General features: G+C 40.8%; 60 protein-coding genes and 1 pseudogene (1 of these 61 running past the window's edge). 33 read left to right on the forward strand and 28 right to left on the reverse strand.

Annotated features, from left to right (window positions below):
- Positions 1–389 precede the first annotated feature (389 nt).
- Positions 390–947, forward strand: a complete 558-nt coding sequence (locus N824_RS33895) for a hypothetical protein (protein ID WP_200869928.1) — start codon at positions 390–392, stop codon at positions 945–947.
- 133 nt (positions 948–1,080) lie between these two features.
- Here the strand turns inward: N824_RS33895 and N824_RS23490 are convergent, their stop codons facing one another.
- On the reverse strand, positions 1,081–1,362 hold the full coding sequence (locus N824_RS23490) for a hypothetical protein (protein ID WP_152542446.1): 282 nt from the start codon (positions 1,360–1,362) through the stop codon (positions 1,081–1,083).
- A gap of 341 nt (positions 1,363–1,703) precedes the next feature.
- Here N824_RS23490 and N824_RS23495 point away from each other — a divergent pair, with 341 nt between their 5' ends.
- The 17 genes and pseudogenes from N824_RS23495 to N824_RS23575 all read left to right on the forward strand — a co-directional run bounded on the left by N824_RS23495 (position 1,704) and on the right by N824_RS23575 (position 15,057).
- Entirely contained in the window at positions 1,704–2,000 is a 297-nt protein-coding gene (locus tag N824_RS23495) for a hypothetical protein (protein WP_048907543.1), read from the forward strand.
- A 230-nt stretch (positions 2,001–2,230) separates the two neighbouring features.
- The gene (locus N824_RS23500; RefSeq protein WP_048907544.1) at positions 2,231–3,217 is read left to right on the forward strand and encodes an RteC domain-containing protein; all 987 of its coding nucleotides are present in this window, start codon (positions 2,231–2,233) and stop codon (positions 3,215–3,217) included.
- Between the two features lie 154 nt (positions 3,218–3,371).
- Positions 3,372–3,869, forward strand: a complete 498-nt coding sequence (locus N824_RS23505; protein WP_048907545.1) for a hypothetical protein — start codon at positions 3,372–3,374, stop codon at positions 3,867–3,869.
- A gap of 163 nt (positions 3,870–4,032) precedes the next feature.
- A complete protein-coding gene (locus tag N824_RS23510) occupies positions 4,033–4,317 on the forward strand; it encodes a DUF4134 domain-containing protein (protein WP_048907710.1) in 285 nt (94 codons plus the stop codon).
- Positions 4,310–4,720, forward strand: coding sequence for a DUF4133 domain-containing protein (locus tag N824_RS23515; protein WP_306413927.1), 411 nt, complete (start codon positions 4,310–4,312; stop codon positions 4,718–4,720). Before N824_RS23510 ends, N824_RS23515 begins: the two co-directional genes overlap by 8 nt.
- On the forward strand, positions 4,717–7,179 hold the full coding sequence (locus N824_RS23520) for a TraG family conjugative transposon ATPase (RefSeq protein WP_048907546.1): 2,463 nt from the start codon (positions 4,717–4,719) through the stop codon (positions 7,177–7,179). The genes N824_RS23515 and N824_RS23520 overlap by 4 nt, the downstream gene beginning before the upstream one ends.
- A gap of 17 nt (positions 7,180–7,196) precedes the next feature.
- Entirely contained in the window at positions 7,197–7,628 is a 432-nt protein-coding gene (locus N824_RS23525; RefSeq protein ID WP_048907547.1) for a hypothetical protein, read from the forward strand.
- A 22-nt stretch (positions 7,629–7,650) separates the two neighbouring features.
- A complete protein-coding gene (locus N824_RS23530) occupies positions 7,651–8,352 on the forward strand; it encodes a hypothetical protein (RefSeq protein ID WP_048907548.1) in 702 nt (233 codons plus the stop codon).
- Entirely contained in the window at positions 8,339–9,022 is a 684-nt protein-coding gene (locus N824_RS23535) for a hypothetical protein (RefSeq protein WP_048907549.1), read from the forward strand. Before N824_RS23530 ends, N824_RS23535 begins: the two co-directional genes overlap by 14 nt.
- Positions 9,009–9,638: a hypothetical protein gene (locus N824_RS23540; RefSeq protein ID WP_048907550.1), complete on the forward strand. Its 630-nt coding sequence runs from the start codon at positions 9,009–9,011 to the stop codon at positions 9,636–9,638. The genes N824_RS23535 and N824_RS23540 overlap by 14 nt, the downstream gene beginning before the upstream one ends.
- Before the next feature lie 5 nt (positions 9,639–9,643).
- A pseudogene (gene traJ / locus N824_RS23545) lies at positions 9,644–10,843 on the forward strand (conjugative transposon protein TraJ).
- A gap of 110 nt (positions 10,844–10,953) precedes the next feature.
- Positions 10,954–11,580: a conjugative transposon protein TraK gene (gene traK, locus N824_RS23550; protein WP_048907552.1), complete on the forward strand. Its 627-nt coding sequence runs from the start codon at positions 10,954–10,956 to the stop codon at positions 11,578–11,580.
- A gap of 249 nt (positions 11,581–11,829) precedes the next feature.
- The gene (locus N824_RS35230) at positions 11,830–12,186 is read left to right on the forward strand and encodes a hypothetical protein (RefSeq protein WP_235207257.1); all 357 of its coding nucleotides are present in this window, start codon (positions 11,830–11,832) and stop codon (positions 12,184–12,186) included.
- An 86-nt stretch (positions 12,187–12,272) separates the two neighbouring features.
- Positions 12,273–12,878, forward strand: coding sequence for a conjugative transposon protein TraM (gene traM, locus N824_RS35235; RefSeq protein WP_235207258.1), 606 nt, complete (start codon positions 12,273–12,275; stop codon positions 12,876–12,878).
- A gap of 52 nt (positions 12,879–12,930) precedes the next feature.
- A complete protein-coding gene (locus tag N824_RS23565) occupies positions 12,931–13,938 on the forward strand; it encodes a hypothetical protein (RefSeq protein ID WP_048907555.1) in 1,008 nt (335 codons plus the stop codon).
- Between the two features lie 53 nt (positions 13,939–13,991).
- Positions 13,992–14,174, forward strand: a complete 183-nt coding sequence (locus N824_RS23570; protein WP_048907556.1) for a hypothetical protein — start codon at positions 13,992–13,994, stop codon at positions 14,172–14,174.
- Between the two features lie 160 nt (positions 14,175–14,334).
- The gene (locus N824_RS23575; RefSeq protein ID WP_152542447.1) at positions 14,335–15,057 is read left to right on the forward strand and encodes a hypothetical protein; all 723 of its coding nucleotides are present in this window, start codon (positions 14,335–14,337) and stop codon (positions 15,055–15,057) included.
- 182 nt (positions 15,058–15,239) lie between these two features.
- Here N824_RS23575 and N824_RS23580 read toward each other — a convergent pair whose 3' ends face one another.
- The gene (locus N824_RS23580) at positions 15,240–15,716 is read right to left on the reverse strand and encodes a hypothetical protein (RefSeq protein ID WP_048907558.1); all 477 of its coding nucleotides are present in this window, start codon (positions 15,714–15,716) and stop codon (positions 15,240–15,242) included.
- A gap of 115 nt (positions 15,717–15,831) precedes the next feature.
- Between N824_RS23580 and N824_RS23585 the strand changes: the two genes are divergently transcribed.
- Positions 15,832–16,161 (forward strand): MGMT family protein, encoded by a 330-nt coding sequence (locus N824_RS23585; protein ID WP_048907712.1) that lies wholly within the window; start codon positions 15,832–15,834, stop codon positions 16,159–16,161.
- Positions 16,162–16,175: 14 nt separating this feature from the next.
- On the opposite strand, the gene N824_RS23590 is transcribed toward N824_RS23585, so the two are convergent.
- The 3 genes from N824_RS23590 to N824_RS23600 are packed head-to-tail and all read right to left on the reverse strand — an operon-like array spanning position 16,176 to position 17,598.
- Entirely contained in the window at positions 16,176–17,123 is a 948-nt protein-coding gene (locus N824_RS23590; RefSeq protein ID WP_048907559.1) for a DUF72 domain-containing protein, read from the reverse strand.
- A gap of 2 nt (positions 17,124–17,125) precedes the next feature.
- Positions 17,126–17,356 carry a hypothetical protein gene (locus tag N824_RS23595; RefSeq protein WP_152542448.1) on the reverse strand — a complete coding sequence of 77 codons (231 nt, stop codon included), beginning with the start codon at positions 17,354–17,356 and terminating at the stop codon, positions 17,126–17,128.
- A 32-nt stretch (positions 17,357–17,388) separates the two neighbouring features.
- Complete coding sequence (locus N824_RS23600) at positions 17,389–17,598, reverse strand: hypothetical protein (protein WP_048907561.1); 210 nt, start codon at positions 17,596–17,598, stop codon at positions 17,389–17,391.
- Between the two features lie 120 nt (positions 17,599–17,718).
- Here N824_RS23600 and N824_RS23605 point away from each other — a divergent pair, with 120 nt between their 5' ends.
- Positions 17,719–17,964, forward strand: coding sequence for a hypothetical protein (locus N824_RS23605; RefSeq protein ID WP_048907562.1), 246 nt, complete (start codon positions 17,719–17,721; stop codon positions 17,962–17,964).
- Here N824_RS23605 and N824_RS23610 read toward each other — a convergent pair.
- From N824_RS23610 to N824_RS23645, 8 genes are read right to left on the reverse strand one after another with little or no spacing between them, the layout of a single operon-like run.
- On the reverse strand, positions 17,961–18,749 hold the full coding sequence (locus tag N824_RS23610; RefSeq protein WP_048907563.1) for an SOS response-associated peptidase: 789 nt from the start codon (positions 18,747–18,749) through the stop codon (positions 17,961–17,963). The two genes, N824_RS23605 and N824_RS23610, sit on opposite strands and share 4 nt — an antisense overlap.
- Positions 18,750–18,800: 51 nt before the next feature.
- Positions 18,801–19,073, reverse strand: a complete 273-nt coding sequence (locus tag N824_RS23615) for a hypothetical protein (protein ID WP_048907564.1) — start codon at positions 19,071–19,073, stop codon at positions 18,801–18,803.
- 14 nt (positions 19,074–19,087) lie between these two features.
- Complete coding sequence (locus N824_RS23620; protein WP_048907565.1) at positions 19,088–19,867, reverse strand: DNA-formamidopyrimidine glycosylase family protein; 780 nt, start codon at positions 19,865–19,867, stop codon at positions 19,088–19,090.
- Between the two features lie 3 nt (positions 19,868–19,870).
- Positions 19,871–20,602 (reverse strand): DUF3606 domain-containing protein, encoded by a 732-nt coding sequence (locus N824_RS23625; RefSeq protein ID WP_048907566.1) that lies wholly within the window; start codon positions 20,600–20,602, stop codon positions 19,871–19,873.
- On the reverse strand, positions 20,592–20,918 hold the full coding sequence (locus tag N824_RS23630) for a hypothetical protein (RefSeq protein ID WP_048907567.1): 327 nt from the start codon (positions 20,916–20,918) through the stop codon (positions 20,592–20,594). The genes N824_RS23625 and N824_RS23630 overlap by 11 nt, the downstream gene beginning before the upstream one ends.
- Positions 20,915–21,289 (reverse strand): hypothetical protein, encoded by a 375-nt coding sequence (locus tag N824_RS23635; protein WP_048907568.1) that lies wholly within the window; start codon positions 21,287–21,289, stop codon positions 20,915–20,917. The genes N824_RS23630 and N824_RS23635 overlap by 4 nt, the downstream gene beginning before the upstream one ends.
- A gap of 1 nt (position 21,290) precedes the next feature.
- Complete coding sequence (locus N824_RS23640) at positions 21,291–22,565, reverse strand: Y-family DNA polymerase (RefSeq protein WP_084498430.1); 1,275 nt, start codon at positions 22,563–22,565, stop codon at positions 21,291–21,293.
- A complete protein-coding gene (locus N824_RS23645) occupies positions 22,528–22,998 on the reverse strand; it encodes a LexA family transcriptional regulator (protein ID WP_048907570.1) in 471 nt (156 codons plus the stop codon). The genes N824_RS23640 and N824_RS23645 overlap by 38 nt, the downstream gene beginning before the upstream one ends.
- Before the next feature lie 189 nt (positions 22,999–23,187).
- On the opposite strand from N824_RS23645, the gene N824_RS23650 reads away from it, so the two are divergent.
- From N824_RS23650 to N824_RS23675, 6 genes are all read left to right on the forward strand, one after another.
- A complete protein-coding gene (locus tag N824_RS23650; protein WP_048907571.1) occupies positions 23,188–24,573 on the forward strand; it encodes a serine hydrolase in 1,386 nt (461 codons plus the stop codon).
- 272 nt (positions 24,574–24,845) lie between these two features.
- Positions 24,846–25,631 carry a hypothetical protein gene (locus tag N824_RS23655; RefSeq protein WP_084498444.1) on the forward strand — a complete coding sequence of 262 codons (786 nt, stop codon included), beginning with the start codon at positions 24,846–24,848 and terminating at the stop codon, positions 25,629–25,631.
- 95 nt (positions 25,632–25,726) lie between these two features.
- Entirely contained in the window at positions 25,727–26,326 is a 600-nt protein-coding gene (locus N824_RS23660; protein WP_048907573.1) for a hypothetical protein, read from the forward strand.
- A gap of 61 nt (positions 26,327–26,387) precedes the next feature.
- A complete protein-coding gene (locus N824_RS23665; RefSeq protein WP_048907574.1) occupies positions 26,388–26,993 on the forward strand; it encodes a hypothetical protein in 606 nt (201 codons plus the stop codon).
- A 37-nt stretch (positions 26,994–27,030) separates the two neighbouring features.
- Positions 27,031–27,987 carry an SH3 domain-containing protein gene (locus N824_RS23670; protein WP_048907575.1) on the forward strand — a complete coding sequence of 319 codons (957 nt, stop codon included), beginning with the start codon at positions 27,031–27,033 and terminating at the stop codon, positions 27,985–27,987.
- Between the two features lie 41 nt (positions 27,988–28,028).
- Positions 28,029–28,658, forward strand: a complete 630-nt coding sequence (locus N824_RS23675; protein WP_152542449.1) for a hypothetical protein — start codon at positions 28,029–28,031, stop codon at positions 28,656–28,658.
- A gap of 11 nt (positions 28,659–28,669) precedes the next feature.
- On the opposite strand, the gene N824_RS23680 is transcribed toward N824_RS23675, so the two are convergent.
- On the reverse strand, positions 28,670–29,077 hold the full coding sequence (locus N824_RS23680; protein WP_048907577.1) for a hypothetical protein: 408 nt from the start codon (positions 29,075–29,077) through the stop codon (positions 28,670–28,672).
- A gap of 334 nt (positions 29,078–29,411) precedes the next feature.
- Between N824_RS23680 and N824_RS28760 the strand changes: the two genes are divergently transcribed.
- From N824_RS28760 to N824_RS23705, 5 genes are all read left to right on the forward strand, one after another.
- Complete coding sequence (locus N824_RS28760; RefSeq protein ID WP_052334255.1) at positions 29,412–29,900, forward strand: UPF0758 domain-containing protein; 489 nt, start codon at positions 29,412–29,414, stop codon at positions 29,898–29,900.
- Between the two features lie 304 nt (positions 29,901–30,204).
- Positions 30,205–30,771 carry a hypothetical protein gene (locus N824_RS23690; protein ID WP_048907578.1) on the forward strand — a complete coding sequence of 189 codons (567 nt, stop codon included), beginning with the start codon at positions 30,205–30,207 and terminating at the stop codon, positions 30,769–30,771.
- A gap of 57 nt (positions 30,772–30,828) precedes the next feature.
- Positions 30,829–31,128, forward strand: a complete 300-nt coding sequence (locus tag N824_RS23695) for a hypothetical protein (protein WP_048907579.1) — start codon at positions 30,829–30,831, stop codon at positions 31,126–31,128.
- Between the two features lie 4 nt (positions 31,129–31,132).
- The gene (locus N824_RS23700) at positions 31,133–32,164 is read left to right on the forward strand and encodes a DUF932 domain-containing protein (RefSeq protein WP_048907580.1); all 1,032 of its coding nucleotides are present in this window, start codon (positions 31,133–31,135) and stop codon (positions 32,162–32,164) included.
- A 309-nt stretch (positions 32,165–32,473) separates the two neighbouring features.
- Positions 32,474–32,743, forward strand: a complete 270-nt coding sequence (locus N824_RS23705) for a hypothetical protein (protein WP_048907581.1) — start codon at positions 32,474–32,476, stop codon at positions 32,741–32,743.
- 9 nt (positions 32,744–32,752) lie between these two features.
- Here N824_RS23705 and N824_RS23710 read toward each other — a convergent pair whose 3' ends face one another.
- Both N824_RS23710 and N824_RS23715 read right to left on the reverse strand, forming a co-directional pair.
- The gene (locus N824_RS23710) at positions 32,753–33,796 is read right to left on the reverse strand and encodes a hypothetical protein (protein ID WP_048907582.1); all 1,044 of its coding nucleotides are present in this window, start codon (positions 33,794–33,796) and stop codon (positions 32,753–32,755) included.
- 59 nt (positions 33,797–33,855) lie between these two features.
- Positions 33,856–35,295, reverse strand: coding sequence for a helix-turn-helix domain-containing protein (locus tag N824_RS23715; protein WP_048907583.1), 1,440 nt, complete (start codon positions 35,293–35,295; stop codon positions 33,856–33,858).
- Between the two features lie 173 nt (positions 35,296–35,468).
- On the opposite strand from N824_RS23715, the gene N824_RS23720 reads away from it, so the two are divergent.
- Positions 35,469–37,373, forward strand: a complete 1,905-nt coding sequence (locus N824_RS23720) for a P-loop NTPase fold protein (RefSeq protein WP_161662354.1) — start codon at positions 35,469–35,471, stop codon at positions 37,371–37,373.
- Positions 37,374–37,502: 129 nt separating this feature from the next.
- On the opposite strand, the gene N824_RS23725 is transcribed toward N824_RS23720, so the two are convergent.
- The gene (locus N824_RS23725; protein WP_048907585.1) at positions 37,503–38,507 is read right to left on the reverse strand and encodes a hypothetical protein; all 1,005 of its coding nucleotides are present in this window, start codon (positions 38,505–38,507) and stop codon (positions 37,503–37,505) included.
- 344 nt (positions 38,508–38,851) lie between these two features.
- Here N824_RS23725 and N824_RS23730 point away from each other — a divergent pair, with 344 nt between their 5' ends.
- A complete protein-coding gene (locus N824_RS23730; RefSeq protein WP_161662355.1) occupies positions 38,852–39,943 on the forward strand; it encodes a S9 family peptidase in 1,092 nt (363 codons plus the stop codon).
- Between the two features lie 222 nt (positions 39,944–40,165).
- Here the strand turns inward: N824_RS23730 and N824_RS23735 are convergent, their stop codons facing one another.
- From N824_RS23735 to lepB, 11 genes are all read right to left on the reverse strand, one after another.
- The gene (locus N824_RS23735) at positions 40,166–42,088 is read right to left on the reverse strand and encodes an SIR2 family protein (RefSeq protein ID WP_048907587.1); all 1,923 of its coding nucleotides are present in this window, start codon (positions 42,086–42,088) and stop codon (positions 40,166–40,168) included.
- 186 nt (positions 42,089–42,274) lie between these two features.
- Complete coding sequence (locus tag N824_RS23740; RefSeq protein ID WP_048907588.1) at positions 42,275–42,541, reverse strand: hypothetical protein; 267 nt, start codon at positions 42,539–42,541, stop codon at positions 42,275–42,277.
- A 298-nt stretch (positions 42,542–42,839) separates the two neighbouring features.
- On the reverse strand, positions 42,840–45,176 hold the full coding sequence (locus tag N824_RS23745) for a glycoside hydrolase N-terminal domain-containing protein (protein ID WP_048907589.1): 2,337 nt from the start codon (positions 45,174–45,176) through the stop codon (positions 42,840–42,842).
- Between the two features lie 45 nt (positions 45,177–45,221).
- Positions 45,222–47,588, reverse strand: coding sequence for a discoidin domain-containing protein (locus N824_RS23750; protein WP_048907590.1), 2,367 nt, complete (start codon positions 47,586–47,588; stop codon positions 45,222–45,224).
- 16 nt (positions 47,589–47,604) lie between these two features.
- Positions 47,605–49,269: a RagB/SusD family nutrient uptake outer membrane protein gene (locus tag N824_RS23755; RefSeq protein WP_048907591.1), complete on the reverse strand. Its 1,665-nt coding sequence runs from the start codon at positions 49,267–49,269 to the stop codon at positions 47,605–47,607.
- Positions 49,270–49,289: 20 nt separating this feature from the next.
- Positions 49,290–52,679: a TonB-dependent receptor gene (locus N824_RS23760; RefSeq protein ID WP_161662356.1), complete on the reverse strand. Its 3,390-nt coding sequence runs from the start codon at positions 52,677–52,679 to the stop codon at positions 49,290–49,292.
- Positions 52,680–52,949: 270 nt separating this feature from the next.
- On the reverse strand, positions 52,950–54,134 hold the full coding sequence (locus tag N824_RS23765) for a FecR family protein (protein ID WP_052334256.1): 1,185 nt from the start codon (positions 54,132–54,134) through the stop codon (positions 52,950–52,952).
- Between the two features lie 136 nt (positions 54,135–54,270).
- Entirely contained in the window at positions 54,271–54,885 is a 615-nt protein-coding gene (locus N824_RS23770) for an RNA polymerase sigma factor (RefSeq protein ID WP_048907593.1), read from the reverse strand.
- A 1,050-nt stretch (positions 54,886–55,935) separates the two neighbouring features.
- Entirely contained in the window at positions 55,936–56,427 is a 492-nt protein-coding gene (locus N824_RS23780; RefSeq protein ID WP_048907595.1) for a GNAT family N-acetyltransferase, read from the reverse strand.
- Positions 56,428–56,434: 7 nt separating this feature from the next.
- The gene (locus N824_RS32890) at positions 56,435–56,671 is read right to left on the reverse strand and encodes a hypothetical protein (RefSeq protein ID WP_052334257.1); all 237 of its coding nucleotides are present in this window, start codon (positions 56,669–56,671) and stop codon (positions 56,435–56,437) included.
- Positions 56,672–56,978: 307 nt separating this feature from the next.
- Positions 56,979–57,671, reverse strand: partial view of a signal peptidase I gene (lepB, locus tag N824_RS23790; RefSeq protein ID WP_048907596.1) — the 3' portion only. It continues 498 nt past the right edge of the window; 693 of the gene's 1,191 nt are visible here — the last part of the coding sequence; its start codon lies beyond the right edge, outside the window; it ends in the stop codon at positions 56,979–56,981.

Below are 57,671 nucleotides of genomic sequence, written 5' to 3' on the forward strand. Positions count from 1 at the left end.
ACAGGAACAGGTCAAAGATTTTTTTTATTTAACAGAAGAAATTAAGCTTAAAATCGCTGATGAAAAGAAAGAGGAAAACGGCATTTTAAAATCCTCCCGGCAAAACACCACCTACCGGCTGCTCTCCAATCATTTTAAAGGACAGATTCCTACAAATATTCTAAGTTATCTAAACAACACCCTGWTYYCTWCWYKWMRCWMKKMMNAWSKTRGNCTATTGGAAAGGTGAAAAATCGCTCAGGAATTATAAAAAGAATATCCCCTTGCCTTTCGGTGCTGAAGTGATTTCAAAGCTAAACCATACGCCGGATGGACGAAATTTTTGCTTTAAGCTATTTCAGATTCCATTCAGAACTTATTTGGGTAAAGACAGATCAGATAAAAAGATTATGCTGAACAGAGTACTGAATGGTACCCTAAAACTTCGTGCCAGCAATATCCAACTGGATCAAGGCAAAATCTATCTGTTGGCAGCCATTCAGATCGAAAAGGAACAACATCATTTGGATACCTCTGTTATTGCAGAAGCGTCCTTATCTATTGAACACCCCGTTACCGTTAAAATCGGCAGCTATGAACATACCATTGGCAACAAGGAAGAATTCCTACACCGGAGATTGGCCATACAGGCGGCGATCTACCGGGTAAAGAAAGCCGTTACTTTTAACCGTGGTGGCCACGGCCGCAAGCGAAAAAAGAAATCTCTGGAAGACTACCAGCATCAGGAAAGAAAATATATTGACTATAAACTCCATGTGTATAGCCGCATGCTGATAGACCTGTGTGTCAAACATGAGGCGGCAACACTTATCCTGGTCAACCAGGAACTAAAGGAAGAAATAGCGAAAGAAGATCCTTTCTTATTACAGAACTGGAGTTATTACAGCCTGAAAGAAAAAATTGCCTATAAAGCGGACAGAGCAGGCATTCAGCTAGTAGTTGAGTAGAAGTATCAGGCCTGAGCCTGATGATGATAAGGTTAGTACATTGAAAGGAAGATATTTAATATGGAGGCTGTTTGCACAGCCATAGGGTGAGGTTGTTTTAACACTCACTGAATTGCTTAGCTAGAAATGTCTATTAGTAGGCATCACCTATTTTGAAAGCAATGCGTAATGCTCTATTGTAATTCCGTTTCAGAAATGCATGTCCTCCGGGCATTACAAAACGTAGATTCTTGTAATTGGTAAGCTTGGTTTGATAGATATGCCATTTGAGAAAGTTTGTCTTTTCGAATTCCACAGAATACCAGGCTGTATAGAAATAAGAGGCTGCTTGTACAGCCATAGGGTGAGACAAAATGTACTCACTAAGTTCCTGGCAGCATTTGGCAGTGCCATTTGCCTGCTCCATCGCGAACATACCATGCCGGGGTAGCTTATTAAAATCCCCTTAGATATATTGGATCAGGAAAAAATTAACATCAGAGGTTGCTTGTACAGCCATAGGGTGAGACAAAAATGTACTCACTAAGTCTTAAAGATAATACAACCACCATGGGCTCTATTGATTTGAGGTGCAATAGGACAGCAAGGAATCTGTCCAGTAATACCAATTAAATAAATTAATCAACAGGTTATGAATATTCTACTAAAAACATACGTTGCGAGCAAGATGAAATTCTTGCTGCATAGACATGAGAAAGAAAAGAACTGATCTGTCTAATTTTTGAGTAGTTAATATAGTTTTGTTAACTTCAATACATGGAGGCAAACGAGTCTAGTGACTATGTAAAAGCCCGGGTCAAGCTTTTATACGTTTATTTTAAAGCGAAGGAATGGGTAGTATCTGATGGTAAGGATAACAAGATATTAATTTACATTTCCTCGGATCAGTCTTTTTTGTATAGTACCGATGAACTTGCTGACATTATTGCTCAGTCAGATCTACACATAGAGCCAACTTTCCTCAAGATGAGCAGCGTTACATATCTATTATACCACCGGGGAACCTTTGTTGGCAAAGTAGTGGTCTTACCCGGTATTGAGTTTGATACCTAATCGTAGCAATAGGATTGCATATGAAATTATGTTATTGAAAAATAAAACCCTGTAGTTGTTTTATTTTCGAGAGTTTAAAATTTCTCAAATTGCCACTAAGGTTTTTTCCCTATTTTGCAAAATACGGAGAATTCCCTATTGACTTTTTTGTTTTTAAAATCCAGCTTCGGAGCAATTATTCCGCTGTCTGGTCTTCGCCTGGCAGTGATTGTTAATTTAAATCTATTGTTATGACTGAAGAATTTTTAAATGACTGTTATCAGGATTTGCTGGAACAGCTGGAGGAAAACAACGCTAAGGTTACCGCGCCATTAATTAGGGTAAGGGCTGCATTAACGCTAATCAAATCTTCAATTTCCAGAATCAAACAGGAGTTACTGAACCACACTTTTGCATCTGAAGCAGAGCAGATCAGATTGAACAAATATTGGATGGTGAAGTTTTATGCGTTGTTTGTGTATGAGACAGAACGTTTCCGGATTACGGATGCTTTACCTGCTGGGTCCGCAGAGGTGGTTCGCGGCTATTATGAAGGTCAGCTAGAGGTACTGGATTTGTATCTGCAGGCGCATGCGTTTTGGTTTGGCTATTATAAAAATGAGCAGGAACTTTTTGATGCTGTTTTGTTTTTGAATCATTCCGCTGATCAGTTGTTTTTACCTGAAAGCCCGGAATTTTTCGGTTTTGGGTTACCTGTCTGTACTTATATTTTTGCACGGTTTAGGGCCTATGAGCAATTGCGGGAACACCTGTTGGTAGTCTTAGGTACGCCTTCATCCTTTGACTCAGCTTCTGTGATCAAACGTAAGAACCGTCGTGAATTACGCTGGACGGGGGAATCAATTAATGCGGTGGAGTTGGGGTTTGGATTGCACGATACCGGACAGATCAATAATGGGAATGCTTCACTGACAGAGATCTTTGACTGGATGTCAGACACACTGAATATTGTAATCAAAAAGCCACACCGCAGGTTTGATGAGATTGAGGCCCGTAAAATTATCAGCAAAACAGATTTTACAGACCAGTTACGTAACTCCATCCTGAATCGTATCGACCGTAAAAACGAATATGATCCGGAGAAGGAAGAATTGCGCAGACAACGGGCGGAAAGGAAACGAAAGGCTTCAGAGAAGAGAGCCTTAGAAATAACTACTGAAAGGGCTACGCAGAAAGATGTTCCTGGTAGCAGTTCCCTATGTAATCCTGAAAAATAGGATTTCTTAGACCTTGTTCTTTAGCTCTTCAATTGCATTTTTCAAAATACTTTAAGGGTTACCCCAATGTTGTCCCCAAATAAGAAATCAGGTTTGCTGCAGTTTTGCCTTTGAATCCCGGGGCAATGGAGTTCCGGGATAAAAACAAAATTCTATGTTAAAAGCATTTTCATGGCAGGATTTTTTACTTGCCGCAACCATTATGAGCCTGCTCTGGTGGCTGGGCATCTGGCTCCTGTATTTCAGGAAACCAGTTGTTGGTGCTTCCCTTCCCCTATCCCACTCTTGGGCGAATGAGGTGGATGAGCTGGGGGCTGCTGACCTGATGGGTAAACCGGCACTGGATTCTGGGGTGAGTGTGGTGGAGGCGGATGACTTCTCTTTCGGCGCACCGCTTGCTGATGAAGGAGCGCCTGATCAAGAAGAACAATTGGGTGATCTTGCGGATGTGCAGGAAGAGATCAAGACGGTTTGCCGGATACTGGCTGCTGAAGATGGAACTAAGGAAGATTTCTTTTCCCTGTTTGAAATGATCAGGAACAAGTATCCCAGGATCACCTCCAGTCCTTCGCTTGCTGCCCTGAATGGGTTTATCCGTGAGCATGTGCCTTTTGCCTTGAGCAAGGAAGAGCTGGAGAACCTTTGGGTGTAGCCCATTCTGAATGAAAGATTGCGGGTTTTCCTTTCATAATTCATGGCGGTATAGCCGCTGATTAAGGAAAACAAAACAATCTATGATGAAGAAAAAAACAAGCCCTGGTTTCTTTTTAGAGCAGGCAGGAAAAAAAACGCTGGCTAAAGGCTGGTTATTAGGTATGACACTTTGCGTGTATTCGCTTTTGAGCAGCGTGGTGGCTAAAGCACAGAATGGGGAGGCGGGCATCCAGGTGGCTACAGACCAGGTATCGGGTTATTTCGATACGGGATGTGACCTGGTGTATGCGATTTGTGCCGTGGTGGGACTGATCGGGGCGGTGAAAGTCTTCAACAAGTGGAATGCGGGTGAACCGGATACCAATAAGGTGGCAGCGGCATGGTTCGGTTCCTGCATTTTCGCAGTGATCGTGGCTACGGTCTTGAAATCATTTTTCGGTGTATAACAAAACTCCTGTGCTGCCTTCGGGTGGTACAGGAGCATTAAAAGATTTTTTTATGAGTTCAGTATATCAAATCAACAAAGGGGTTGGAAAACCCATAGAATTCAAGGGACTGAAAGGTCAATACATCGCTTACCTTGCGATAGGACTGGTAGTTTTGCTGTTGTCCTTTACCGCTTTGTATTTGCTCGGCACCCCGCTCCTGGTATTGTTGCCTCTGATCCTCGCTTTGGGGGCTGCACTGTTTTTTAGTGTATTCAGTTTGTCCAAACGCTTCGGGGTACATGGATTAGGCAAGTTTCTGGCGAACCGGAACCTGCCAGATTATGTAAAATTCAATTCCAGAGGGGTATTTACGGGATTAAAGGTTGCGGAAAGTAACTTGGAAAGGCAGGTGCGACAATGATGGAAATCGAAAGGATCATGCCCGTCTGGAAAGTGGAGCACAATGCCATGGTATCCATGTCGGGAGATGTGACCATCGCCTACCAGGTCAGCCTACCGGAGATCGGCACCCAGTCGGCAAAGGATTTTGAGGGGTTGCACCAGGCATTTGTCAAAGCACTCCGGGTCTTGCAGCCGGGTACAGTGTTCCATAAGGCAGATTGGTTTCAGCGTGCTAAATTCAAGGCTGACCCTGCAAAAATGAAGGATACGTTAAGGGGTGCTGGTGAAAGGTGCTTTGATGGCAGGACTTATTTAGACCAGGAATGTTTTATTTTCCTCACCCGTAAACCTGCTGGCAGAAAGCTTTCCTCCTCGGCATATTCCAATATTCTGCGGAAATCCATTGCTCCGGTCGGGGCTATAGATGAAAAGCTGCTGACTGCATTCCTGGCTTCATGCGGACAGTTTGAAAGGATTTTGCTGGATAGTGGTATGATTGGATTGCAGCGACTAGATGATGATGCGCTTGCCGGAACTGCGGCGAAGGCGGGTATTATTGAGAAATATTGTTTTTTGCTTGGGCGGGATCAGCGTCCGGTCATTGCTGATGTGCATGTGAAGGAGGAGATTCGTGTGGGTAAATCCCGGTGTGAGTTGTTTACGCTGTCTGATGTGGTGCATTTACCTGCCCATTGCGGGCCGAGGTTGACTTACGAGCCCTATTCTACGGACCGTACGGCTTACAGCATTGGTTTTGCGACCCCGCTGGGGATGCTGCTGGACTGTAACCACATCTATTCGCAGTATGTGTTTATCGGTGACGGACAGCAAACGATCCGGGAATTGGAAGCGAAGAAACTGCGCTTGCAATCCTTATCCGGCTATTCCCGCGAGAATGCAGTTTCGCGTGACGCGGTCAATGACTTTTTAAATGAAGCGGTTTCTACGCAGAAGCTGCCGGTAAAGGCACATTTTAATGTGCTTTGCTGGTCAGATGATCCTTTGGAAGTATCGGAACTGAGAAATAAAGTGGGTTCAGCCATGGCCCGGATGAGTGCGGAATGTAAGCAGGAAACAGATGGAGCGGCACAGATCTGGTTTTCGGGGATGCCGGGTAACCAGGCAGATTTTCCAATGAATGACAGTTTTGATACGTTTGCGGAACAGGCGGCTTGTTTTTTTAATCTGGAATCAGCCGTACGCACGGATCGATCAGGTTTGAGATTGGGAGACCGGCTGAACGGAAGACCAGTTTATCTGGACCTGTTCAATGCCCCGATGAAGTCAGGGCTGATCACCAACAGGAACCTGTTTGTCTGCGGAAGTTCAGGTGCTGGGAAAAGCCTGGCCATGAACCACATGCTCCGCTCTTTGTATGAGGATGGAGCGCATTGTGTAACCGTAGATGTGGGTGGTAGTTATCAGGGGCTTTGTAAGCTGGTCGGCGGTTACTATTTCTCCTATACCGAGGACAAACCGATCAAGTTCAATCCGTTTTATATTGGCAAAGACGATGTACTGGACATTGAAAAAAAGGAAAGTCTGAAAACCTTGCTGTTGACCCTTTGGAAGAAAGAAGCCGATGACTACAACCGCAGCGAATATGTGGCGATCTCCAGCGCCATCACTTTGTACTACGAACATTTAGAGGTCTGTCCGGAGGTTTTCCCATGCTTTGATTCCTTTTATGATTTCCTGATGGAAAAATACCTGGTGGTATTAAAGAACGGGGATGTAAAGGAAAAGGACTTTGATGTTTCGAACTTTTTATACGTGTTAAATCCGTATTACAAGGGTGGAGAATTTGACTACCTGCTCAATGCCAAAGAGAACCTGGACCTGCTGAATGAGCGGTTTATTGTCTTTGAACTGGACAATTTGCGCAGTCATGAGATTTTGTTTCCGGTGGTGACGATCATCATTATGGAAATGTTCATTTCCAAGATGCGTAAGCTCAAAGGGCAGCGCAAGATATTGGCCATTGATGAAGCCTGGGTCGCGATTACCAAGAGCGGGATGAGTCATTTTATCCGCTATCTCTATAAAACGGTGAGGAAGTTCAATGGGATCGCGGCGCTCATTACCCAGGAAGTGGAAGACCTGATCTCTTCCCCGATCATCAAAGAAACCGTAATCAATCTCTCGGATACCAAGCTCCTTTTGGACATGCGCAAGTTCATGAACAAATTCGACAAGCTTCAGGAAGTTTTAGGCCTTTCGGACAAGGCCAAGACGCTATTGCTTTCGCTCAATAAAGCAAATGCGGAAGGAGAAAACTACCGGGAGATCCTGCTGGATCAGGGTGGTCAGCATTTGCAGGTCTACCGTAACCAGCTTGCCATAGAGGAATATCTCGCCTATACCACGGAAGAATCAGAGAAACTGGTGGTGGAGCAGGCTGCCCGCGAGCATGGCAGTACGGCGCTGGGCATTGCGGCACTGGCAGCACAACATCGCGCAGGCAAAAAGATTTTTTAACCATTTATCTAATACCTATGAACAATTTAAAAAGTATGAAGGATCAACAGCTCAATGCAGTACTGTTGTCATGGCTGGCAAAACTCCTGTTTGTCGGGGTTGTGCTGGCTTTAGCACTAATTATATTCCTGCAATCCTGTAGTAAGTCCAATTCATTTGCCGGCACCTATGTAAACACAGCCGGAAGCGAGTTCAGCATCGCGCATGACACCTTAGTGGTAGAACATGTGGCGGCTAAGGTGTACCTGATCCATCGAAGCACCGGCTTTCAATTGCTGGATGAGGCAGGCCAGCCGGGTAAGAAGCAGCTTGAAACAGAGGAATGGACGGCTGATTATGATGCGGATAGTGGGATCATGATGGAAAGGCGTCGTGGTAAGACGATCAGCTTTAATGCGGATGCGACAGAAATGACAGTAGTCCGGCGCAAATACCGCAGAATCAATTAAGAAATGATAAACAGACCTATTTATGAAGACATTTATGAAGCAATTGAAGACCTATATGGTTGTGCTGCCCTTAAGTGCTACGGTGTTGCTGACAGCCCTGCCCACCGGGGCAACTGCACAGCTGGCGATAGCCGAAGTGATCAAGGCAGGCGTAAAAAAAGTGATCAAAGCCGTTGACCTGAAGGTTCAGCGATTACAAAATGAAACGATCTGGCTGCAGAATGCGCAGAAAGTAGTGGAGAACCAGCTCAATAAATTAAAACTGGGTGAAATCTCCGATTGGACGGAACGTCAGCGAAAATTATATGCTGAATATTATGAGGGCTTAGTGAAGGTGAAATCGGTGGTCTCTGCCTATAAAAGGATCCGTGACCTGATCGGTACGCAGGCAGCCATTGTACAGGAATACCGCTGGGCAAGTGCACTCTTCCGGCAAGACAAGCATTTCAGTGCGGAGGAGCTGTTGCAAATGGAGCAGGTTTACGAAGGGATACTGAGCGCAAGTGTGAAAAACCTGGACCAGGTGTTTGTGGTGATCAATTCTTTCAAAACCCAAATGAGCGATGCAGCCCGTATGGAACTGATCGATGGGGCTGCGAAAGCGATTGAAGAAAATTTCGCTGACCTAAAACAGTACAATGAGGAAAACATGGTCTTGTCGATTGGCCGCGCCAGATCCATCTCGGAGGTAAATAAACTAAAGGATTGGTATGGACTCGATTGAGGTTTCGGAAATTCGTTTCAGGCGTTTGAGAAACGCACTGATCCTGTTATTTGGTGTGCTGATGTTGATTACGGCTACTGCTCCCGGATGTCGTGCCCAAACCTGGGCGGAGTGGTTTAAGCAAAAGAAAACCCAGCAGAAATATTTGGTTCAGCAGATCGCGGCCTTACAGGTTTATATCGGTTATGCAAAAAAGGGATATGAAATTGTTGGTTCTGGTTTGCAGACCGTTCGAGATATCAGTAATGGAGAATTTAACCTGCACCATGTTTTTATCAGTGGCCTGAAACAGGTCAGTCCTGCGATTCGGACCGATGTTCGGATTGCGGAGCTCGTGGCCTTGCAATTTGGGATTGTGAAAAACATAAATGGCTTAAAAAGCAGCGGAGGTCTTAGCACGGATCAGCTGATCTATGTGGTGGAAGTGGCAAACGAAGTGATTTCTGAATGTTACCATGACCTGGAAGAACTGCTGCTGATCATTACTTCCGGCAAGCTGGAAATGAAGGACGATGAACGGTTATCCAGGCTCAATGAAATCTATGAGCGGATGCTGGACAAGTCCGCATTTGTACAGGATTTCTGCGGGGAAGTCAACCTGGTGAGCCGTCAGCGGGCTTTGGAATTGGAAACGACCAATAAACTACGGAGGTATTATGAGATCGAGTAAGCTTTTACTGTGGATTATGCTGCTGATCGCTTTCGGTAAGGTACGGGGTCAGTCACAGGAAGCCCAGCAGTTGCTGCTGAATGTAGAGAAGTTATCCCAGCTGAAGAACATCCTATCAGATATGAAAAAGGGCTATGAGGTGGTGTCCAAAGGATATAATGTGGTAAAGAACATTGCGCAAGGTAACTTTTCACTGCATGAGGTATTCCTGGATGGTCTATGGTTGGTCAGCCCAGAAGTGCGTAAGTATTACAAGATCGCTGACATTATCCGCTACCAGTCTGCTATCCTGTTGGAATACCGCAGTGCTTTTAGGCGGTTCTCAGCCAGTGGTCATTTCAGTGTTGGGGAGCTGGATTATTTGTCCAAGGTTTACCAAAAATTATTTGATGCCAGTCTGGACAATTTGGATAAGCTGGTCATGGTGATCACTGCGAATAACATGCGCATGAGCGATGAGGAACGCCTGGCTACTATAGACCGGATTTTTACGGGCACCGAAGACATGCTGTTGTTTCTGCGTTCCTTTAACCAATCGACCAGCGTACTGGGCTTACAAAGGGCGCATGAACAAGCAGATCTCAAAGGTTTAGGCGATTACTTTAAAACCAATTAAGATTTATGAAGACAAAAAGTTTTGGGATTGCTTTTACTGCAATCTTGGCCGTAACATGTTCTCTTTTACCTGGTCTATGCATGGCGCAATCGTCCGGTGGTCTTGCAGGAAGCATCAGCGGCCTGCAACCTGTCCTGGAAAATGTCTACAGCGAGATGCTCCCGCTTTGTGGCAAGCTGATCGGTGTGGCACGTGGTCTGGCAGGGTTCGGGGCTTTGTGGTACATCTCCAGTAGGGTATGGCGGCACATTGCCAATGCCGAACCTGTGGACTTCTACCCACTGTTGCGTCCCTTCGCACTTGGCCTGGCCATTCTGTTTTTTCCAATGGTGATCGGGCTGATGAATGGAATACTTCAGCCAGTGGTTTCGGCCACTGCAGGCATGGTGCGTAACAGTGACCTGGCGATTGCGGCACTATTGAAACAGAAGGAGGCTGCTATCAAAAAGACCAGTCACTGGCAAATGTATGTTGGGGAGAATGGTAGTGGTARSCNTRARAWMTGGTATAAATATACTTTTCCAAAAGATCCCAATGGGGAGGATGAATCCCTTTTGGACGGTCTGGGGCATGACATCCAGTTCTATATGGACAAGCAGATGTATAATTTCCGCAATTCCATTAAAGCCTGGATGAGTGAGATTTTGCAGGTACTGTTCGCCGCCGCTGCTTTGTGCATCAATACCATCCGCACCTTTTATCTGATCGTGCTGGCCATACTGGGGCCATTGGTCTTTGGCTTTGCGGTGTTTGATGGTTTCCAGCATACACTTACGGTTTGGATCGCCCGCTATGTAAACATCTTTATGTGGCTACCCGTCGCCAATATCTTCGGAAGCATCCTGGGTAAAATACAGGAAAACATGTTGAAAATCGACATCTCCCAGATCGGACAGGCGGGAGATACCTTCTTCAGTACTTCAGACAGCGCATATTTGGTTTTTCTCGTCATTGGAATCGTAGGCTACTTTACCGTGCCGAATGTCGCCAATTACATTGTACATGCTGGTGGTGGCAACGCCATGCTGCAAAAGGTGAATTCATTGGTTATCGGTGGAACCATTACAATGATGGGAGGGGCCAAAAGTGGGGCCGGAATGCTCATGGACAGGTTTGATGATGCCCGCCGGAATATGATGGGCGGAATGGCCGAGGCCTCCGGCAATGACTATTTCAAAGACAAGATCTCCGGCAACAAATCATAAGGCAGCGAGCTATCGGTTTCAATTGGCACTAGTACATGATGTATTAGTGTCAGTTGATACCAACTGAAAAATAAAAGATAAGATAATGATTACGAGAAAAAATAGCAACGATGTTTACACAATTAAAAAATATAGACCGCGCGTTTCAGCACGTCAAAAGGTTTAGTATGGTATTCCTGCTGGCCTGCGCTGTGGTTACTTCCGCGGTAGTTTACTGCTGTTATTCCGCAATGAGAGAAAACGGGTCAAGGGTATTTATCCTGTATAATGGAAAATTGCTGGAAGCAATGGCTTCGGACAGGAAACAGAATTTACCCGTAGAGCTGCGTGACCACATTAAGACTTTTCACAGGCTCTTCTTTACACTTGATCCTGATGAAAAGGCCATCTCTGCGGGGATCGCAAAAGCTTTGTACCTGGCCGATGGTTCTGCGAAAAAAGCTTACGATAACCTCAAAGAAAGCAGTTATTACAATAACCTGATCTCTGCAAATATCTCCCAGCACATTGAAGTGGACAGCATTCAACTGGATTTGAATCGGGAGCCTTATGTCTTCAGGTGTTATGCTACCCAGAAGCTGATCCGGTCCAGCAGTACTGTTTTGCGGAAACTGGTCACCCAGGGAGAAGTGAGGGTATTGGAGACCCAAACGGACAATAACCCACATGGTTTTCTGATCCAGAAATGGGAGACTCTGGTCAATGCAGACCTGAATCCTAAAGCCATTCAGCCATGAGGTTATTCTCCAAGCGGGTAAATCATCTTTCGGCTGATCAGGAGAAGTTTGCCCAAAAGATTGCCAGGGGAATCATCTCAGCACAGCGAAAAGCAGCGGATTWYCYKAMWCGMMGCWCNKTSMGWKYTTMGCNCTAAAACCTGGCTGGTTTTACTGAGCTGCTTTTGCGCGCTGACAGGAACATACCTCCTTTACCTGCTGGCGCAGGTATTCAACTAACGAATTTATTAACCTAAAAAAAAAACATTTATGAGTAGAAATCGAATGGAAAAACGAAAGGTACTGATGTTTCTGCCACTGTTGATCTTATCTTTTCTGGCCTTTGGCTTTTATGCTTTAGGTGGAGGAAGTGGAATCAGTGAACAAGCGGTATCCTTGCCAAAAGGAATCAACACTACCCTACCCGATGCCCAGTTCAAAGGCAAGGAACCAGTAGGTAAAATGGAAATTTACAATCAGGCTGGTACAGATTCCGGCAAAATGGGTGGAATGGATGCCCTTGCCGGAAGTTCGGATTATCCCTGGAAGAAGATCCTAAGACCAGGCAGATCAATGAAAAACTGGCGGCAATCAACCGGGAGATCAGTAGGCCGTATACCCCGGTAAAGGAATATCCAGCTCGGCTACCTATCGGTCCAGGTGACGCACCGATGTCCAATGATGTCACCAAACTGGAGGCACTGATGCAGAACATGAAGGAAAATAACGGTGGTAATGATCCTGAAATGATGCAACTCAATGCCATGATGGACAAACTCATTGCGGTGCAAAACCCTGATCTGGCCAAACAGATCTATAAAAAGCCGGAACAGAATAGTGCTTATGACAGTCTGTTTAAGGCGATCCCCGCGGTAATTGCGGTAAACCAAAAGGCAAAGCAGGGCTCGGTTGTGGAACTGCGTATACTGGACACGGTGGTATTGAATGGGATGGTGATCCCTAAGGGACATGCCTTTTTTGGATTGGCTGCTTTTAGCAATCAGCGGCTGAACCTGGAGATCAAAAACATTCGCATGGGCAATCAGGTCATTCCGGTGAACCTGACGGTTTACGACAAACGCGATGCGATGCCTGGTATCTATGCACCAGAGGCCTTGCTCTCGGATGCTATTGGTAGTGGTACAGTGGATGCGATGGGCAGCGTGGGTTTGAACGGTTTTGACCTGACCACTCAAATTGCCGGGGCTGGTATCGATGCGGCAAAATCGCTCCTAACCAAAAAGATCAGGCGGGTGAAGCAGAACCTGAAGGCTGGCTATCCCCTATTGTTACGTGACAATACCAAGAAGCTGAAGTAAGCCGGCCTGGCTGAGCGAACAACAAGATGGTTGAATTTAAAAACATAAAAGAATGAACAGAAACAGTCTGGAGGATTTTAGGGCACAGGTAAAAACCTTAAAAATCCCCGCAGAAATGGCCGATAAAGTCGAAGAAATGATGGAGAAAAACCTGCAATACATTCAGGTTACCGCGCAATTGCCTTCCCGTAAAGGTTTTATGGAGGCTACTTTACACCTTAAGCGTTCCGAACAATCGGATTATTATTACCTGAATAGGTATGAGCTGGCCTATAGCAAAGCCAAACCCCTGGAAAATGGATTGCAGTATGTCGTTACCAGTGATGTAAAAAATGGCAATGAACCCGGAGCAGGAATCCGGAAATTTGAGAGCCCGATCCAGGCCATTGATCATTTTAATAAGCAAAAAGGTAATGCGGAACTGCTTTTCGGCAAGATAGAAGACAACAAGCTGATCCCTGGGCAATCTCTGGCGACGATGAAGGATGGAAAAGTAGATTATGTGACCAAGGATTTCCAGATCATATTCCGTGCTGAACCGATGAAAAACACGATTTATATCAATGACGGTAAAGGTTTCAATATGAAGCAGAGTACCAATATGTTGATGGGTGGCTCGGCCTACAGGGATGACCTGGTCAGCCGCACTGGTACCCGTTATGAAGCCTGGAATGCCTATCAGTTTGATCAGCCGAGGGACCGATATGGGAATTTGACGATCAGGCAATATGGCCGGGGTTATGGATTTGACCTGAATAAGGAACTGAACAGCTATAAGATCAAGGAATTAGATGATCCCAAAAAGCTGGATCAAATCATTTCAGATATGAAAGACGGAGAACGTCCGGTAGTAAGTGTAACGAATGAACAGGGAGAGGAACTGAAAATGATGGCCAGGGCCATGCCGCGTTATGGAAACATCAACTTCTATAACTTAAGTGGTCAGGTAGAGAAACGGGAACAATTCCTCAAAGCGCCTAGGCAGGAAATCAGTAAAGAGCAGGTTTTTGAGCGTAAGCAAAGCCAGCACCAGTCCAAAGGCCAGGAAATCGGTATATAACGATACTGGTATTAAGCAATAATTCTTATATTCAATTTTAAACCCTATTTATTATGTCATCATTTGAAAAAATCAAAGAACTGGTAGCCGCTACAGAAAGCGATGCCACTGCCTTCTATGCTAAAGGCAACAAAGCAGCAGGAACAAGATTACGTAAAGCTTATCAGGAACTTAAAAACCTGGCGCAGGCTGGCCGTAATGAGGTTACCGAGTTAAAAAACAAGGAAAGCAAATAAGATTATAGCTGTTTTGGGTGAGGCCTGTTGTATTTCAGCAGGCCTTTATTCTTTTAAGATGTAGATATATTGCAGGATCAACTAAAACCACAATTAACGAATGCCTCAAAATAAACTGATTACGTTTCGCATAGCTATTAGAAAAAACCTGAGAACCGTCATGTCTTTTATTGATGAGAATTATATCCTGCGGGTAGACGGAAATGCTGTAGAACCAACAAAAGACTTGATCTGCATGTTCTGCGCCAGTAAGGCTGCCATTACCAAAGAACATATTATACCCCGTTGGATATTTGAAAAGGAAACCGATAAATTTTTCAATATCACCTTAAACGGACATGACCAAACCTATAATAAATCTACCATTCCTGCGTGTGACAGATGTAATGCCGAACTACTTAATTCCCTGGAAAAAACTATTCAGACATTATTTTCGAGCGGAAATATGACTAATAACTCTTATACACTTGAAAATGGGGAGGATGTGATCAGGTGGCTGGAAATTATTGACTACAAGTTTCACATCATGAATATCTCCAAGCGTTTCCTCAGCCCAAAAAATGGGGATCACATTCCATATTTAAAAGATTTTCCGCTTTACATTTTACTGCCAAATAAAGATTATTCGCCTTATCAAGTACTTACGGAAATCAGGTCTGTACTTAAAAGGATCAGTGTGAAAAGGAAGGTGGAAAAAATTAACAGTCTGGTTATCTTTACTACCTCTAACAAGAGCAGGCATTTCTTTCATACATTGAATGATTTTATCTTTTTGGAACTACCAAAATACCAGCTGGCTCTATTTTACTTCTACAAACGAGAATTCGATACTCCTGAAGAAGCACATCATGCCGCTATGAAAATCATAAATAAAGTCTATTGAAAGTTTATACAAAAACGTGTTAAAAACCAGCTTAAAATAAAAAAAACGGTTTTAGCGACTAAAAATATTAGAATAATTATTCCAATCAACTCCACGCCCAGAGAATTTTCGGCAATTGTTATTTGGATTTTTTTTAATGAAAAGTTCGGATTACCAGTTAGATACTCAGGATTAAATCACGACTAGTTCCTCGGAAGTACCCTCTCAGAAATGATAAATTTAACTTTTCTTAGGGTAAAACCACTAACCAAATATACCGCTCCGTTCGCCGCTAAAATAAATTTACATAAACTTTTTATCGAGGTCGCCCATTCCAGTTCGATAGCCACAAGTCCAAAACCGTAAGCGCATGACATGACAAAAAAGGCATAGATCGAAGCATTGATAGCAATGTCTTCAAATATGGTCGATTTAACATTGTCTTCTAAATTCATCCTGCCGACCAGACTGCCGACACTAACCCAAAAATTCACAAGCAGGTACATAATCCCATTACTTAGCAAAAGTAGCATCAATTTTATAGTGTCCATCGACCCAAATAATTTCGGATCGAAATAATAGAGTATTAAAACTGGTGGACAAATACTGTAAGAAAGTAATGTTACGACATAAAGTGTTCTAAAAATCGGAAGCTGTTTAATTTCTGAGATCGTTATCATATTTTTGTTTTAGCAAATATATTAAATGTCAAACACTTGATTGACAGTCAGGCTAAAAACACAAGCTATATTCGGGCTAGGTATCTTTCTCGATATAAAATCAAAAGCGTTAAAGATGACCAAATCGACATTTTACGAACAAGTCTATGAAATCGCCAGATTAATTCCAAAGGGCCGAATAACTACTTACGGAGCAATTGCAAAAGCCTTGGGCTTGGCAAAATCGTCCAGGATGGTGGGTACTGCGATGTTACACGCCCATGATCCAAGGCTCAGCGTTCCTGCTCACCGGGTGGTGAACCGTATCGGCTTACTCACGGGTAAACATCACTATGATACTCCTACGCAAATGCAGGAACTGTTGGAAGCAGAAGGCATAGCCATCAAAGACCACCAAGTTCAGAATTTTAAAGAGCTATTCTGGGACCCGTTAATAGATCTATAAAAACGTCATATCTTTCAAAATCCGGGCAGTGGCGGAGCAATGGTTACTTCTTCAGGGGGAATGAAACGAATGGGTGGAAGATTTGCATTCAATTCTTTATTGAAACGTTCTACAGCATACCAAGCAAGCTCCGGGGTATTCAGCTCATCTATTGGATTGATCATAAAATGCGCTTTTTGCAATCCCTGATCCAGCCACTGTTTAATCCGGTTGACCCAATCGTCGATCCTGGCAAAATCAACCTCCAGGTAATTGCCACCGACACCAACAAACCGGATAAATACCTCAGGCGTGCTCAATTCCATGTGCGCTACATCCCGACGACCAGCGGTGTCGGTTATCACTGCACCGATACGATTTTCAGCCAGCATACTGAAATACTGCCGTCTTACAGTTGGATTTGAAAACCATTCCTCATGCCGGACCTCGCAGAAAAACTGCTGATCAGTCGGTAAATCTTTCAGATAGTTTTCCAGTTTCAGAAAATTCCTCGGACCAAAGTTATCCCCCATTTGCAGGAAGCAGGGTCCAAGCATATCCCCTAAGCGGCTGATATTTTCTAGAAACAACTGTGTAGGCACCTCGCAATCCTCCAGCCTTTTGACGTGCGAAATGGTTCTTGAGAATTTCGGAAAGAATTTAAAGTTGGTATTCCCGGCATCTTCCACCTTCCGTTTGAACTTTTCCACCAAATCTGCTGACGGGATGGAATAGAAAACGGCGTTAAGCTCAATACTGTCAAATATTTTCGCGTATTCGAACAGGAAGTTAGCCTCTTTCGTTTTTATCGGATATAACACACCCAGCCAGTCTTTCCGCCCCCATTTACTCGCGCCCACATAAAGTTCTGGCTTAGCCGCCTTAGCTAGTCCGTTTAACGTATTCAGCGTCTGCGCTCCGTCAGGGGGAAGTTTAAAATCAATCGCCGGGATTTCTGACTCCAGCACCTTTCCGTAATCCATAGTTATATCTGTCTCATTTCTATTGCATACCCAATTTCATCAACCAACTCTTGGCCGACTAGATCGCTGCTTGCCCATACTGGCTCCGTGTCGATACCAATATCAGCAAAAATATTGCAAAATTTATTTTCCGTTTTATAGATGTCGAAGGTTCCATCCTCCAGGGGAACAACCAGCAGCTGCGCATTCTGGACATTAATATTAAACGGTTGATCGATTCCTTCACTCATCATTGATTGCTTTATGCCAATTTAGGTATTTCAATTTACATATTGTGCTCAGCAATCAGTTCTCCGATTTGCTGCACAAAGTCAAATTCCATTTCATCATGAGTGGTCCATATCACCTGATCACCCGTTGGTTCGGGATAGATAACGCCCAATTTATCCTCACCTTCCATTACCCTGTAGGTGCCATTGTCCTGTGGCTCAATGGTCAGATGGCTTTCCAATAATTGTATATCAAATGACTTCATAATTTTCTTTTAAATACTGAACAATCTTAATAGGAAAGGGTTTGGAAATAGATCACCATACTTATTTCACGAACATAACGACAGCTGAATTGTTACCTATTGTAATTAGAAAAGATAAACATGGAACAGTTCAGAATAGAAGTTGCAAACGGAAATCAGGGCAGATTTTTTGATATTTTGCCCTTAGGAAATGCACGATATGAAATTTTTGTTGAAGGAGAAACGATCGGAAACATTCAATTGGATGAGAAAGACCATACCCACTGTGAAAGTCAGGGTTGTGAACTGGATATGCCCATGTTGAATTCCATTCGCGAAAGCATTCAGTATTACGAGCAATGGGGCCATGGAATGGGACACAGTTAACTAAATAAATCCGGCTGATCAGGCGGTGGCGGGGCTTTGGGAACTTTTGGTTTTTTTGGAGTAGGTTCTTTAGGCAGAATAGGCTTAATGGCTTCCTCATCGAAATCTAAAGGCAGTGTCAGTTCAATGCCCTTGTTAGGATTTAGCTTAGTAGATACCTTATTTACTTTTTTGCTCACGCGGTAACGGTGCATCCATTTATCCGGGAAAGGCACACAAAGTGCCAAAAGTTCATCGACAGAAAGTTTTTTGTTTAACCAGTTCTTTTCATCAATCTTATGAAGGATAACCGGCATTCTTTTTTTCTCATGTATCTCGCCGACCAGATTATTGGCAACACAGGTCATCATTCCGAAGGTATCATAATACTCGCCTGCTGGATCAATCCAGCGGCTCCATAATCCCGCAACGCAGAATGTTTTCCTTCCGGGAACGGTAAAGCGGTAAGGAAGGCTTTCGCCATCTTTTTTCTGCCATTCATAGAAGCTATCCATAATGATCAGGCAGGTTTTACGATGGACCATAAGCGGTTTATACGTCCTTTTCTCCATCACTTCCTCACTCCGGATATTCCAGGTATCGTAAGTCAGTTTATTTGTTTTAGCATCATGGGGTATGATTCCAAAATGCATCCTTTGAATGAGATCGGGCTCGTCAGAAGTTACAATAAAGCCAAAATCTGTAGGCGCGATGTTGGCATCCGGTTCATAAGGCCCAGTCATCTGGTAGGGATTCTCTTTGAGAACTTGTTTCTCCTCGGCGGTTAAGGTATAACGTACACACATACTATTTCTGCTTATCCGAAGATAATAAATCCTGATAAGATTTACAGGTGACTATTCTTCATCGTCATACAATCCACTGGCCTGGATTTGGTCATCCTCATCCAGCCAGATATCGAAATAAGTATCTCCGTCAACAACCACATTCATCGGTTGCTGTTGGGTAAATTTATGGTCTTTTAAATGCTTCTTAACTTCCAGTCCGGTTTCAATCAACTCATTGAAGATGTCATCTGGCACCATTACCTCCTGATTTCTAGACTGGAGACTTGAGAAATACCAGTTTACTGCCAGATCATTTATGGTTTCATCATCTATTGTTTTCATGGCGATTTGCGTTGCTATTGAAAGTTTAACTGTTCAACCGTATAATATGTTTTCCTTCCACCGTTTTTTTCGATCAATATTTCGTGCCCGGTTGGACTCTCGGTTAATTTCGGGTTGTGAATCTTTAAAAAATCCCGCACTTCAGCATTGAAACTATCAGGAATTGCCTTGGTTAAGTTCATAATTTCTTTGCGCAGCACTTCCTCAACCGCCTGATGCAGGTCCTTCACATTCTTCTCGGGAATCGCTTTTGCTACTGCGAATGGAGATATCCTGGCGTGCCACAGTATTTCATCGGCATAAGTGTTCCCGATTCCCCGGACGATCTTCTGATCCATTAACACCTGTTTGATTGGGACACTTTTTTTCGCGAGAACTTCCTTTAAATACGTAATGTTAAACTCCGCTGATAAAGCATCTGGCACCGCATTCGGTTCAGGATTCAGTGTTGGGGTAGCCTGCTTTTGAAAATCAGTCAACGCAAAACTGTTGTCTCCTTTGAAATGAAATTCAATAATCTTAAATTTAACTTCGTCATCTTTTTCAATCAACTGGATTTCCCCATGTAACATGAGATGGAGCCCCAGTACATTGCCTCCACCGAAATGTAGTTGTAGGGTCTTCCCTTCCCGCAGCACGGACTGCAACTGATGTCCTTCCAGGGCATCTTTCAATTCTTTTTCAGAAACATTAAGTTTTTTGGAAACGGTTAGGTCTAGTTTCTCAAGCGTTTTATGCTTAAATCGTTTTTCCAGATTCGCGGAGAAAACTTCTAAGTCAGGTAGTTCGGGCATAGTCTATTTTTGTAGGTAAGTAGTAATGTTGTCAATTGATTTTCCAGCGGCAAGTACCGCCTTACGAAGATCCGATTCGCTCAGCTCAAATTGTTCTGCCCAAAATGCGAGATCTACAGGATCGTCCACATTCACCTCCAGGGAGTTGGCATTGCTATTGATATTTTCCATTACCTTTCCCAGTATCTCGTTTAAATATGGCTTCAATTCATCAGGGGAAATTTGCCAGATGCTTTGATTACTGAAGTCTACATAAACTTCATCATTAAAATTATCCATGTCATCTCGGTTTACCAAACTGCCATCGGAATTTGTTGGCGGACTCACCCCAGCAGAAAGATAGCCAATTGTTTCAAAGTCTTCATTAAATAGGGTATAGTCGCCAGTTGCACCCATTACATCCTGAACGCGCAAATTCTGTGTCTTGCCGAACAGGTCCAGGGTGATCAGGTGGGCTGCCTCAGGATTATTGAAGTGCAGGATGTCAATCAGTTCGTTCGCCCGTTTAACTGTGAATTCATATTCCTCTTTTGGATTGCCGTGTTCAGCAATATAAGGTTCCAGGTATTTGTTTAGGGCCTTGACAAAGGGTGCCGAATTAATGTCCCCATTGGTATTAATGATAAACCAGGTGAAATCAGTCCCGGCGGTGATCGCTGAGATTTCTGGAAATTTAGCCTTTAAATGGTGGCCAAGGGTCTCCATAGTATGAAGGTTTGTATTTTTAGTTTCCATGTTGCTGCTTTGGATACAAGTTAACAATTAATTCATTGACCTTGTTTAGGTCATTATAATACAACTCTGTTCGGAGTATCTTCGCCTGATAGATATTGAACTGGTATACCTGGTCGATCTCGCCGAACTCCGATACCAGATGTACCATATAAGCGTCGAAGTCCAGAATAAATTTTTCTATGGGTACGCGTCCTTTGACCGCCAAATCAAAAACGGTTTCGGAAGCAAGGTTTACCTTCATGATCTCTTTAAACCGGATTTCCAGTACCCGAAGCACTACTGCGGAAAATACCGGTGTTTTTCTTCTTGTTTTCATAGCCCTGTGTTTTTATCTCTGTAATAATCAATTACTTTGTTTAAAAAGCCTTCTCCTTTACGCGTCAGGTCCGCCAACTCTTTCTGGTAATCTGCGGTCTTCTGGAGGATCGCTTTCTGGAAGGCATTGTTTCCGCTACGTGGATCCCGAAGCACTACATTTGCCAGCAGCTGTTCCACCTCGTAATTATTGATGAAACGCCTGGAATATTCTTTGGTGAACTCTTCAGGTGTATACCAGCAGCCAAATTTTTTATGATAGAGCCATACTTTTTGTAGCAAAGCTTCTGTGATGATCGGCATCAATCGGTTAAAATCGCCTTGCTTTCGCTGCTCCGGGGTCATTTTGACTGAATTTGGATAACTGCCCATATTAAATTGCTTTTACGATAATGATGTCCTCAATTCTGGTGGTATATTTCCGGGATAGGAATTCCTGGCGCATGAACCATTTCTTTTCATAGCCCATTGCTGCATATCGGATGGTATCTTTCCCGTAATCCAAATTCATTTTGTCCATCACCTTGAGTGCCTGTTGCATTTTGGCCTGCTTTTCCTGATTGACCTCCTCAAATACAGAAGCCTGTAGCTGGCTGAGTGGCTTCAGGTCTTTGAGCTCGATGCCAACTTTCTCATAGCGATACCCTTTGATAAATATCCGCCTAAGTGCTTTTAACGCTTCTTTTATCAGCACCGCGGTATCATTTGTTGCCACCGAAAGTTTCACGGTTGTTTCGGTGGTATACCTTTCTGATGCGACCGAAAACTTACTGGTATGCAGGAAAACAAAGATTTTTGCACAGACAGAATTTTGTCTTCGAAGCTTCACCGCAGCATTTGCCACATACGTGGCTAGTGCCTCTTCAATCGGAGCAAGATCCTTCTCCAAACGGCCAAATTTCCGCCCAGTCGTAATGCCCTCTTTGACAGGCCGCACGTATTCCATAGGAATACAGCGCTCTCCCTTGAGTTCACGATAAGTCCTGCGTCCCTGAATGGTCATCAACTTGAGCACATAGTCCTCCGGTAACCGGATAAAATCCAAGGCTGTATAGACACCCGCCTTCATGAGTTTGACGGCATATTGCGGTCCGATTCCCCAAACATCACCAATTTCCGTTGCCTTTAAACCGTCCTCAATCTTTTCAAGACTATCCAATAAAAAAACTCCGTTTTTGCTTCGCTTTTTAGCAAGCTTGTTGGCGATCTTTGCCAAGGTCCTGGTCGGGGCAATACCAATACAAACCGGAACACCCGTATATTGCAGAATCTTTGCCCGAAGATCAGTCGCCTCCTTTTCCAGGTCTGTGTACTTATGCCCAGTCAGGTCACAAAAACATTCATCAATGGAATAGATCTCCTGATCGGGGAAAGTCTTTCGAACGATACCGGTAATCCTTCGCATCATATCCTGATAGAGGGTATAATTTGATGATCGCCACCACAATCTTCCCTGTTCATGGTGCTCCCGCATCATAAAATATGGGGTGGCCATTTTAATGTGCAGCTCATTTTTTGCCTCGTTACTGCGGCTGATACAACAGCCATCATTATTGCTCAATACACAACCTGCCTTGTCACGAAGTTCAGGCTGGAACACCCTTTCCGCGCTAACGTAAAAGTTGTTCGAATCTATTAACGCGAGCACTATTCCTCCTTCTTTGATTGTAAATGGTATGCGGTACTACACCCCAGATCTCAAACTGGGTGGCATCATTCAGCTCAATGGGCCGGTAATGTTTATTGTCAGGCATCAGAAAGACCTGGCAGCCTTTTTTAAAATACGATCTCAGCACGAAATCGCCATTTAATGTGCCCACCACCACGTCACCTGTCTGGGGATTAAGTGATCGGTCAACTACCAGCATATCATCGGGATAAATCCCTGAACCTATCATGCAATCTCCTTCCACTTTGGCAAAAAAAGTAGCCTCAGGGTACTTGGAAACATAATCATTCAAATCAATACTGGCCTCCTCGTAATCGGCGGCCGGGCTTTCGAACCCTGCATGTATCCTATCCGAAAACAATGGGATGAGGGTTTTAGCGGTCCCTCTCCTGAACAGCGTAATCTCTTTCATAAAAATTGAATTTAGGTTGCTACAAAGCTAGGCTAATATTTTTGGGAAAAACGAATAAAAGACTAATTAATTTAGTATTTAACTATTATCACAGAAACATTTCTAAAAATATTAGCAAATTAAACTAATACGAATTTGTACATGATTTCATATCTTAGTTTCGTTAAACTTTATTTTTCATAGCAGCCGATGAAAAAAATACCGCTTATCCTACTCTTCCTATTCTCGATAAATAAATTCGCTACTGCTCAGACTTGGCAGGACACCGTCCGCATCATCGATCAGCTATTTGAAAGATATGCTCCTGAAAATCCGGGCTGCCAGATCGCAATCAGCAAAAATGGTCAAATATGCTATTCAAGGGTCTTTGGAATGGCAGATCTGGACAAGCATACAAAACTCAGCACCTCCTCTCTGATCGAAGCGGGCTCTGTTTCCAAGCAATTCACCGCGGCGGCAATTTTGCTCCTGGAACAGCAGGGAAAACTTTCACTGGACGATGACATCCACAAACACCTGCCTGAATTGCCAGATTATGGCATCAAAATCAGTCTGCGTCAGATGGTGCATCATACCAGCGGACTGAAAGATTGCTGGGCTTTACTTTCTTTGTCAGATTGGCCCAGGGGTAGCAAGGTATACAACAATCAACAGATCCTGGACCTCATGGCACATCAAAGGAGCCTGAACCATGCGCCTGAGGAGGAATTTTTGTACAGCAATTCCAATTATATACTATTGGCCATCATTGTCGAAAGGCTGAGTGCCAAAAGTTTGGCTCAGTTTACTGAGGAGTACATCTTCAAACCCGCAGGGATGACGCATAGCCGCTGGCGGACAAATAGCAAACAGATTATTCCGGGACGTGCCATGGCTTACGCGAATGTAAATGGTAAGTATGTAATAGATATGCCCAATGAGGAAGTGTATGGCAACGGCGGACTACTCACGACTGCTGAAGACCTGAATCGGTGGAACCTATTTTATTCTCACAATCTGTTGGGGCGTCCTGGACTATTGCAAAAGCAGCTCGATACTATAGCATTAAATAATGGGTCGCCAAATCCTTATGCTGCTGGCATACGCCTGGTGACCCTTCTTGGGCATAGGGTTTGGATTCACGATGGTGCGACAGCAGCCTATAGGGCATCACTGGAATTTTATCCCGATCAGGATTTGTCCATCGCCTGGCTAGCCAATACTTCTTCCTACGATGATAAACCAGATGAGCTTTCTGAGCTGCGCAAACTGTTGTTAACAGGAGAACGGCCTGATCTACCTCAATCTAAACCTGGAACCGATGCAGACCATCTAAAACTTGAGTTATACACGGGGAATTATCATTCTGACGAAGTGGATGGCAATCTAAAAGTTTTACTAAATGAAGCACAACTGGAAATCCATCGGGCAAAAGATCAGAAATTCAAACTGGCCGCTGGCGCAGGCGAGGATTTCTTTCAAATCGTAGATTCAAAAGTAACGGTACACTTCCTGCGCAACGCTAAGGGAAAAATTACCGGACTCCACTTTAACACGCCCCGGGTCAGAAAGGTCCTGTTTGAAAAGCTCAAATAAAATAGGCTGCCTTAGAAATGTATATATCAAACCAATATAACCTATGATGTAAAAATTACAAAACAAGTATAGGAGAGGTTATCCTGAATATAGGTGTTGAAATTCAGAATTTTTATGGTTATAATTGCATATGCTTGTTGGCAAGCTTGCCCGTTCGTGCAAAGATTTCATCAGCCAATAGTTTAATAATGCAAACCTACCTGCTTATTATCCAAACAAGATTACGAACGCGAAAATTCAGGATAGTTAAGCTGGTACAAAAGGAATGTATTATGAAAACTATTGAGTACTTCAAACTCCAGGCGAAAAATCTTCACAAAGATTTCAAAACAAAAAAACATTATCTTGATCCTCTATCAGGCGATTATTTTTATGAATATGAGCCAAAGTTTTTTGATGTGGATGCAATTCTAATTAGCTTCAATATCGATCAAGACAATTTCACCTTGATGAATGCGCATCACATCATTGCCAGAATGGTGGGATTTGACAAGTGGACGGAATTATTAAAAGCGTCTTCTGAGGCATTAGAACTGGCGAAACTGCTGTTTGATAATATGCACAAAATCCATATCGAAGAATGGCAAGATTATCTTGCACGTAACGAGCATGATAATGATGTAGAATTCAATGATGGTGCTAAATTGGACATTTTCAAAACAGTATTTGCAGAAGTAGACGGCCATGAGAGTTTTCGTATGGATTACCGTCTTGCAAAAAACAAGAAGCCATTAAATGTAAATCACAAAATTAAACCCCGCAAAAAGATGTCTACAGTTAAAATTACAGCCCTACCATTGGACGGTGCTGAAAGAATTGAGTTTATTAGCACAGCAAACTCGGTTTTTGAGCAAGTGCTACAAAGGATTGAGCCACAACATCCCCACTTAGTGCGTCAATTGTGGAATGCAGAAGAATATATTGATGATATTCTGTTGAAACCAGATATGTTGCCAATCGATCGTGACTATGCGCTTTCTTTGATTGATGCCTTTTTGGTTCAGCATGTCATTGGACTTGCCGTTGACACTGACGATCAGGATGTGTATCGTAGTTAAATGTGAAAAATAGCATTTGAATGGAGGTCGTTATTTACATCGTTAATTATATGCTTGATGCAGAAAAATTCGTAATTTGGTATTGAACTATTACGATGAAATATAACGATCTCCTTCCTATTAATACTACTGACAAGATTGATCTGCTGATTGATCGGTTTGAGCATTTAGCTAATCCTGATCAACTTAATAAACTCGAAATTGAAGTAATGTTTCATATCAGGAAATTGAAAATTCAGTTTTACTTCAAGGAACGTTTTCAAGTATTCAAGGATAGTCTTCCTGTACCTAAGGTCCCTGTTGCTACCTCTGCTAAAAAAGGTTCAGTCAGCACCTACCACTCGCCTTCAGAAAAGCAATTAAAAGGGGCAAGAGCTATTGTTCGTGAGCTGATTGGTCTGAGCTTTTCGGAAATTGAAAAGTTTACAGACCTGAATTGTTCTACCCTGGAACGGCTATTGTTAAAACATGAAATTGAAGTGACGGATGAGACTATTTTCACTTCAAAAATGTATGAGCTTAGCAAAGACTATTTAACAAACGCTTTTGCAGTAAAAAACAGGGCCAGCAAACTTTCAAAGATTGAAGAGGAAAGTATTTCTTCCGGTTATACCAAAAGAAATTACAAGTTCGCGCCAAGCTTAGGCAAAGAGGGTAATTATCATAAACTGATATTCATTAGACCCAAATCTTAATTTCAAAGTGAGGATTCTTGTACCTACTTCTAACTATTTTTACAAACGATATTCTGGATAAATGGAAAATAACAATTACGCAATATTGGTGGATGAATGGATTCCGATCTATGCAAATGTGCTGGCAGATTTGGAGTATAATCAAAACCTTGCTGATCACCTGGTTTCCATTGAAATGATACTCAGTAAAGTTTTAGGATCAATAAGTCTTGCAGAACTTTCAGGTCAAAATACTGAAAAGCTTGAAACGCTAGGTTTTGCAATATTCAGCCTGCAAAGGCGGGTTTTCCACTTCATAACTGACTTTATCCCCAAACAAAGAAGACAACTTTTGGCTTTGAGCCGGGAGTGGGTTAAGGAAGAAAAGTTCTACAGTGAAGCAGTGCTTTCAAAGGACGATATAATGAATAATGAAGCCTTTTTGGCCGAGATCAAAACATGGATTAATCTTGTGGCCGACGCAGTAATTACAAATGAAGGTGTGTTGCAAATTATTTTAAAGGCACCGATACACGAAATGTTATCGGGTACTGCGACCCGCTTTTCAAGAAGCGCCGAATCACATGGATTAAATTTGAAAAAAATTGTTCTTTTTGATGTTGCTGATGCGAAAGTGGGATCAATAGTGAACGGAATAGAATTGTTTTCAAAACCATTGACTTATTAACTAAACCATCGTACTTTATATAAATAAGGGTATAAAAATGAATGAATTATCGGGGATTACTTCAGCAATAAATTTGGCTGCAAAAATCAACAAGCGTCTGGATTTAGATAATCCTATGATGCGTATCGTCAACGCACAGCAGGATATGTGGGATCGGCTGATGCCCAACAAGAACTTGTTTACCAATCACCTTTCTGCGAGTTTGGCCGATACTGTATTTGGTTTCCATGACCCTGGTGGCATTGTTGCAATGTCTCAATCCATTCAAAAGCAATTCCGGATCAATATTCCTGAAAGTACTTTAGCGACGATAGATCTGATCTCTAAACAACATCGGGACTTGTTTGGTATATCAAACGCTATGACAGAAATATTCAGAATGGGAACAGCTACGGTTCAAATGAACAATATGCAGTCAGCTCTGAAAAACATCAGCGGTCAGATTACAGCAATAGCCACATTACAGCAAAGATGGGATCTGATTGATGACTTTGAGGAGATCAGTGAGCAGGCTATGGAGATTACCAGTGGTTTGAACGCTGAATTGCCATTAACAGCAGAAGAAAACAGCTCATTTCAGGAACTGCTTACCTTTGTTTATTCGATTGTTAAAAAACATAAAAAGGTTGGGATTTATTCTATACTTTTTGTGGATATGGTACTCAGGATTGCTTCTTTTCACCAGTATTATGATTTCTTAAAATCGAGGCCGGAGCTTGCCACAAAAGAAGATCTGGGTAAATTTGAAACTAAACTTTTCCTGGCTATACAGGAAAAGCTGAAGTCGGAAAAAGAATACCGTATCATTAATCGCTCTTGCCGAATGTATTTGAAGCCTAAGTCTAAAAGTCAGGTACTCGCAGTCCTTCCTAACGATGCAGAGGTAATTGTGCTGCAAATTCAAGGTAGATGGGTTTATATCAGTTATATAGATCCCAAGGATAATCTTTCGTTAACCGGGTGGGTTATGAAAAAATATTTGAACAAACCGTAAGGGTCAAGAACTTAGATAACTCGGGATTTAATAGTCAAAATATGATGAAACCAATTTTTTCGCGAAATGAAGATATTGATAGGATCGCTTTTTTAAATTGGAGGATCTCTAAAGATAGACATATACAAAACCTTACGAATATCGCGGAGGGATACCTGACGGCTGCAATTCGATTGGCGAGGTTGTGTTTGATCAACAATAATGATAAAAGCGCTGATATTGTCATTTTTCCAATACTGATGAATGCCAATCATGGCATAGAGATTTATCTAAAAGCAATCATGTGGTCACTGAATGTTATTATGAAATCAGATGCCCGAATTGATCGTGGTCATAATCTTTTGCAACTTTACAGGTCAGTGAGGAGTAAAATCAAATCTTATGGTGGAAATTTAACGCTCAAAGATTTCAATGAAGCTACAGCTGGATTGTTGAATTACCTGGAAGAGCTTTTTGAAAAAACTAAAGGAACGGATAAAAAGGACAATATGGATTTTTCAAGATACCCCTTTAATACCAGCTATGAAAACCATTTCTATGTAGAAAAGTTCGGTAATACTGAGGTTGACCTGGAAAATTTTGTAGTGCGTTTTGAGGAAATAAGTGTTGTTCTGGATAATATTGCTTCTTTTCTTTATGAACATGAAATTCCAGAAGATTTTTTTGACTAATTATCCTTCAACTACATCCAATAATACATGCCATATCTGATCGCAATGCTGCCCTCGTACTCTGACCAGGAATAATCATGGCAGTTTTTCCAAAGTATCTTTTTATCATCGATATAGGCTTTGATACAATATTGGGTATTGAAACCTAATTTTAGTATATCTTCTTTTTCTACATATATCAGATTTGATTTTTCAAACTGATCTTTGTAATTATTCAATATCCGGTAATTTACCCTGATCTTACTAAATGCATCAGGAAGAAACTCATTCTCCTTTGAGCGGAGTTCGGACCGAATCCTGCTATTGTAATTGTTCTTGCAATCTACGTTACAATATTTTTTTCCCTCCCTTCCATAAAGCTTTTTGCCACAATAATTGCAGGTTGGTTTCTCTTGTTGTTGTTCTGATGTTGAAGTCATAAGATGTTTGGTTTTTCGTTACTAACATTTTTTATCCGATAAATGTTTTTGGAAACCGTTACCGGNRTGRAGNNMAACCRANAKTNCTGARWTCNYAYCAGNNATAANGNWYCATTYYWKMTRCYWKWRTWNTTNTMAWGTNKMACTNGAMTWYTSCTTNWYWTSAAAWANWTMANGYTAKAWGWWYMMGSARAWWWTASMSTYKSAMTSSWTTTCCTCCTACAAACGTCATTATTTCCTGGACTTTAAAAGAGCGGAGAACAACAGTAATTATATTCAGATCACCAGAAGTGAACTACAAGAAGATGGTAGCTATAAACGCTGGCAGGTAATTGTGTTTGAAAACGACCTGTCATGTTTCATTCAGGCTTTCTCTTCTTTGTTCCAGAGTGCAGCCTGGGGTAACCGCAGTTATCTGGGAATAAAAGAGATCCAGGCAGAAGCTAAGGTGGCCGCCGGAATTAAAGCATTAGCACCCGAAGACCGTCCACGTGAAAGGCTGGCTGCATCAGGGCCAGGTGCGTTATCTGATACCGAACTACTGGCGATCCTGATCGGTTCGGGTACGCCCAGCGAATCTGCACTGGCACTTGCCGAACGCATTCTTATAAGTGTAAACCGCGATTTATCCCGGTTACGGAAAATGAGTATGGCTGAGCTGTGCCGTTTTCGCGGCATGGGCATGGCCAAATCTGCTTCGGTCATGGCTGGGCTGGAACTGGCCGGGCGCTTATCTGTTCCTGCACCGAAGCCGCAAGTGATCTATCTCATGCGCAAATTTACCGGCAATCGCTTGCGAGGTAATGCTGAACGTCCCAATTGATCTTTGGTAATCAGGCGCTTGTGTTTTAACCGTTGTTTAAGTCTTTTTTAAGATGGATTGTGAGTTTAGGGCTGTTTGATGGGCAAATTTCTGATCCGCAGGTTCGCCAGTCAAGGCGGCTCCGTTTCACTCCGCTTGTTTTGGCAAAAAAATCTCCACACCYGMKCTKMGCTTNGGGTTGTATTTTTTTGCCAAAAGCCTTGTCTGTCTTCCCTGCTATCAGGTGAGGGTCATATCAAAAAGCCAGAGAATGGCTCCTGCCGAAAGGTAGTAAGCAGGTTGCAAATCTTAAAACCCATAGACAATGGAAACAAAAGTAAAAGAAAACGGACAGGCTAAAGTAGTTCATGCCGTAGCAGACAAAAAAGCACCTCAATTTGTTGCTGGCAATCCGGTTAACAAGGAATCGGTAAAAGAATCCAGTGCAGAAGCTAAACCTCAAACGGAACACGGGGGCTTTGTAAATGTAAATAAGCTAGGCGAATCTAGCGGAGCGGTTCAACAGCAAAAAGGTTTGACTAATGGGACAAATCAGGGCATTGACATGCAAACACCTGTAGTTAAACCCGTATTGAATTTAGAACAAACTTTGTTGCTGATCAACCAGCTTGCGGAAAAAACAGCGCTTAGGAGTACTTATAATGGGTATATAGATAGCTTAAAGGCTTTTGTACTTTCTCAAAATGATGATGATATGGCCAAAAAAGACGATACCAGTTTTAAAGGTTGTGAGTTGATCATCAGAGATGGTAAAGGCCACGATTTCTATACCTCAAGTGCGTCGGTGATTGCGGGCACGGTCACCTTTATGACGGGCAGATTTGCCGAACGTCTTGCAGAAGTTGAGGCTGAAATTGTAATTCCTGCTTAAATCAGTATTGCGCCCCTGCCTTGGTAGCGGGCGCTACTATTCAATTAAATTTTAAGTATGGAAACCACATTTATTGAATTCTTAGATGGGCTTTTTTATGGTGGGTATGCCAGTTGCTTTGTTGATGAAAACCCCGAAGCCTATTACCGCCAACTGGCTGAATTCTCAAATCTTTATAAACGTCGAATGAAAACACACTTGTATTTAACGGTTCGCGTAGAAGTAGAAAGCGAATTAAATCTGCTGGATTGCGTGAGAGAATTAGAAAAGCAATCCGAGATTAAAATCAGCGACACCCCTAATGTGCGGGTATTGGAGATAGCAATTCTCTTATCTGTATTACCCATTAAAAATTAAGATCATGTCACATCAAATCAATTACAACAGCAATACCAATCAGCATAGTTTTTTCAGTGTAAAGGAAAAAGCATGGCACAATTTAGGTCAGGTCATTGAACACTACCCGACCAGTGGCGAAGCTCTGAAATATGCGGGCTTAGATTTTGAGGTACTCAAACGTCCAAACATCCACCCGCTGCCAAGTAGGATGAACATTATATCTGATAACAGTTTCTTTACTTTCCGCACCGATACGGAGGCGATTTTAGGGGATAAGATCGGGAGTGATTATGAGGTGGTGCAAAACACCGAGGCCTTCGCGTTTTTTGACAGCATTGTGGGCGGTACAGATGGCATTAAATATGAAACAGCCGGTGCGTTGGGTAAGGGTGAAATTATCTTCATTACGGCAAAACTACCTGAATATATCCGTGTTGGCCGTGAGGATTTAATTGAACAATATTTGTTTCTGACTTCTTCACACGATGGTACGGGAAGCATCAACATTGCTTTTACACCTCTAAGAATTGTTTGTACCAACACTTTGAATGCCGCTTTAAAACATAGCTCAAATTGTATTAAGATTCGTCATACGGCCAGTGCAGCGGAAAAACTGAAACAGGCACAAAGGATGCTGGGTCTTTCAAACAGCCTTTCCATAGAAATGGAGGCTATTTATAACAGGTGGTCACATGTGTGCATCAGTGACCCCGAGCTCAAACGACTTATTCAACTGGCCATGGTCCCTAATCGTGAGGTCCTGGAAAAACTGCACAATTTTCAGGATGATGAATTGTCGAAACAGTTTAACAACATCGTAGACCAGGTGTACGAGTATGCCATGGCAAGCCCGACACAGCAAATGGACACTACACGGGGAACTGTTTTTGGTGCGTTCAATGCGGTAACCGGATATTTTCAGAACGTGAGAAACTACAAAGACGAAGAAAGTAAATTCAAATCGATAATGTCGGGAACAGCATTGACCCGTACACAGACTGCTTTTAATTTGTGTATGGGCTTTACCAAAACTGGCGCTAGTGCGTTGAATTAACAGAATTTTCACAGGGCGGGGCTAATCTCCACTGTGCTTTTTACATTATGTAACGATAAACTAAAAGTGTTTTAAACGGATGGTTACTTTGATTTATTTGTAGTTCATCCTAAGGGCAACCTGCTGTTTTCAGTTTAAACAAGAACTCAAAATTAGTGGGCGGCCCTACGGGCGTTAAGCGCTTTTTAAGATTGATAAAGATTTCAATGTTCGTTACCTGATAGGGGTCAAGAAATATAAAGCCGCCTTGTTAAGTCTTCTTATCTTCGCAGGTTAACTTATATTAGACCATTATATAATAATAGGTGTATGAATATACAGTTAATCATGGAAGCCATCTACCGCATCGAAAAAGAGCTTGCGATAGTTAAACAAGAAATGTCACATCAGATACCTCAGAAAAAGCCAAGGAAACTTACCGATAAACAAATTTTACGCGATGAAGCCCTTAGAACTTTGGCACAACAGCGGGAAAAGGATCGTTTGCGTGCAAAGAAAATGTTTAAAAAAGAATTCGAGGCGCTTGCGGCCAGAGAAAAAGACCTGGAGAAACTATTGACAAAAAACAGATGTAGTTAATTTTAATCCTTATTTGTTTGCACGGCTGATTTTCCAAAGTAAGAAGTATGGATTATCTTTTAGTTTACTTTCTTCTGTCTGATATCTAATCTCAGATGCCATAAAGCCTAAAGTACCAGTACCTGCAAAAGTATTGAATAACGACTGGAAGTTTGCACTTAAATTTGCGTTAATAGCCACTAAACTAATTGTAATTGCGGCCAGTGTCGCGCCTGTCCCTAATTTATGTATATCTTTAATAGATTTGAATTTTCGGTTTATAGATTCTAACTCCGGCCGTAGCTTATCGTTATATATTTCGTTCGTATTTACTGTTTTGGGATCAATAGTTGAATTCATTAAATTCTTTAAAGTGACCCTAAAATTTCCTAGTAAATCTGTTTCGTCTTTTAAAATCTTACTCAGATTCTCTGCTGATATATTATCAATGAAAGGTAGGGTTATCTCATACAGTACTTTCGATTGATAATGCTGAAGACCATTGTCAATCACAAAACTATCCTTTTCATTCATCTCTTTTATTTTCCAATCTGTCGTAGGTGTATCGGAATTGGCATAATATATAATTGCGTCCCGTTTGGTTATTGGGGCATTATATAACATGATTGTCCGGATTGGTCTGATCAAAAGCTTCCCACTATCTATAAATGGACTGAGCTCCGTAATCAGGTTTCTTGTTGCGTTGTCTGTATGCGTAGTGTACGCCGGTAACAAATCATGTGGCTTAGGAACATGTCCATTTAATATGCCGGGAGGGAATGTAATATTTCTTTTAATGAAGCGATGGTCTTCTGGAGGATAATAGTGGATTAAATGTTCATCAGTTCTATTTGGCAACATAAACAATGATGTAAAATCAGAATAAATACTTAGAAATTTAGATGTCTCTAAAGCCTTGCTGATATGGTCGCAGTAAAATTCTGATTTAATCCCCTGGATTCTACCGATTCCATTTAATATACCTTCTTCCTGATCAACATAAGTGTTAATCAATTCCGTGGCACTTATCATGCTGGATTCTTTTAAATTCTGAACAATTACTTTCTCAATCATAATTTGCTAAAATTAAAACACTAAAACCACTTCTGAACCATCGGTCAATTTAACAAGAATCAGGCTTTATTATACCTTTTGGTTCCATTAACAATAATGTCATGAAATTTAATATCAGATGAATCTGGCAGCCCTATTGCGTCCATGACAATTCTTGCAATTGTAAAAAAAGAAAGCTGATCATTCACATTTATAGTATAAAAGTTTCCCTTGATGAATCGAGGAACTTCAACATATTTTTTTGGTGCAAGTGGTATATTGAATAGCTTTATTTTCTCTAAAAAATCGTCATCATCAAAAAACAAGAATTTTCTCCAGGTGTTTGTCACTCTAGCTCGAAATCCAATCTCATTGCCAACATTTACTTCGCAGTCCTCTAATATAGCTCTATACTTCGAAACGATGATCAGCAGCACATAAATCAATTCTGCACCATCAATGATGGAAATATGGTTTAAGAAATCAGTATCTTTCCGTCTAGTAACCGTTTTGGGTTTAATTGTACGTGAAATCAGTGACGGTACAAATTCGTCTACCGTTTCATAGGGGCTATATTTATCTTGCAAATAATTAATCAAGTTGGAATTAGCATAATATGCTGGAACATTCCTTAAATTAAACTCTGGTAATCTAAACAAAAATTTAAGTCCCCCATTTCTACAGAGTTCAACAGTTGTTGTTTTATAAATAATATTATCGTCATTTAGGGGTCTTATAATCAATGAATCTTGTGAACTATAAATACTATTAAAGCCAAGATTAAGAGGTATGTTTATTGCGTTATCATCGACATCTTTAAACACGCAATCTACATTTTGATAGAATCTTCCAGCAACCAGCTTGAAAAAATCTGTAGAAAAGAACTTTTCAAACTTAAATTCATTGTAGGGAAGTGGAAAAAGATAAAGCTCTAGATACGGAATTTGAGAGTCCGATTGCCCTTGCGTTTCTCCATAATCCATGTGACAGAATCTTTCGATAGATTCGTAATATTCATTTGACTTTTCTGAAAGTTTTTCAATAATATAGCGATCCTTAATGGGATTACTCTCATTGTTTTCTCTTTGATATATCACTCCCTGGCTAGTAATATAGGGCGGAATTGGTCCTGGTTCAATTTTAATGACAAATACTGCCTTCTCATTACTCAGAGGGACGATTTTAAAATGATATAATGGTTTTGGAGCAAGATTACTGGCAATGATTTGAGAAACCTGATCAGAAATATTCTTATAATCGTCTAAACTAATACCACATAAGTTGGTTGCAATGTTCTTGTCATTGGCCTCAATACCATAAAACAACCATCCACCACGTGTATTTGCAAAAGCGGATACTGACTTAACTATTTTTGTTCCCTCTATTTTACCGGATCTTTTCGGTAGATCTGCTTTATACTCTATGTACCATCCCTCACTAATAGAATTGTCTATCAACTTGTGGAGTTCAACTTCGTCAAGTTGTTCTAATTCTTTATCAAAGGGAGTGTAAAAAGTCATTTAAGTGGGATTTAGTCTATTAGAGAGTTTTGTTAAATATAAAAGAATTGCCCCAAGTTCTTGAAATTGATCTAACATAAGCCCATTGGACAAGAAGAATAAACATATTCGAACAATTCTGAAAACAAGCTTTATATTTCTTGGTATATTCGCTTAACGCTAAATATAGTAAATTGGAGGAGATTAAAACACCGTTGAACAAGCTAGATATCCTGTTAAAAGATTACCTCATACAACAGACAAATTATGCATTATTGCTAACCGCGGGTTGGGGTGCAGGTAAGACTTATTATCTTAAAAATCATTTTTTCAACTGTATTGATGATACTGGATATCAGCCGGTGCTAGTATCACTTTTTGGTATTAAGTCAATTGATGAGATTAAAGACCGTATCATCACCGAATTATACCCCATTCTTAAGAATAAATACCTAAAAACAACCAAGACGATCTTAAAAACTGTGGTAAAATCAGCTGATGTTACCAAACTGTTCGGTCATGGCATATTTGCGTCATTGATTGACGAGGTGAGCGAAGGTAAAAAAGCACTTCAAGAGCAGCAGAAAGATTATCTAGAATTAGATAAGTTATTAATTTGTTTTGATGATCTGGAAAGGGCTAGCCCTGAGTTGTTGACCAACAGCGAAATCCTTGGATATATTAACTCCATGGTGGAGAACAATAATATCAAGGTTATTATCGTAGCGAACGAAGGGATCCTTGAAGATCAAAAATATTTAGAAGTCAAGGAAAAAACTATCGGTGACACCATTCATTTCAACCAAGACTTCAATGATGCGTTTCTAAACATTCTTGAAGGGCTTGAACAACCTGCTAATTACAAGAGTTTCTTGAAGGACAACCAACAGATAATTCATCGGTTTCTTTCCATCGATAAAAATTATGAGGTAGGCAAAGTAAATTATCGTACACTAACACATTTTATTGCACGGTTTAGCCAGGTATATCAATTTTTAAACACTGGTTTGAAAATCAAAGACTTGAAGGACCTGAAGGAAGAGCTATTGTCCAATCTATTAAAATTCAGCTTATTTGTGATCAATGAGTACAAAAAAGGTTTTTTCACTTTTTTTGATCGTAAAGGTTTTGAAGAGCCTGGATCCATCATGGTTAAAAGATATGTTCATATAGAACGTAATAACCCTGATTCTAAATCGACACGCTTAATACAGATTGCTGACGCATATTATCCCAATGAAGATTTTAATTTTTATGATTCCATTTATAGCTATCTAACAGGGGGTGATTTCTTTGACAAGGATAAATTTCTAATTGAACTAAAACATGAATATCACGTAGTCAATGAGAATATCCATGAAGCTTACAAGATCACTAGAAAACTTTCTGGCGTAAATTATTTTGAATTATCAGACCAAGAATACCTTGAATCAACAAGGAAGATAAGAAGGTTTGCTTTGGAGGGTGCCTATCAGCTTCATGACTATATTACCATCTTCTACTTAGTTTTAAGGCATGGGAATCCGCTAAGGATAAATGAAGAAAAATTCTGTAGGCAATTACTAATTCAGATCAAAAAGAAACGTAGTTCTCATGTCTATAACTCATTGATCGATCAACATCTAAATATATCAAAAGACTCCGAATTCTATAAGTTTAACACAAAATTAAAGGAGGTTATCATTTATATTAATAACCGATCACATTTGCGTGATGAAAAAAATATTGCAAAGAGAATTGAAAAAGAGCTTTCAAGTAACTATCATTTGATCCACGATGAGTTGATAGCTAAAATCAATAAACCATTTGGAATTGCCAGCTTTAAAGATGTCAGTTTTCGAAAATTCTTTTCAGTATTTTGCCAGGCTGACAATGCAAAAAAATCGAAAATGCTTCTTTTGTTCAGATTCATATATGACCCTAGAAAAGGCAATAATTCCGTCAAGGATTTTGTATTTGTAAAAGGATTGCGTGATGTAATTCAGAAGAAATTATCAAGACATCCAAGCAAGAATATTAGCGGATTACTTACTGCCGATCTTTTAAAAGCAGTATCCGAAAGCATCGACGAGATTAGACCTTATAACCCAGAAATGTAATTCTTAAATTCATTTTATAAATGTGTGGATTACCGATGTGATATTCTTCGAATTTGATTATGGCCAGTAATCCGGTTATAACCAGATTGCTACTATTGCACCATAGTAATTAAGAATTAGAACTTTGTATTATTTGCCTTTGCTTCTATCAATCGCTGATTGTATTTCACCATCCAGCTCCCCCGCTGCCCGTGAGAGGGCATCGTGCAGCATAAAAGCCTCTTCCCTATGGGACATAAATTTTTCTAAACATCGTTCTATGTTCAATGTCCCCAGTTCCTTAAATTTCCTTTCAAGAATAGTGAGTCGCTCCGGCTTTTTAAAAGTCCAACTCTTTTTATATTTTTTTGCCAGTTCATCGAACCTTCTATCCCTTTCATGCGCATCAGAAATCTCTTTTAATCTTTTTAGCTCGTTGTCGTTTGCATTTAGAAATGCGTAATTAAGTACAAGTTTATTAAAATCCCAATCCTTAGTATGGGGAAAAAAAATTACGAATTCCTTGTCTACGAATTTCAACGCACTCTTCGCATCTTTCATTTTCCCAACCAGAAAATCGGAAATCAATCTAGATGCCGATTTTGCTCTCCTATCAATGCATGTAAAATGTTTAGCTAGAAAATTATCCCAGTCGTCTTTTGAGTTTCCACTGAACATCGCAAAACGACCTTTTTTGTCATTGTAAGGATCAACAGTATCCATGGTATATGCCGTAAATCCTCTTCCGGATTTCCAATTAGGCTGATATTTAACAATGATGGAATACAGCATATTGATAGCAATCCGAATTAATAGCTTCTCCTCGCCAACTTTATGATACAGGTTATTTCTAACGTCATGGCAAAAACTGAGCATTCTACATTCATCCGTTGTAATAATAGATTCTACAACGCTAAGCTTTAACAATTCGTCGTAGTTATAAAGTACTTTATGCCTGAACGTCTCAGAATACTTCTTTTCCCTTTTATAATAGGCTTCGTCATGTCTAAAAATTTGCTTGATTAATGTAGAAAGCTGTATTTCAATAAAATTATCCAAAAGAATGGCTGCAAGACGCCTATGTGCAGCCTGTGTTGATCTTGCGAATTTTGCAGCCTCAACCAGTTGTGTTTTAAGTAAAATAACCCTTTCCATCCTTGGCTAATCTATATATATTTTTTATCTCCTGAGCAGTTCTAATGCAATGCCCAATTCAAAAATTAGCTTTTGAAAAGAAATTTATAAGCTTGACAGACTGAGAGCAATCATTTTGGTTTTTGCAAATGATCATCAATTTGACAAATACTACTTCCTCTTAAATCTGATATGCATCCCACAAATCTATTGATGGGTCAGGTATTTAGCACTTAAATTTTACCAATATAATAGATTAAAGATGTTGGAGAAAATTACAATTAAATAAACCTGACTATCAGGCAGATAAGCATACAAAGAATTTAAGCAAATGGATTATGTATATTCGGATAAACTCCAGTAAAATGAAAAGATTTCTTAGTGCATTTACATTCTGCATACTCATGTATTCATGTACCAGTGCGCCTTCTTCTTCTCGACCACAAGATCCAACCAATTTCCCATATAAGCAAGAAGAGGTATTGATAAACAACGCTAAATCAAGGATTCAATTAGCCGGGACTTTAACCATTCCACCAATTAACAAATTTTCAAAGATTGTTATCCTGATTACCGGATCAGGTCCTCAAAACCGAAACGAAGAAGCATTGAATCATCGTCCTTTCCTGGTGTGGAGCGATTGGTTAACCCGGCATGGTATTGCTGTATTAAGGTTTGATGATCGGGGTGTAGGGAAATCAACCGGGAATTTCTTAACCGCTACCACCTTCGATTTTGCAGATGATGTAGAAGCGGCTGTATCTTTTATCCGTTCGAGGCCGGACTTAAATCAATTGTCCATCGGATTGATTGGCCAAAGTGAGGGGGGATTGATTGCACCAATGGTGGCAAGTCGCAACAATGATGTTAAGTTTATTGTACTATTGGCTGGTGATGGGATTCCTATATATCAGGTTGGCCTTCAACAATTAGAAGATTTGAACCGGGTTGCAGGTCTGTCAGAGCCGATTATCAACCAAAAACTTGCACTGGACAAAAAGCTCTATGACCTCACCCTTCGGGACTCAAGCCTATCCATAGGTGAATTAAAAAATGATATCGATAGTTTATTACAGCAAGAAATGCTTAGCCAGCACTGGGATAAGTCAAAGTTAAAGGCTTTGAAAAAACGATACGATCATCTTGCTACACCTTGGCAAAGAACTTTTTTGAAATTAAAACCAGCGGATTATTTGGCTAAAGTAAAATGCCCCGTACTGGCACTTAATGGCACAAAGGATCTTATTGTTAATTACCAGGCGAACCTAGCCGGTATTGCCAAAGCTTTAGATCAGGGTGGCAATAAACAATATAAAACTGTTGCTTTAGTTGGTTTAAACCACTTCTTTCAAAAATCAGAAACAGGTAGCATGACCGAGTTCACTCAAATTCCAGAAACAGTACACCCAATTGCGTTGACAACTGTGTCCACCTGGATTAATGCCTTGTCGCTTTAATTACTCAGTCTTGCAACCAGTCAACTAGGAAATATATCAGGATTGGTGGGTACAACTACCAGAGACACGGTTACAACTTTCCCTGATCGGGATACCAGAACTATATGGTAAATACTGATATTTATCTTTAAACCCGGCATTATTTACAAAATCCAAACATTCAGTCCATTTTATTGCAGCATACGCTTGGAGATATCTGCAATTGGCTCGGTAAAAGCGTTTCTATGATTCCTTTACAAATTTCTCTACGGATACCAGCTCATTTTTACCTTGTTGCAACTGTAAGTATTCGCTGGTTAGCAGCAATTTGTGGCGAATTTTTCCTGCATTACTCTTGATTGCGAAGATGGACCCGTGCCTTACAAATTCCCCGTCGATGACTTCAAATTTTGGGAACAGCTCCGGTAAAGGTTGGTCATAAAAGGTATAAATTTTTGGCACCTCAATTACCAGGTTTTTATCCGGATGTTTGTCCGGTCCGTCATCTGAAGTGGTATACTTTCGTAATTCAGCTGGCAGTATGATGGCTTTCGAAAAGTCTTGTTCTACATAGCCGTCCGAGAAGATCCGATGGAGAAAATTTACTTCTTCCACGGTTTTGGGTGTCATTTGCTCTAAAGCTATCTTTGAAAATTTAATCTTCAGCTTTTTTTCCAGGAATCTCAATTGCTCCAGGTGCTGCACTACCTGGTTACTTTCCCAAACGTCGAATTTAATTCTCAAAGGTTTACTGTTTTCGATCGGAAAAGGGCTTTGCTTATCCAGGTAAAAATCCAGCCTTTTGCCGGAGAACAGATAAGTAATGAATTTTAATACATCGATGGCCTCCTTTACACTGTGGAAATGTGCAGGCAAATCAAATTTGAAGGTCACATTGATCCCTTTTTTGGCCGTCTTGAATGAAAGCACAAATCCGGCATTGTGGATATTGAATTCCAAGTTTGCTCCGTCTTGGTAGTAGTATCGTTTTAAGTTTAATTTGTTATGCTCGATGAGGCCATCCTCACTTTCTATATCCAATACCATTTCGTCGGGAACCTGCAGAACTTCTAATGTTTCCATTTTTGACGCATCTAGAGGAAGTTTGAACCCGCTCATGTGCATCGAGAAACTGAGAATGTCTTCTTGAGCAACTTTAAAAGACTTTACCCTGATCCCTCCTTGACTAAACTTCATTAGTTGATCATGTACCGAAGCTGGCAATGTAAAATTCACTTCAGAATGAAAGCTACCGTCTAATTCAAGAATGGCCTCAACCCTAATCTTCTGATCATCGGTTTTGATGATGACATTTTTATCATTGAAATCTAGGAAGCGTTTGAAGGTGGAAAGACTGAGCTCCTGCGCTTCACAGTCACCAATCGCATGTTCAATAAGTTGTGGAAGTAAATGATCGAAAAAGGCCTCACCTGTCATGTTAATGTAGACAAAGCCAATGCTCTGTACATAATTCTGCTGGTGTTTATTTAGATTAGGACAAACCATGTATTTGCCAAAGTGGTGCTCCTTAAATTGCTTTTCAACATCGCTGTAAACTTCCCAGATGTTACTGTCTTCGAAACTATGACCCAAAAAAAGTATCGCTTTGGTTGCGATTACATCTTTAAAACGATTCCAGACGATGTGTCCCTTTTGTTCTCCCGAACTTTTGGCGTAGTCTCTTTTGGTGATGATAATCTCGTCTAGATTATTGACGTCACCATGCAGCTTATAGACTTTGGGAAATCGCAGATTTTGTATGGGGAAATGGTCAGTGCAGCCGATCACATGGCAGCGTCTTTCCATACTATCTTCCAACATTGTGTCATAATTGGTTGTAAAGATGTGATCAAAATGAGGTATTCTGCCCAGGCGATCATGCAGGTGAGTAGCCAGTGGTTTCTTCTTGTATTCCTGGATCAGAATCTTGTTCAATACTTCCCTGGAACCTGAATACCTAATCAACAATTCTGTGATTTCTTCTAGGTTTTTTTCCCTTGCTGCACTGATTTCAGTCTCTGTCTCGCAATACGTCTCAACCCGTCTGCAAATGAGTTCTTTTAATTCCTTGGCACCCTTATATCCCCCATATAAGGACAATCCGGACCCTACAAAAAGTGCGACTTCCTCCTTCCTGATTTTTTCTATCAATAATGTTATGCCCATTCACAAATTTACTGATATTTATGCATTTAGGATTGCCCTTAAGTTTTAAACTGCCGTTCAATGGGCTGTTCGTTATCCGCCACTCCTATGCTTGCGTTATTAAATGACTTTATTTTCTCGATAGAAATGATAAAGAACCGGTGAATGGGAATGAAACTTTCATCCAGCAGTTCTTCTTTCAGATGATTATCGGCTGTATTTTGCCATCTTAAGCATCGTTTCAACAACATCAGCCTCAAATAGATTATTTTCAGTCACGTAATTCAAATGATTCTTATAGTGGTAGATTAATGTTTCATAGAGTCTTCTACACCCTTCTAGATTTTCCGAGGTCTCTATATCATCTGGATTTTCAGCCGATTCGCATTCCAAAATCCGTATTTTTTCAACGAAGGCGTCAATCTTTTGTTTCCTCTCCGCCAAGTTTTGCCTATTGGTTTCCTGGTCAAGCATAATCAAATTTACTTATTCCATTATGAAGATAATCATTAACACAGTTGCATAAAAATAAATAAATTTATAGATGGTTTGAAGAAAATCGCAGGTGTTAGATAGTTAATTGACCAGCAAACCCGTTCTCGATTCCGTCCCCATTTCCAATGAATATCCCAGGACCACCATGACCGGCAGTGTCTATAGCTCAAAATCCAAAAGTTTTTCATCAACACGTCGAAAACCCATTTGAACCTGCTCTGCAAATCAGGAGAAAGCCCTAGTCTTCGATTGAATTACTAGGGCTGGCCTTGGTAAATTAGCTATTCGACAAATTCTTAAGAGTGGTATAGAGGCGGTACTCACCATTGACCCTGATCTTAATTTTTTCTGACTTGGCAGAGCGTATGGTAAATTTGATCATTTTACCATCTTTCCACTTCATATCCACGGTAAAATTACCTCTTGCTTTGAGCCCCTTGATTTCACCATTTTTCCAGGCATCAGGCAAAGCAGGCAATAAATCTATACAGCCATCATGACTTTGTAAAAGCATCTCTGCGATACCGGCAGTAGCTCCGAAATTGCCGTCAATCTGAAATGGAGGATGTGCTGAAAATAGATTTGGATAAACACCGCCACCTCCCCGATTATTCGGATCAGCTACGGGTTTTAGCATTTCTCTGATTAATTTAAAAGCCCTATTTCCATCATGCAGTCTTGCCCAAAACAAGGTTTTGTAGGCAATAGACCAACTCGTACTATTATCCCCCCTTATTTCAAGCGTCTTTTTTGCAGCTTCTGCGAGTTTGGGAGTAGATAAAGGTGTGATTAATGATGCTGGATAAACTCCATACAAATGAGAAACATGACGGTGAGTCGGTTCGATTTCCTTATAATCCTCTAGCCATTCCTGTATTCGTCCATCTTTGCTGATCACTCCGGCCGGAGGTATCACCTGCAACAAATTTGCTAACTCCTCTCTAAACGCTCCATCAATTTTCAAATGCTTTGATGCAGTGATCACATTGCCAAACAACTCCCTAACAATCTGATTATCAATAGTAGGACCCATACAAATACTTGCTGTCTTTCCGTTAGCCATGTAAAAGGTGTTCTCTGGTGAAACTGAAGGAGAAGTAACCATCCAACCTGTTTTAGGGTCTTTAACTAACACGCTTTTATAAAATTCTGCCGAGCCTTTTAGGATAGGATAGATATCTTTTAGATAGTTAAAATCATTCGTAAAAGCATAATGGTCCCATAAATTGCTACATAACCATCCTGAACCTGCATTTGATGCTCCCCATGAAGCGTTCTCACCAGGTTCTGTAAATCCCCAGACATTTGTTATTACATGCGCAATCCAGCCATCTGCATTATAATAGGCTTTCGCAGTTCTCTTTCCTGGTTCAACGAGGCTTTTCACGAACTCTGCAAGCGGCAGATTCAATTCGGAGAGATTTACCACTTCAAGAGGCCAATGGTTCATCTGCACATTTACATCCAAATGATAATCACCGTTCCAAGGTGTATTGATCTCTTTTGCCCATAAGCCCTGTAAATTTGGAGGCAACAACCCCACTCGCGTGCTGCTGATACTCAGGTATCTTCCGTATTGAAAAAACAAGGAAGCTAGTGATGGATCATTATTGAAATTGTTGTAGAAATTGGCTATCCGGCGATCTGTTGGCAAATCCGCCGTTGGTCCTTCACCGAGATCGATATAAGCACGTTTAAAGAGCTTGCTGAATGCCGCTATATGTCTGTGTTTTTGCAGATCATAAGTCTTTTTCGTTGCTGCTGTCAAAAACTGGCTTGTCTTTTCTTCAAAGGTAAAGCCTTTGAAATCAGTTCCGGCAGAAATATAAATCAAAACCTCCGTGGCGTCTTCAATTACCAGATTATTGTTTTCTGGACGGATAGTTCCATCTTTCAATTTCGCCTGTACTCTAGCCAAGTATTTCATTCCCTTGCCGTCTGTGCCATTGTTGAGCTGACCGGACATTTGCAATTCGCTGTTTACAGTTTTAACACTATAGCGTTCTTGTCTATTCATGGTAATCCGACAGTTAAGCTGTCCGGGTTTATCAGCTGTTAACCTAATCACATTGACATCATCATCAAAACTGGTAAAGTACTCTCTTTTATAATTTACACCGTTACGTGTAAATGTACAGTTTGCTACGGCTTGATCTAATAACAGTTCCCGGCGATATTGTATAGCCTCTTGCTTGCCTGCTTGATCTCCTTTATAGGTAAAATCGATTTCCAAAGCACCCATGGTTTGAAATTTACCCCAACGCTCACCCGCTGATCCTTCGCCTTTACAGACAAAATTGCTATTTACCAACGCCTGGGCTTCGTCATTTTTACCCTGTAAAATGAGCGCTCTGATGGCAGGAAGACTTTTATATGCTTCGTAATTATTCGCATCTTGTGGGCTGCCTGACCACAAGGTGATATCGTTGAGGACAATTTTCTCCTTTAAAACACCGCCGTCGGGCGTCATTCCCAATCTGCCATTACCTAGCGGTAAGGTGGCTTCCCAAATTTCCGCTGGTTTATCATACCACAATTTTAAGGGCTTTTGCTTGGCAAATACGTCAGTAAAAGCGAGACAGCAAAAACAAAATACAGTTAACAGTTTCTTCATGATATATATTGTTTCGAATCCTGAGTTGTTTGATGGCTGAGCTGATTAATCTCCGTAAACCTTAAATTCATAGATACTCGCGATAGTCTTATCGTTTGCCGGAAAAAGTGTCAAGCGCACCCACCGAGCTTTGGCATTGCCTTGATCGGCAAAACATGGAATTGATATTCTGGAGTTGCTTGTTTTATCTGAAAAAACAGACCATTTCAGGTTGTCAACTGAATATTCAATTTTATATTGCAATCCCTTATCCACGAAATCGGTAAAGGTTTCGCATCTTTTTATTTGGTTTACCGAACCCAGATCGACTGTTAAACTCTGTTTAGTGCCGTCAGCTTTGGGACTCCATTTGGAACTACTGTTGCCATCAAACGCACTGATTAAATTATTACCAGTTAGATCCACTGGAGAAGTAGCTGGCATCCAGGCCGACAACAGTTGGCCTGAGGCTGGTATATAGTTCAACACAAGGTTATCGAACCCAGCAAAATTAAAACCAGAAACATAGCCAGCTGCACCAACAGAATAAGTATCATCTTCTACATTTGCAACCATCTGGCCATCTATAAATGCTTTGATATTGCTGCCTTTACTGGTTAGTTTAAGGTTATGCCACTTAGTAACATCAATTTTGCCACTAGCTAGTGTACTGTTTTTTGTCTGCAATTTCCAGGCCCCATCTTTATAGATATTTAAACGATAGCCGAAAGGAATATTTGCCTGTGAGGCCTTATCATAAGAGCCTCTCAAAATTATCCCAGCATAACCGACTCCGTTAAAAGCATTATTTTCGACAAAAACATCCGAAGAAATTTGTCCCTGTGCCCATTCTGTAGCCTGGGCAACAAAAGTATAAGCGCACTCATCAGGAATCCAGTGCGTAATGTCATTTACCAGCAGTTGTCTAAGGTATTTGTTGTTTCCTTTAGATTTTGTAAGTTCAAAGGCACCTGAATTGTCATAAAAATATTTAGGGGAAAGCGGTGCCCGATCCAGCGCATAATTGTCAAAATTATCGGTGTAATTTAATGGGAAGGCCTTTTCCTTAGGAATGTCGTGTACTCCTTTTTGCTGGCCGGTAGTCGTAGTAATCGTATAAATGCTTTCCGGATCGACTGATAGCGTAATCTCACCATTGACAGCAGTAATATCTTCTTGTTTCTGGAACTGGGTTTTACTATCCGATTTCCATACATGCAGTTTATTCGTAGGAAGGTCAGAAATATTGAATACTAATTTTTGGGCATCGGCGCCGCTCACCACAACGATGCTATAGTCATTACTGCCATCCATATTTTTATAGGTACAATAAGCACCATCTCCACTTAATTCCCCACAACCACTGTCTATGTATTTCCATCCCGGTTTGGCAAATTGATTAAAGTGCGCTACCCCCCAGATGGTTGGCCACACTTCATAATTCCCCGACCATGGAGTAGTACCTTTCATGATCCCAACATTTGAAAAGCAGGAGATATCGGGCATAGAAGCAATCGGGCACCACATGTTTACCTTTACGATTTTCCATTTGATATAACACTTTAAAATGTTTTTTGCAAGGTATGTCGTGTTCCTCCATGATTTTCCTGGTAATGAAAAATCTTCACCAGACCACAAAGGCAAATCAGTTAAAACAGAGTTTGGATTAGGCTCCTCTCCTCTGTAACCCCACATATATGAATCCGGGTAATGATAACTAATGGAAGCAATTGTATTTTTAAACACAGAATCCTTAACCAGCAAGTCACTGATTTCCCATGCTTTTCCTGCCCCTTCTGGTGCATTTATTTTAATGTCCTTAAATCCATTTCTATCAAGCGTTGGCCTTAAGGTGTTGACAATCCAGTCCCTGTTATAATCACGTTCATTCCAGCAGCCGGAAATATATTTCATATTTAGCCCCCATTGTTTTGCTCCCTGGATAAACTTAACCAGATAGTCGGCGTTATCCTGTGACCAAATGCCTTTAAACCATCCTGGCATGCTCCATTCCAGAGCATCGAGTTCAATAGCAGGATTTCTGTTGGCCGCTTCACGCATTAACCAGTATTCGAATCCCCTATTGTAATGGGGTTTTTCCATTTCCTCTCTAGTTCTGGCAAAGCTGGGTTCTGAACCACAAGTAGTATTTCCATCTCCACCAATTTCAGTTTTAAGGTAAGTAAAGCCTGCACCAAAGTTTGGTTTAAACAGATAATCCAATATGTCACTTCTGGATTTATCAGCATAATCGATCAATAATCTAGAGGAAGAACCTGCACTAACGGCGCCGATTCCATCGAAAATTCTCCCGGAACCGTTGCCATCAACGTTGATGGTTTTGGGTGGTCCAGTCGGTGTAGAAATAGCCTGTCCTAAAACTGCATTGACTAGGAGCAACAAGCATAGTGTTGTGATTGTATTTTTAAACATAGTTAACTTCATTAATTTACCAGTTTGGATTTTGTGTGAGTTTTCCTTTATACAAGGCGATTTCTTTTGTTGGCAGGGGTCTTAGATAATGTTTCTCAGGATTAAATGAGCGTGCTGACGCTGGTTGCGCGATTAAAAACCCGTTAGCATCAGTTCTGGCCTGATAACCAGCTCCGCTATAAGGGGCAATAGTTTGCCAGGCCGTCCCTTTTATTTTTATACCTTTAATGTCCTGAGTCATTTCTGTTTCCGCTGTTTTCCACCTCCTGATGTCATCATACCTGAAACCTTCAAGAGCAAACTCTACATTTCTTTCTCTCCTTAATTCGGTTTTCAAATCCAGACCGTTTGTTGTTAAAAAAACATTAGAAAGCAAGGGCATGTTTACCCTTGCTCGAATGAGGTTGATACTCTTATTCAAGTCATCATCAGAAAGCGAACCATTCTTCTCGAACATAGCTTCCGCATAGATCATCAAAACTTCAGCGTAACGGATAATATGGTTATCATAACCAAAGTTATCTCCGTTATTGGTATTGCCAAATACATTTTCAGAAAGGTATTTATAGGTAATGTATCCAGTATTTCCGTTTCTTTGCGGAGAATTTGGCCAGTTAACCACAGGAACGAGTGGATTGAAGACCTCGACTATTGAAGTTCCCGGGATGACCATGGTCATGGTCATCCGCGGATCGCGGTTATCATATTCGGAACTAACGGTATTATAGCCATTAAACTGCGGCGATTTTGTGATAGGCAAACCATCTTTACATAAATACATATCAGCAAGCTTTCTCGTTGGTAAATAGCAAACTGTACCTACCACAGAATACGGATATTGCTGTCCGGAAATGTTCACTTCATGCCTCCTGTCAAGTACACTTTCCCTGGAATCATCACCTTCTTCGATAAAAAGATAGCGGTAGCTTTGTGCGCCTTTAGCTGTAAATAGATCGTATTCTCTGCTGGAAATGATCGTATTTGCCGCATTGATGGCAGTGTTTAAGTAATCTGTACCATCACCATTACGGTATTTTTGCCAGGTTCCTTCAAATAACGCAACCCTTGCCATCAATGCACTTGCTGCGCCACTGGTAATTCGACCTACATCTGTCCCGGCAACTTTACTATTCAGAGGAAGATCAGCAATGGCATCAGCAAGATCGTTAAGGATAAAATCGGCCGTTTCTTTACGAGTCGACCTTGCTGCGTATAAGTCAGGATCGTCTACATCTAGTACTTTGGAGATTAAGGGTACGCCACCAAAAAGGCGAAACAAGAGCCAATAATTATAGGCTCTGAAAAACCTGGCTTCGGCTACATAATTTTTGATTCCGGAGTCTGTTAGTCCTTCGCCCTTACTAATAATTTTATTTGCATTACGGATATAATAATAAGCGTCTGTCCAAGTACTTACAGTTTCTGAGGGCAGATAATCTCCTGAGCTTATTGCATTTGCAGTATTGAAGGCAATATCTGTTTCGGTATCGCTAAAGTTGAGCCCCTGCAAAGAATTATAAAGGCCATTTGCTGCAAGCTTAAAATCAGCAGCTGTTTTATAAAAGATCACATCAGACAAGGTATCCTTAGGTTTAAGATCAAGTTGTTTCTTACATCCTGAATTAAATATCAGCACCATGGTTAATGCCATTGCCGGAAATAGTTTAAAATAATGTTTCATAATCATCTTCTTATCGAATTCTAAAATTTAACGTTCAGACCAACTGATTTCACCTTGGTAAACGGGTAAGTTTGTTCATTTGTAGTTTGGTAGCCTTCTTCAGGGTCGAATGAATGCCCCCATGTACCGTTCGAGATAGTGAACAGATCCTGTCCGCTCACATACAGTCTGATTCCTTTGATTTTAAGCTTTTTACAAAACACTTCAGGTACATTATAGCCAATTGTAATCACCTTGAAACGGAGATAAGCCAGATTATTTATCCGCATGGAAGAATACCTCCAATTGTAATTAAGCAGGTTATCAAACCCTACTGACCCGGGAATCAGTCTTGGATACTGTGCACTTGTATTTTCCGGTGTCCAGTTCTTCCCATAAAAGTAGGCTAGCGGCTGGAAATAAATGGCACTCATAGGAACAGAAAACACTCCATCTCTGATATTCATTTGCTTACCAACACCCTGCATCATAACGGAAAGGTCGAAGTTAGCATAGGAAACATTGATGTTGGTGGAAAACGTATAACGTGGCATAGTATTACCCAGATAGACCAGGTCACCCTTAGTACCTTTTGCCGGGTCACCATAAGGTGTAATGTTACCGTCACCATCGACATCGCTATACATTACATCTCCAATCCCAATGCTATTTGGTATCCCTATAAGCTTTTTATAATTGGCTAACTGCTCGGCATTCTGTATGATTCCAGCGAAATGATATCCGAAGTAACTATTTAATGAATAGCCCTGGTGTGTGTAATTAAGTCCTTGTGATAGTACATCATTACCTTTTAATTCTACCAGTTTATTTCTGCTGTCGTTCAATATTGCTGTAATGCTGTATTTGAGTTTTCCTGCCTGATCTTTCCATCCGATAGAGAAATCGAACCCTTTGGTTGTCAAGTGGCCCAGATTCTGGCTCGGTGGTGTTCCGCCGAGTGTTGCTGGCACTTGTACATTTACAAGCATATTGCGGTTTTCTTTATTATAGAAATCAATACTACCACTTAAGCGGTTATCAAGGAAACCAAAGTCAATCCCAAGGTTCGTTGTTTCGATAGTTTCCCATGTTCTTTTATCAGAAGCGATACCTGATACCGCACCTGGAAACCTGGCATTTGGAGAACCAAGGGGATAACCTCCACTTACGGTAATGAGTGGGATATAACCGTAATTACTAAAGGCCCTGATTTCCTGATTTCCGGCCTGTCCCCATGAACCTCTGATTTTAAAGTTACTGACAATGCTCAGTGATTTAATGAATTGCTCTTGCGAAAGGTTATAAGCGACAGATAAACTGGGAAATGCTGCACTCCAACGTTTGTCAGGCGAGAATTTGGAGCTTCCATCTAAACGAACAGTTGCATCAAGAAAAACCTTGTTTTTAAAACTATAGCTGAATCTGCTGAAATAAGAGCTTAGGGCCCAATCTGTGTCAAAACCTGTTAAACCTGTATAATTAGCCTTGGTTAAATCCGCCAGATTAAGTGTAAATATCTCATTTCCTGTGAAATTTGAACCGGTAACAGTTGTTCCCAGATCTGTGTTTTTTTCAAACGAAGTTCCAGCCATAAGGTTTAGGTTATGGTTGTCACCAAGTGACTTCGTATATTCAATTAAACCAGTATATGACTTAAACAAGTTCCTGCTATTGGCATAGTAAGCGGAATTTAGTGGATTCCTATAGCCTTGCGTATTACCTTCATAATCATATAAATTAAATGTCCTGGTGTTGCCTTGGTCATAATAGTTACCCATATTGACACCGGCCTGCCCGGTTATTTTAAGCCCTTTTAGGATTTCTACATCCGCTTTAACATTAAAGGAGAACGCATTGGTGTTGGATTCACGTGTTCCCCCCTCTTCTAATTGCTGTGCAGGGTTCACATACCCTTGATAGGTATAATATTCTCCAACTTTATTCCGCAAGGGAACAAAATTAAACAGTCTTGGAGTATGCGACATTACTTCTTCCCATGATCTTGGTTCTCTTACGATATCGTTATTAAAGCTATTTCTGGTTTGAACATTGATCTTATCCAATAGCTTAAAATCATAGTTCATTCTTAGATTATAGCGGTCAACACTGTTTTCTCCGTACTTAAAAACGCCATTGTCCTTGGTATAACCTGCCGAGAAAAGGTAGCCACTATTTTCACCACCCCCTGTTACACTGATGTTATGTGTTTGCTGAGTAGCATCTCCATAAAGTATTTTATTCCAATTGTTATCTGTATAAAACCCAGGATAATCCTGTAAATAAGTAACCCATCCTTTTGAATCAGCGGGGGCACCTTGTCTGATTTTGTTGAATACTTCATCTGACACACCTGGTAACCCTACATTGGTTAATGACTCATGTGTCATTTCTGCAAATTGGAGTGTGTTGGTTACAGCTTTAAGATAATCAGGTGTTTTCAATCCGAAATTTGTTGAATAGTCTACCTGTGGAGGTCCCTTTACCCCTTTCTTAGTCGTGATCAGTACCACGCCATCTGCCGCACGGGCACCATAAATAGATGCAGCTGCATCTTTCAGTACACTTACACCAGCAATATCGTTAGGGTTTAGCCCATTAAGATCACCGGGTATTCCATCAATCAACACCAGTGGCTTGTTTCCATTTACCGACGAAATTCCCCTGATTTGAAGATCATAGCCCTGTCGGCCAGGTTGCCCACTGCTACGAATCACAGTGAGCCCGGATACCGCTCCCTGCAAAGCACTCGAAGCATTCACTAAGGGTCTTGATTCGAACACCTTTTTATCAGCCTGAGAGATCGCTCCGGTAACAGATGATTTATCCTTTGTAGCGTATCCTACCACCACGAGCTCCTTTAACTGACCATTATCTTCTAGTAGGACGACGTTAATATTTGCTTGGGCACCAACCGTGATTGTTTGGGTTACATAGCCTACTGCTGAGATAATTATTTCTTGTTCCCCATTTATTAAAGAAATTGAGAAATTACCATTTCCATCGGTAGAAGTTCCCCTTTTTGTTCCCTTTACCGCAATATTTACAGATGAAATTGGTTGTCCATGTTCATCCGCAACCTTTCCCTTAATTTCAACTTTCTTCGGTTCTTCAATGATTTTGGGAGTTTGAGAAGATGGCTGTTCCTTGCTAAGAATGATCGATTTTTGCTTAATCTCAAAATTTAGATTTTGACCTTTAAGTATAACTTTCAGCGCATCTTTCAATGGCACCTTTTCTAAATTGATGCTTACTGTCCCCACTCCCTTTATAAGATCAGACTCATAAAGGACAATATATCCTGTTTGTTTCCTTATCTGAGCGAAGACGTGCCGAAGATTTACATTATTTTCCTTGAATGTTATATGCTGGGCCAATGTGACTGCACTTAACTGCATAAGAAAGGTTGTCATGATGACAATGGTTAATTTCATAATACGCAACATTTGTTTAGATGCGAGATATCCAATAATGCATCTAAATAGATGAATAAATTTCATACTTTTGGTTGTTTTGGTTGATTTGCGAATGCTTCCTGATCGTCGAAAATTTGTAAGCAATCACGTTTAAATAATTAAACAATTCCTTTTGGAATAGGAGATCAAAACACTCAGATCAATCCTGGTTTTATATCAGGATTGATTATTTACCCCTTTACAAACTGGAGCTTAAAAGTGAATGATACACAGTCATTTTGCGTAAGTTTACTTCATGACAATTATCCTCCTTCCTTCAATTTTAAAATGTATATTTTTTGTGGATTCTAACATTTCCAGTACTGAGGAAACCTGATTATACTTCGACAATCCACCGCCATATAGTTTATTTTTATCTACACCTTTCTCATATTCCACATCCACATTATACCATCTGGAAATTCGTTTCATGATGCTTTGTAATGGTTCATCTTCAAAGAGAAATATTCCATCTTTCCAGGCTATTGCATCTTCAGCAATTACATTTTTAACATCAAATACCCCGGAAACAAATTTGGATTGTTGATTTGGCTTAAGGGTTCTGCTTAACTGCCCATTTTTTACCTTTACACTACCCTCCAGAAGAGTTGTTGTTGTAGATTCATTGGCATAACTGCTGATGTTAAAATGTGTACCCAACACTTCGACATCATGATTAGGGGTACTCACTACGAAGGGGTGTTTTTTATCTTTAGCAATTTCGAAATATGCCTCTCCTTCAAGCTCAACCCGACGGATACCGTCCTTCAAAAGATCAGCGGAGTAAGTTATGCTCGATGCCGCATTGAGCCAAACTTTTGAATGATCTGGTAAAATCAAGATATAGGTTTCTCCACGTGCGGTTGTAAGGGTATTTTTGCCACCCGTCCTTGAGGATGATGTAAGCTGATATACCAACTGACCCTCCGATGTTTTACGAATACTGACTCCTGATTCCTTGGCAACCTCTCCCTTTCCTGTCTTGCTGAGGCTGATCTTTTTCCCATTTGCTAAGGTCAAAGTTGCACCTACTTTACCAGGGGCAGCGTCTTGAGCATAGTTATTTTTTTGTTCAGCGGAAATGCTGCGTTTGTGGTAGAAAAATATACCTACACTCAACACCAGCACTGCAATAGCTGCACTGGCCAGGCGAGGCCAAAGCTTTACGGTTTTTTGATTACCCGGTTTTATTACAAGAGGGATAGTTTTCTCATTCTGCAGGCCAATAATATCTTCGTAAATAACACGCGCTTTTTCCTTGTTGTAATCCGGGACTGGTAAATCATCTCTATCCCATAAGTGTTGTGTCAATATTTCAAGTTCATCATAAAAATCAGAGTCAGATAATGCAGCACTCCATTCCTCCTGTTCGTCAGCACTTAGCTTTCCATTCAGGTATTGATCGTATAAATATCTAAATCTACTCTTCGTCATTTTAATTTCTCTATAAAGCGCATTAAACTAAGTTTAACCCTAATTTAATATCAGTTTACTAGTAAGTCGGAGAAATCGGAAATCGAGGTAATCGTTTTTAAAAAAAAGATTAAGAGGAAAAATATTGCCTTCTGGCTTAAAAAAATTTAAATATAAATGCGACTGCCGCAAAGTGAGAATGCTTGTGAATGTATCCTCTCAAAAACTTAAGCGCCAACTTCATGTGGGTTTGAACTGTTCCGTGACTGATATTAAGCTTATCTGCTGCTTCCTTATACTTAAATCCTTGTTGATAACAAAGCTGATAAACCTGGCGCTGTTGCTCGGGTAATTTTCCGATGCCTTCTGCTAAGGTAAGGTGTGCATGCTCCAGTGTAATAAGCTCCTGAATGCTTGATTCTCCCACCTCTGATAGTGCTAACAGTTCCTTTTGAATACTTGCTGATTTTTCATTTAGCCTGAGAAGATCGATTGCCCTGCGACGAGCGATCGTCTTAATATAAGCTTCAATATTGTTAGTGGCCTTCAGCTTGTCACCCATTTGCCAAATATGGAGCATGGTTTCCTGAATTACTTCTTCAGCAGAAGATTCACACCTCAATAATCGAAAAGAAAATTTAAAGATAATGTCGTAATATCTTTGATAAAGAATCTTAAAGGCAAGGTGATCTCCCTCAGCTATTTTTGCCAGCAGTTTATCTTCCTCAAAAAGGACAGGTGTCATGCGCTGATTTGACATACTTCTTTTCATAATCTAAAAGACTCCTGGTACTTAAAAGAATAAATCAAGAATGCCGAACACTTTGCAATGAGAGTACTTCCTTGTCATAGAAAAAAATATCTGGTATAGGCAAAACTGTTCTATTTTTTTTATTTAAAGATGGATATTATACATTAAATAATGGATAATATTATCATTAAAACAACGATAAACAAACAACTAAACTTTAGACTATCCTTATACCCTAACGGCAGACTTTACGTACTCCCGATTTCAGAAAGCCTATTTTATACAGGACAACACAAAGCAGTTAAACCCAATAGATCTTATCACTTAAGGAAAATTGCAGATAGCTGGACTTTTACAAAACAGTAGCGTCCCTACCAATTTAATATCTATAAAGGGCCTAAGAAAGTAATCATGTATTTATTTTCCTTTATTCGGTTTTTAAAAAAAACCGTTATTTTAAGTGGGGATTATTCCGTATGTGACACCTCTTTCGCGGAACGTGGTTCTTCCCCACTCATATCTGCGAAGTATACAGGTATAACTACGAGAGCTAAGGTTACAATTTTACCTATTATATAACCCCTCGTTCATAGTTCCAGAATCATATCGAATACTCCATCCACCGATCTCAGAAAAAGCATCCAGGGATACTATTTCTACCTTTGCAATATCCGCTATTTTTATTTTTTTCCTGTAGATGAAAAGGGAATAATTTATAGCATAATTTCCATTATACTAATTTCTATACTTAACGTCATAAAAATAAAAAGTGACCATATTGAGGTAACCTTTAAAACAGGGTTAACGAGTCGACAGTAAAAGCCCCTAAAAGTGATCACAGCATCAAAATCAATTCACGAGTATTCATCTACATTATTTGAATTGCGCCCTGAAATATCAATGTGGTCTTCTGACACAACCTGAATTGCCTTTAGATTAACGCGATGCGTTTCTATTCCGGCACAATAGATTTCTACCTGATTTCCAGCAAAATGCTTAAAGAACCTTCTGCTAGCTGGCTTCTACAACTGTTTCCTGTGCAGAGTACTAATACTTTTTTCAGTTTAAATTTTAATCTTGTCCCGTTATTTTACTTCTTCTTTCCATCAGCACTGTATCCCGCCAAATCCCATCCATTTTACCTACCTTTTCTCGGTATCCAATTGTGCGGAAGCCCAGTTTTTCATGAAGTGCAATGCTTGCTACATTTTCAGGAAAGATACCGGATTGCAACGTCCATATATTATTAGCCTCACTTTCAGTGATTAGCTTTTGTAATAAAACTTTTCCGACTCCTTTACTCCGATAGCTCTCATGTATATAAACACTGACTTCAGTTACTCCGGCATACACGCACCTTGATGAAACAGGGGACAGCACCGCCCAGCCAGCGACAACTCCGTCAATTAGGGCAACATATCTCAGTTCCGAAAGGTGTCCCTTGTCCCAATCTTCCCAGCTTGGTGCATCTGTCTGAAATGTCGCTTGTTTAGTTGCAATGCCATGTAAATAGATGGTTCTTACATCTTCCCAATGGTCTGGGCGTAATTCTATGATCTCCATATCTTATTTAGCAGTAGCCTGAGCCGGGTTCACAAGTCTGTCCAGCACCTGCAAGATTTACCATTTGCGGTTTTGATTTTTCTTCTTTCACGGCTGGCGCACAGCATTTTTCACGTACATCTGTTGTTCCGCAACTTCCAAGGACTTTGCACTGCGTAACATCAGGGATCAGGTTCTCTCCCTCAAAACACACATTTTCGGGATAGATCGAACCTACGATGTATCTTTTCTTCTTAATTTCCAAAATAATAGTTTTTAATCAAACACAAAAGTCCATTCTCATTTCATCAGCCATCTTCTAATGTATGAAGCAATATAAGATTCTATCCGATTAACCTGATTTTGGCAGTTGTTGGCATCCATTATACGTTATAGGCTAGTAGTTAAATATCCATAAAATAGTTAACCGCCTAAAATAAAGTTATTGACAGTAGATAAGTTGCTAACGATTTTTTCACAGCCTAGAGGCTATTCTTCCAAAGTAATTCTTTCGATGGAGGACTTATGTGACCAATTAACTCTCAATTCAGTAGTTTTCATGGTCATAAAATCTATTTAATCCCTCGCAACAACCTGTCCCATCTGATCTTATGAAAAAAAGAAGCCTCTTTGTCCCAGCTCATCCAAATAAAGAGTGCCTTACCAACAATATGATCTTCAGGCACAAAACCCCAATAACGAGAATCTGTAGAATTATGTCGATTATCGCCCATCATCCAATAATAATTCATTTTAAAGGTATAAGAAGCTGCTGGTTTATCGTTGATATACCAGCTGCCTCCTTTCTTTTCCACCTTGTTTCCTTCATAGGTTCTAATCGCCCTGTAGTATAATGGCATCGTATTACTATCTAGTTGAACAGTCAAGCCCTTGGCCGGAATTTTTATAGGTCCAAAGTTATCAATGTTCCATTTCCGGTGAGGATCAAGCGGAAAGAGATCACCATCATCTACTGCATCGGATTTCACTTCTAAATCAGCAGACTTTATAAAATCAAACTTTTTTAATTCGGCAATCATTTCCAGAGTAGCATAAACAATATAGGTAGAGGCATTCAGCTCTTGCATTTCACTAACCGTAAAACCCAATTCTTTAAAAACCTCGAAATTCACATTAGTGGTTTTAAACTGGATTCTATATGGCATTTTCCCAGTATTTTTCAATGGTTCTTTTTTGCCATCCACACTTACCACACCAGCGCTCATGCTGACTATATCCCCGGGAATCCCTATGCACCTCTTGAT

Source organism: Pedobacter sp. V48, assembly GCF_000523515.1.
GTDB lineage: Bacteria > Bacteroidota > Bacteroidia > Sphingobacteriales > Sphingobacteriaceae > Pedobacter.

Coding starts and splice junctions, on each gene's coding strand:
- N824_RS33895 (WP_200869928.1), top strand. CDS start 390: ATGCTGAACAGAGTACTGAATGGTACCCTAAAACTTCGTGCCAGCAAT.
- N824_RS23490 (WP_152542446.1), bottom strand. CDS start 1,362: ATGTTCGCGATGGAGCAGGCAAATGGCACTGCCAAATGCTGCCAGGAA.
- N824_RS23495 (WP_048907543.1), top strand. CDS start 1,704: ATGGAGGCAAACGAGTCTAGTGACTATGTAAAAGCCCGGGTCAAGCTT.
- N824_RS23500 (WP_048907544.1), top strand. CDS start 2,231: ATGACTGAAGAATTTTTAAATGACTGTTATCAGGATTTGCTGGAACAG.
- N824_RS23505 (WP_048907545.1), top strand. CDS start 3,372: ATGTTAAAAGCATTTTCATGGCAGGATTTTTTACTTGCCGCAACCATT.
- N824_RS23510 (WP_048907710.1), top strand. CDS start 4,033: ATGACACTTTGCGTGTATTCGCTTTTGAGCAGCGTGGTGGCTAAAGCA.
- N824_RS23520 (WP_048907546.1), top strand. CDS start 4,717: ATGATGGAAATCGAAAGGATCATGCCCGTCTGGAAAGTGGAGCACAAT.
- N824_RS23525 (WP_048907547.1), top strand. CDS start 7,197: ATGAACAATTTAAAAAGTATGAAGGATCAACAGCTCAATGCAGTACTG.
- N824_RS23530 (WP_048907548.1), top strand. CDS start 7,651: ATGAAGACATTTATGAAGCAATTGAAGACCTATATGGTTGTGCTGCCC.
- N824_RS23535 (WP_048907549.1), top strand. CDS start 8,339: ATGGACTCGATTGAGGTTTCGGAAATTCGTTTCAGGCGTTTGAGAAAC.
- N824_RS23540 (WP_048907550.1), top strand. CDS start 9,009: ATGAGATCGAGTAAGCTTTTACTGTGGATTATGCTGCTGATCGCTTTC.
- traK (WP_048907552.1), top strand. CDS start 10,954: ATGTTTACACAATTAAAAAATATAGACCGCGCGTTTCAGCACGTCAAA.
- N824_RS35230 (WP_235207257.1), top strand. CDS start 11,830: ATGAGTAGAAATCGAATGGAAAAACGAAAGGTACTGATGTTTCTGCCA.
- traM (WP_235207258.1), top strand. CDS start 12,273: ATGAAGGAAAATAACGGTGGTAATGATCCTGAAATGATGCAACTCAAT.
- N824_RS23565 (WP_048907555.1), top strand. CDS start 12,931: ATGAACAGAAACAGTCTGGAGGATTTTAGGGCACAGGTAAAAACCTTA.
- N824_RS23570 (WP_048907556.1), top strand. CDS start 13,992: ATGTCATCATTTGAAAAAATCAAAGAACTGGTAGCCGCTACAGAAAGC.
- N824_RS23575 (WP_152542447.1), top strand. CDS start 14,335: ATGTCTTTTATTGATGAGAATTATATCCTGCGGGTAGACGGAAATGCT.
- N824_RS23580 (WP_048907558.1), bottom strand. CDS start 15,716: ATGATAACGATCTCAGAAATTAAACAGCTTCCGATTTTTAGAACACTT.
- N824_RS23585 (WP_048907712.1), top strand. CDS start 15,832: ATGACCAAATCGACATTTTACGAACAAGTCTATGAAATCGCCAGATTA.
- N824_RS23590 (WP_048907559.1), bottom strand. CDS start 17,123: ATGGATTACGGAAAGGTGCTGGAGTCAGAAATCCCGGCGATTGATTTT.
- N824_RS23595 (WP_152542448.1), bottom strand. CDS start 17,356: ATGATGAGTGAAGGAATCGATCAACCGTTTAATATTAATGTCCAGAAT.
- N824_RS23600 (WP_048907561.1), bottom strand. CDS start 17,598: ATGAAGTCATTTGATATACAATTATTGGAAAGCCATCTGACCATTGAG.
- N824_RS23605 (WP_048907562.1), top strand. CDS start 17,719: ATGGAACAGTTCAGAATAGAAGTTGCAAACGGAAATCAGGGCAGATTT.
- N824_RS23610 (WP_048907563.1), bottom strand. CDS start 18,749: ATGTGTGTACGTTATACCTTAACCGCCGAGGAGAAACAAGTTCTCAAA.
- N824_RS23615 (WP_048907564.1), bottom strand. CDS start 19,073: ATGAAAACAATAGATGATGAAACCATAAATGATCTGGCAGTAAACTGG.
- N824_RS23620 (WP_048907565.1), bottom strand. CDS start 19,867: ATGCCCGAACTACCTGACTTAGAAGTTTTCTCCGCGAATCTGGAAAAA.
- N824_RS23625 (WP_048907566.1), bottom strand. CDS start 20,602: ATGGAAACTAAAAATACAAACCTTCATACTATGGAGACCCTTGGCCAC.
- N824_RS23630 (WP_048907567.1), bottom strand. CDS start 20,918: ATGAAAACAAGAAGAAAAACACCGGTATTTTCCGCAGTAGTGCTTCGG.
- N824_RS23635 (WP_048907568.1), bottom strand. CDS start 21,289: ATGGGCAGTTATCCAAATTCAGTCAAAATGACCCCGGAGCAGCGAAAG.
- N824_RS23645 (WP_048907570.1), bottom strand. CDS start 22,998: ATGAAAGAGATTACGCTGTTCAGGAGAGGGACCGCTAAAACCCTCATC.
- N824_RS23650 (WP_048907571.1), top strand. CDS start 23,188: ATGAAAAAAATACCGCTTATCCTACTCTTCCTATTCTCGATAAATAAA.
- N824_RS23655 (WP_084498444.1), top strand. CDS start 24,846: ATGAAAACTATTGAGTACTTCAAACTCCAGGCGAAAAATCTTCACAAA.
- N824_RS23660 (WP_048907573.1), top strand. CDS start 25,727: ATGAAATATAACGATCTCCTTCCTATTAATACTACTGACAAGATTGAT.
- N824_RS23665 (WP_048907574.1), top strand. CDS start 26,388: ATGGAAAATAACAATTACGCAATATTGGTGGATGAATGGATTCCGATC.
- N824_RS23670 (WP_048907575.1), top strand. CDS start 27,031: ATGAATGAATTATCGGGGATTACTTCAGCAATAAATTTGGCTGCAAAA.
- N824_RS23675 (WP_152542449.1), top strand. CDS start 28,029: ATGATGAAACCAATTTTTTCGCGAAATGAAGATATTGATAGGATCGCT.
- N824_RS23680 (WP_048907577.1), bottom strand. CDS start 29,077: ATGACTTCAACATCAGAACAACAACAAGAGAAACCAACCTGCAATTAT.
- N824_RS23690 (WP_048907578.1), top strand. CDS start 30,205: ATGGAAACAAAAGTAAAAGAAAACGGACAGGCTAAAGTAGTTCATGCC.
- N824_RS23695 (WP_048907579.1), top strand. CDS start 30,829: ATGGAAACCACATTTATTGAATTCTTAGATGGGCTTTTTTATGGTGGG.
- N824_RS23700 (WP_048907580.1), top strand. CDS start 31,133: ATGTCACATCAAATCAATTACAACAGCAATACCAATCAGCATAGTTTT.
- N824_RS23705 (WP_048907581.1), top strand. CDS start 32,474: ATGAATATACAGTTAATCATGGAAGCCATCTACCGCATCGAAAAAGAG.
- N824_RS23710 (WP_048907582.1), bottom strand. CDS start 33,796: ATGATTGAGAAAGTAATTGTTCAGAATTTAAAAGAATCCAGCATGATA.
- N824_RS23715 (WP_048907583.1), bottom strand. CDS start 35,295: ATGACTTTTTACACTCCCTTTGATAAAGAATTAGAACAACTTGACGAA.
- N824_RS23725 (WP_048907585.1), bottom strand. CDS start 38,507: ATGGAAAGGGTTATTTTACTTAAAACACAACTGGTTGAGGCTGCAAAA.
- N824_RS23730 (WP_161662355.1), top strand. CDS start 38,852: ATGAAAAGATTTCTTAGTGCATTTACATTCTGCATACTCATGTATTCA.
- N824_RS23735 (WP_048907587.1), bottom strand. CDS start 42,088: ATGGGCATAACATTATTGATAGAAAAAATCAGGAAGGAGGAAGTCGCA.
- N824_RS23740 (WP_048907588.1), bottom strand. CDS start 42,541: ATGCTTGACCAGGAAACCAATAGGCAAAACTTGGCGGAGAGGAAACAA.
- N824_RS23745 (WP_048907589.1), bottom strand. CDS start 45,176: ATGAAGAAACTGTTAACTGTATTTTGTTTTTGCTGTCTCGCTTTTACT.
- N824_RS23750 (WP_048907590.1), bottom strand. CDS start 47,588: ATGTTTAAAAATACAATCACAACACTATGCTTGTTGCTCCTAGTCAAT.
- N824_RS23755 (WP_048907591.1), bottom strand. CDS start 49,269: ATGAAACATTATTTTAAACTATTTCCGGCAATGGCATTAACCATGGTG.
- N824_RS23760 (WP_161662356.1), bottom strand. CDS start 52,679: ATGAAATTAACCATTGTCATCATGACAACCTTTCTTATGCAGTTAAGT.
- N824_RS23765 (WP_052334256.1), bottom strand. CDS start 54,134: ATGACGAAGAGTAGATTTAGATATTTATACGATCAATACCTGAATGGA.
- N824_RS23770 (WP_048907593.1), bottom strand. CDS start 54,885: ATGAAAAGAAGTATGTCAAATCAGCGCATGACACCTGTCCTTTTTGAG.
- N824_RS23780 (WP_048907595.1), bottom strand. CDS start 56,427: ATGGAGATCATAGAATTACGCCCAGACCATTGGGAAGATGTAAGAACC.